Below are 41,163 nucleotides of genomic sequence, written 5' to 3'. Positions count from 1 at the left end.
CTGTCGTTGGTGTGCCTGTCATCCGGGAGCCGGAGAAAGTATCGGCAACTAAAAAATGGTTGCAGGCGTTCACAGTATCTACCGGATCGCAGACGGCTGTAAACCCGTAGCCCGGGTAAGGCGTCAGCCGCGACCCGGGAAATATCCCGGAGGCGGGAGCCGCAGACGGTGGTGAATCCGTAGCCCGGTCAGCGCAGCGCCACCGGGAGATTTCCTATAAGGAGGCTTTGATGAATGAAACCATAACATTACGCCCCGAAAGCAGGGCATCGACAAAAGATGTCATTATCGATTACATGCTGGCATCAGTAGATGAAGTTGAACAACTGCAGCCCGCGCTTAACCTGTTAGCGCAACCATCAGTTGCCCGCGGAGGCCATGATTTTTTTGTCCATTGCTATGAGGCGGGTACGCAAAATAAAGCAGCTGAAACAGAACCGGCGCTACCTGATACGGTATTTCGGGACTCCACGCCGTGGATGCAAAGAAGTGGGCTGCTGTGTGCCGCAGCGGGTCGCCTGAATGCCCTGGGCCAGCCGCTGACGCACAATCGTCTATGCGATCTGGCCGGTCAGTATTGCGCCAGCGTGGCGGATGCTGATGCCGAAACCCGCAGCGGTTTTTATACCGTACGCAGCATATCGCTGCCGGTTTACCGGCGGCTGCTGCGGGATAAGCATCCTTCTGGCATCTGTCTGCAGCAGGCGCTGCTGCACCTGCTGGCCTGGAAGAGCGATTCCCCCTGGGCCCGGCAGCAGGCTCAACGGTTGCTCTGGCAGGGCGGCGTTCTGGGGGATAAAGGCGAGTTTGCGCTCATGACGCTGGATGACGAGCTGCGGGAGCGCCAGTTTGCGTGGCCTGACCTGCGGTCGCTGCTGGCCATAACCGGGTTTCTGGCGACATTCCCGGCCGGGCCGATATTTGCTGATTGAAAGGTGCTCCCCCTGCGGGGGAGCCTGTTAATTGGTTGCCGGATATTCCTGTACGGCGATATGCAGCGTGATTTTTTTATCGTCGCGCATAATCACCACCGGAATTTCCGAACCCGGACGAATCTCTGCGACCTGATCCATGGTTTCGAGGGCGGAAACGGCGGGCTTGTCGTTAACGGAAATAATCACGTCGTTGGCGCGGATACCCGCCTGGGCGGCCGGGCCTTCCGGCGCAACATCATTCACCACAATCCCCTGCAGCTGATCGATACCGCCGCCGCCCTGCGCATGCATCGGCGCAATTTCGCGGCCGCTGATCCCTATATAGCCGCGAATCACGCGGCCATCGCGGATCAGCTTATCCATAATCTTGGTTGCCAGCTGGAAGGGGATCGCAAAGCCGATGCCCTCCGGCGTTTCGCCGTCGTTGCTTTTATCAAATGACAGGGTGTTGATACCCATAAGCTCGCCCAGCGAGTTCACCAGCGCGCCGCCTGAGTTACCGTGGTTGATCGACGCGTCGGTCTGCAGGAAGTTCTGGCGCCCGGTGGGGTTCAGGCCGATACGGCCGGTGGCGCTGATAATGCCCTGGGTAATGGTTTGCCCGAGGTTGTACGGGTTGCCAATCGCCAGCACGACGTCACCGATATGCGGCACGCGTTTCGGATTAATCGGAATGACCGGCAGGCCGCCGCTGGCGTTGATTTTTAATACCGCCAGATCGGTGAGGGTATCGGAGCCGACCAGCAGCGCTTCAAAGACCCGGCCATCCTGCAGGGCAACAATAATCTGGTCTGCATCGTTGATAACGTGCTTATTGGTCAGGATATAGCCGCGCTGATCCATGATCACGCCGGAACCGAGCGTTAGCTGGTTATGGCTGGTGCTGTTGAGGGCGCGGTTATAGACGTTCACGACCGCTGGGGCGGCGCGGCGAACGGCGGAATTATAGCTGGCGGGGGATTCATCCGCGCTATCGTACTGCGTGGTCGGCGAAAGCTGCCACTGGCGCAGCGAAGGCATAACGGCCAGCAGCAGGCCGCCGACAATCAAACCGATAAGTATCGAACGTAAAAACTTTCCAGGCATGATGCAGATATCGTTGATGGATAGACAGGCGCAGCATAACACGTCTTGTCCGGACATCGCACTGCACGCGATGCCCGGAAGGCGAGTTAACGCAGCAGCAGATAGATGCTTTCGCTGCCGCGAATGACGTTCAGCGCAATCACCGTCGGTTTGCTTTCGAGCACTTTGCGCAGTTCGGCAATGGAGCGCACGCGCTCGCGGTTGAGGCCAATAATGATATCGTCTTTATGCAGGCCCGCCTGCGCGGCCGGGCTGCCTTTATCGACATTATCAATGACGATGCCTTTGGTTCCGTCTTTCATCTGACCGTCGCTTAACGATGCGCCCTGCAGGGCCGGTGCGATAAGCTCGGCGCTGGCGGAAGAAGAGGTGCTCTTGTCCAGAGTGACTTCCACTTCAACGGGTTTTCCTTCGCGCAAGAGTCCTAACTTCACTTTGGTGCCCGGCTCGGTCGTGGCGATGCGTGAACGCAGTTCGGCGAAGCTGTTGAGCGGTTTACCGTTGAGACTGACGATAACGTCGCCAGATTTAATTCCCGCTTTGGCCGATCCGGAGTTTGGCAGGACCTCGCTGACGAACGCGCCGCGCTGGACGTCAAGGTTCATCGCTTTGGCGATATCCGCGCTCATTTCCATACCTTTAATACCCAGCAGGCCGCGTTTGATTTCACCAAACTGAATAAGCTGCTGGGAGAGGATTTTCGCCATATTGCTGGGGATCGCGAAGCCAATGCCGACGCTGCCGCCGCCCGGGGCCAGAATAGCGGTATTGATACCAATCAGCTCGCCGTTGAGGTTCAGCAGCGCGCCGCCGGAGTTGCCGCGGTTAATTGAGGCATCAGTCTGGATAAAGTTCTCCAGCCCCTCAAGGTTCAGGCCGCTGCGGCCAAGGGCTGAAATAATCCCTGAAGTGGCGGTCTGGCCCAGGCCAAACGGGTTACCGACGGCGACGGCGAAGTCGCCCACCCGCAGTTTATCTGAGTCGGCGATCGCGATTTGCGTCAGGTTGCTGGGTTTTTGCAACTGCAGCAGGGCGATATCGCTCTGCTCGTCGCTGCCGACCAGTTTGGCATCGAACTCACGCCCGTCGTTGAGCTGGACGCTGATTTTCTGGGCCTGATTAATGACGTGATTATTGGTCAGCACGTAGCCTTTTGCAGCGTCAATAATGACCCCTGAGCCCAGGCCTTCAAAAGGCTGCGCCTGCTCTTGCGGCGCGTTGTCGCCAAAGTACTTCTTCAGCTCTTCCGGCATATTTTGCGCGGGTGACGCGGTACCCTCAACCTGTACGCTCACTACCGCCGGCAACACTTTCTCCAGCATCGGCGCGAGGCTTGGCAACGCGCCCTGACCGGGAACCTGTGTCGGTAAAGACGCTGCTGCCGGAGGTAAGGCGGACAACGACAACCCAATGCTTAACGCTAACGCACTCAACAGCAAAGTCGGTTTATTCATTAGTTGCTGGCTCTCGTAACCTAAGGTGTATGGTAAACGTCCCGAATGGCCTGATGTTATTGAATTTTCGACCCGGTAACAACGTGGGCAATCGTTAAATTGTAGCTGGGATGGAAGGTGGAAACGGGCGCAGAGGGTGCGCCCGGAAAATATTTTTACTGTCGTTGCCGGTTTAGTCGCGCTTTACGCCGCCGCGCAGCAGACCGGATGCGCCTTCAGAGTAGTCGCGCGGCATCTGGACCGGGGCCTGATCGTTGCCCGCTTCGGACTCTTCCAGACGATTGCGGAACGGGTTGGCGTCCGCCATGCTGTCCGGCAGCAGGTTGTTGGAGCTTTTCGCCATATGCTGATACAGCTGGCGGTAATCATGCGCCATGTTATCCAGCAGCTCTGCGCTCCGGGCAAAATGGCTCACCAGCTCTTCGCGGTACTCTTCCAGCTCTGCTTTATTCTTTTCCAGTTCGAACTGCAGCGCCTGCTGTTGGCGTAATTTGCGATTGCCAAAACGCATCGCGACGGCGCCGATAATGATGCCGACAACTAGCCCAATTAGCGCGTATTCCCAGGTCATGAACATCTCCCGTTGTTTTGTGGTTCCGTAGGGTGGCTGTGAGGCTCTCCGCCTGCGCCCGATAGTGCCACTATAACCGCTAATTCCACAGAAGTGGAATCCTGGCGTATCATCACGTAGTGTAGAGCGGCCTTTTTTTCGTCAATCGTGAGCTACGGCATTACGGTTTTCAAGGAATAACAATTAGATCATGCAAAGCCTGTCCCCAACATCGCGTTACCTTTCCTCTCTCAAGGAGGGGAGCCATCAACCTGACGACGTCCAGCGAGAAGCGGTCAGCCGCCTCGATACGATTTATCAAGAACTGCAGAATAAACCTTCGGCCGCGCCGCAAACCGGCGGCGGTCTGCGGGCCAAATTCGGCAAACTGCTGGGCAAGCGCGAACCCGTTGCCGAAACGGCTGCCGTTCGCGGCCTCTACATGTGGGGCGGCGTCGGCAGAGGAAAAACCTGGTTGATGGATCTGTTCTATCAAAGTTTGCCGGGAGAACGTAAACAACGTCTGCACTTTCATCGCTTTATGCTGCGGGTTCATGAAGAGTTAACGTCGCTGCAGGGGCACAGCGATCCGCTGGAAATCGTCGCGGATCGCTTTAAAGCTGAAACCGATGTGCTCTGCTTCGATGAGTTTTTCGTTTCTGATATTACCGATGCAATGCTGCTGGGCGGCCTGATGAAAGCGCTGTTTGCCCGCGGCATAACCCTGGTGGCGACGTCGAATATTCCCCCTGACGAGCTGTACCGCAACGGCCTTCAGCGCGCTCGTTTCCTGCCCGCCATCGACGCCATTAAACAGCATTGCGATGTGATGAATGTCGACGCCGGTATTGATTACCGCCTGCGCACGCTAACCCAGGCGCATTTGTGGCTGTCGCCGCTGAACGCTGAGACGCAGCAGCAGATGGATAAACTGTGGCTGGCGCTGGCGGGGGCGAAGCGCGAGCAGATGCCAACGCTGGAGATCAACCATCGCCCGCTGCCGACGCTGGGCGTTGAGAACCAGACGCTGGCGGCTTCCTTCGCCACGCTGTGCGTGGATGCGCGTAGCCAGCATGACTATATTGCGCTCTCGCGTCTGTTTCATACCGTGATGCTCTTTGATGTGCCGGTGATGACCGGACTGATGGAGAGCGAGGCGCGGCGCTTTATCGCCCTGGTCGATGAGTTCTATGAGCGCCACGTCAAGCTGGTGGTCAGCGCGGCGGTACCGCTGTATGAGATCTATCAGGGCGAGAGATTAAAATTCGAGTTCCAGCGCTGTTTATCGCGCCTGCAGGAGATGCAGAGCGAGGAGTATCTGAAGCGGGAACACCTGGCGGGGTAAAACCGGGGACAAATCACATAAAGGGGTCGATCTTTGACCCCGACTTCTCTATAATCTTGCGACCCCACGTTACGAGAAGGTTTTTTTCCCAAAACTTTCTATGTGCCGGCATAGGCTATTCGAAGGGGTAGGTTTGCTGGACAATGTCGTGTGAACCTCAACTGACTAAACGTTTGGGTGTTCACCAACGTGTAACTTATTTATTTGGGTAAGCTTTTAATGAAAACTTTTACAGCTAAACCAGAAACCGTAAAACGCGACTGGTATGTTGTTGACGCGACCGGTAAAACTCTGGGCCGTCTGGCTTCCGAACTGGCTCTGCGCCTGCGCGGCAAGCATAAAGCGGAATACACTCCGCACGTTGATACCGGTGATTACATCATCGTTCTGAACGCAGAAAAAGTTGCTGTAACCGGCAACAAGCGCGAAGACAAAATGTACTACCACCACACCGGCCACATCGGTGGTATCAAAGAAGCGACCTTTGAAGAGATGATTGCCCGCCGTCCTGAGCGTGTGATTGAAATCGCGGTTAAAGGCATGCTGCCAAAAGGCCCGCTGGGTCGTGCTATGTACCGTAAGCTGAAAGTTTACGCGGGTAACGAGCACAACCACGCGGCACAGCAACCGCAAGTTCTTGACATCTAATCGGGATTATAGGCAATGGCTGAAAATCAATACTACGGCACCGGTCGCCGCAAAAGTTCCGCAGCTCGCGTTTTCATCAAACCGGGCAACGGTAAAATCGTTATCAACCAGCGTTCTCTGGAACAGTACTTCGGTCGTGAAACTGCCCGCATGGTAGTTCGTCAGCCGCTGGAACTGGTCGACATGGTTGAGAAATTAGATCTGTACATCACCGTTAAAGGTGGTGGTATCTCTGGTCAGGCTGGTGCGATCCGTCACGGTATCACCCGCGCTCTGATGGAGTACGATGAGTCCCTGCGTGGCGAACTGCGTAAAGCTGGCTTCGTTACTCGTGATGCTCGTCAGGTTGAACGTAAGAAAGTCGGCCTGCGTAAAGCACGTCGTCGTCCGCAGTTCTCCAAACGTTAATTGTTTTCTGCTCACGCAGAACAATTTGCGAAAAAACCCGCTTCGGCGGGTTTTTTTATGGATAAATTTGCCATTTTCCCTCTACAAACGCCCCATTATTACCACTTTTTCAGCATTTCCAGAATCCCCTCACCACAACGTCTTCAAAATCTGGTAAACTATCATCCAATTTTCTGCCCAAATGCAGGTGATTGTTCATTTTTTGTTTGGATGACGAACGAAATGAAGTCACGCAAATGGGGTTTTTACATCTGGCTGGCCATGCGTGGTCGGCAGCAGTACAAAAATTCTGAATATACCTGGAGGTTTTCATGGCTGTCGCTGCCAACAAACGTTCGGTAATGACGCTGTTTTCTGGTCCTACTGACATCTATAGCCATCAGGTCCGCATCGTGCTGGCCGAAAAAGGTGTTAGTTTTGAGATAGAGCACGTGGAGAAGGACAACCCGCCTCAGGATCTGATTGACCTCAACCCGAATCAAAGCGTACCGACGCTTGTGGATCGTGAGCTCACTCTGTGGGAATCTCGCATCATTATGGAATACCTGGATGAGCGTTTCCCGCATCCGCCGCTAATGCCGGTTTATCCGGTGGCGCGTGGGGAAAGCCGTCTGTACATGCACCGTATCGAAAAGGACTGGTATTCGTTGATGAATACCATTCAGACCGGTACCGCTGCGCAGGCTGATACTGCGCGTAAGCAGCTGCGTGAAGAACTGCAGGCGATTGCGCCAGTATTCACCCAGAAGCCCTACTTCCTGAGCGATGAGTTCAGCCTGGTAGACTGCTACCTGGCACCGCTGCTGTGGCGTCTGCCGGTTCTCGGCGTAGAGCTGGTCGGTGCTGGCGCGAAAGAGCTTAAAGGCTATATGACTCGCGTGTTTGAGCGCGACTCTTTCCTCGCTTCTTTAACTGAAGCCGAACGTGAAATGCGTCTCGGTCGGGGCTAAATGATGGATGTATCACAGCTGACGCCGCGTCGCCCGTACCTGTTACGAGCGTTCTATGAGTGGCTGCTGGATAACCAGCTGACTCCGCATCTGGTCGTTGACGTCACTCTGCCGGGCGTAATGGTCCCGATGGAGTACGCTCGCGATGGGCAAATTGTTCTCAATATTGCCCCACGTGCTGTCGGTAACCTCGAGCTGGCCAACGACGAAGTGCGTTTTAACGCGCGCTTTGGTGGCGTGCCGCGCAATGTCTCCGTGCCGATGGCGGCCGTGCTGGCGGTTTACGCGCGCGAGAATGGTGCGGGAACCATGTTCGAACCAGAAGCGGCTTATGATGAAGATGTCACTAGCCTGAACGATGACGAAGAGCTGCCTGACAGCGAAACGGTCATGTCGGTGATCGATGGCGATAAGCCGGATAATCACGACGACGATCCCGACGATACGCCGCCTCCTCGCGGCGGCCGTCCGGCGCTGCGCGTCGTTAAATAATGTTTATCAGGCCCTTCGGGGCCTGTTTTACTTTCTACCATTCACCGTGATTGCCGTAAAGCATCCCTCTTTAATTCTCTATTTCATACTCTCCGATGCGGGGACGTGGCGCTGATTTCAAACTCCGCTAATAAACTTCATATTTCTACTACACTCCGTGTAGGGCTCCTGGGTTGATTGTATTCCCCTTTCCACCCCCTTTTAACTGTATATCCGCTATCTGGTACGTCTTTAGTTAAGCTATTAAGCTGGGTTGCCGATGAGCGAAATAGCTTGATGAGTCTGTAATAAATCAGGGTGCGGTTGAAATTAAAATATAGTGCGGGAAATTTTTGTGAATTTATTGAATTCATATAATTAATATTCTAGTGTTTGATATTAACTTATTTTCCTTGTAAATGACTGTTCGGAATAATGGTGTTTTATTGCCGCTCTGAGGATAAAATATATCAATATTATTTTTATCGTTTATGGCGGTTTTATAATTAAAGTCAATGAATATTCATGTTAAGGCGCAAAAATCGTTGAGTTTTTGCTACGATTCATTGTTTTTTTTGTTTTTATTTACGTGAATTTCAGAAGGGTATTTATATGGCTTAATTATTGATTAAGTTTTTCTACATTTAAAGTTAATTTTTCTAAGTGTATTTTATTGTACCCTTTCATGTATTGTTCGTTTCGTATTTAATACGCATGCTTTCATTTAAAATGCGTTTATTAGATATATAAACATATTATACGTTAAGGATTGACTCATGAAAAAAACACTTCTGGCTGCCATTCTGGCAATGAGCGCGACTTCTGCTATTGCTGCTAACCCCTCCGCTGTATTAAAAGTAAAAGGTACTTTGACTAATGCTGCATGTACCCCAACTTTGAGTAATGGTGGTGTGGTTGATTATGGCATTATTAACTTGGGTATGCTTTCTGCTACTCAAGTTAATCAGCTGGGGCAGAAAGATATCGATTTAACTATTAATTGTACTTCACCAACCAAAGTATCATGGAACCTGGTTGATGAGCGCAGCAGTTCTAACGCAAATCTTGTCGTTGAAAACGCGACCTTTAATGGAATTTCTCTTCAAAGTATCGATCAGACTTACGGAGTTGGTAAGGCTGGCGAGGTAAATATTGGTTCATATTCTCTTTTTATAAAAAATAATAGCGTAACAGCAGACGGGAATAACGTTGACAATATCATTGTCGATTATTATGATTTAGGTGGAACTTGGAGGAATAATACTAATGGTACCACGGTAGGTAGCTCCTATCGCGATATTACTGTTGCGAATACCGGTTCTGTAGAACCGCTGGCATTCAAAACCGCCACTTTCCCAATGGCAACCTCTCTGGCAATTCAAAACACCAGCACGCTGGCTATTACTGACGATACCCCTCTGGATGGCCAACTTACCATCAGCCTGCGTTATCTGTAATTTTTAATATCATAAATTAATAATTAATAGGGGAAGTGTTTTGGCTATCCCCTATATAGAACGACCAGATTAACACGGAGTGTTAATGCTTAAGAAGGATTTTATTATGAGTTTATTTAATTCTTCAGCTATCAGATTGTGTATTGTCTCTGCATTTTGTCTGACCGCGCATTCAGTTTTTGCGGAAGGTATGGTGCCGGAGACAAGTTTACTGGTGATTGATGAAGCTACCCATAGTGGTACAATGAATGTTAAAAACACGGATGCGCATCCTGCATTACTGTATACCGCTATTATCGATTTACCAGATGAAAGTGAAGATATAAAAATAATGCCTACACAGCCTGTCATCCGCGTCGAACCTGGGCAAACACAACAAATTCGGTTTATTCTGCAGAATAACACACCACTGGAAGTGGAGCATTTTAAACGCGTAACGTTTGAAGGTATTCCGCCTAAAAATAATGATAAAAGAATTAAAATTGGTTTTAATATTCGCCAGGATTTGCCAGTTCTTATTCGCCCTGCTAACCTGGCTGTTGTTACTGATGCATGGAAGTATCTTCAATGGTCAGCAAAAGGAAATGAAGGAAAAGTCGTTAATCCAAGTAAATATGTTGTGCGGTTGGCTCGTGATATGATTTTTCTTCCTTCGGAAGCAACGGGGTATATTAATAAAAGCTATATTTTGCCCGGGGAAACATTAAAGATAACTATTTCAAAAAATATCGTTAGTGACAATAAAGTTAAATTTTTCCCTGCCAGTCGGTATGGTGTTGAAGTTCCAAGTTTTATTACGGAATTAAATGAAAGATAAGAAATATCTATGCATAAACAACGCCATTTTTCTTCCTGCAACTACGTATCTTTATGTTGTACCTTATCGCTGACTATATTTTTTTCTGCTGTTCTACAAGCCGAAGAGGTTACTTTTGACTCCGAAATGATTCACTCACGTGGGTTGAATATCAACCTTAACCGCTACTTTTCCCTGGCTCCACGTTTTCTTCCCGGTACACATTCAGTGCAGGTGAAAATTAATAATAGGGATAAAGGAACCGTGGCGGCGCGTTTTGGTGAGGATGGTACGCTTTGCATTGATAATGATTTTATTGAATTTGCCGGGTTAATGCCGGTTCCGTTGAAAAAAGATGAAGAGTGTCATGACATAGTTAATGATTATGCACAGGCAGTGGTTAAAGCCCTACCGGGTCAGGAAGCGGTAGAGCTGTTCCTACCGGCAGAAGCGTTGAACGACTTAAATGGCGACATTAAGAGTTTTCAGCGCGGCGGGATCGCCGGGTCGCTTAACTATAATCTGTTCAGTACACGCAGCGAATATGATGGTAGTGATGCCAGTCTCTACTCACAGGCCAGTCTGGAAGGTGGCCTGAATGCTGCTAGCTGGTCGTTGCGTAGCCGCTATATCCTCACCGACGATAATGGCATTAAAAATGCTGAAAGTATTTATACCTACGCCGAGCATGTTTTCGACATAATGAAGATGACAATGCAGCTCGGGGAGATTAATGCCAGATCGTACGTATTGAGTGGGGCGCCGATCCTTGGTGTTCAGTTGACGCCTACACGCGCTTTGCAAAGCCGCGGGAGTGGTATCAGTATTTCAGGGATTGCACGTAATGCCCAGGCTCGCGTTGAAGTACGCCAGAGCGGGCTGCTGATCTATAACACACTGGTGCCAGCCGGACCATTCACGATTGAGGATATGCCAGAGGTCCGTAGTAATGTGGATCTTGAGGTTACCGTTGTTGAATCCGATGGCTCAACCAGTCGCTTTATTGTTCCTGCCGCCTCCGTAAGGCGTTCATCGTTTTCTCGTCCCCAGGGAGTGTCTGTTTCAGTTGGTCAGGTGAACAAGATTAAGGGCGATCATGAAAATCCTTGGGTGTTTAACCTTTCTAACGACTGGCGTGTATTACAGCAACTGAATCTACTGTTCTCTGGCGCAATGGCGGAAAAGTATATTGCCTCGGGTGTTCAGACTGAATACTTACCAGCGGACAACTGGAGTGTATCCACCGGTGTCGCTGCAAGTCAGAAAAAGTATGGTGAGAAAAAAAATGGCGTGAAAACTGAGCTACAGACCTCGGTCAAGCTGGCGGAAACCCTGCGTTTATCCACAAGTGCAGCACATTTTAGCGACGGCTATCGTGAACTGACGGATGCTCTGAGTGATGATTTCCAGCCCTATACCAGTACATACTCGACTAGCCTGGCCTGGTCTACGTCGCTGGCCGGTACGGTCAGCGCAGGTTTTAACTACAGTAAAGGAAGCAGTGATTCGCGTAATTTGTTTTTCTTCTGGGGAAAAACCTTTAAATATGCCTCTCTTTCAGTGAATTGGCAGAGAGCGATAGGGAGCCAGAATGATGACACGTTCTACGTTAATCTAAGTATTCCGCTGGGTGGTCCGCAGAGTGTCAGCACTTATATGCGTAAACAAGGGAAAGATACTAGCTACGGTGTGCAGAATTCCGGTTCCTTGTCGCAGAATATGAATTATTACATCTCCGCTGACCGTGATAATAAAGGAAGTGAAAATAGCCTTAACGGCAGTTTGAATAGCAATCTGCATTATACGCAATTAGGCATTGGCGGCGGGCGCGTGGGTTCCCGCCACCGTAATTATAATGCCACGCTCTCAGGTGGGGTTGCGGCGCATAAAAGCGGCGTCACCTTCACGCCTTATACCATTCGGAATACGTTTGCCATTGCAAAACTGAGTGAATCGAAAGCTGGCGTTGAAATCAGTACTCCGCAGGGGACGGTCTGGACCGATTATTGGGGGCAGGCTGTTATCCCTGGGCTGAATGAGTGGCGTAATTCGCGCATTGAAATTGACGCGAACAAGCTGCCTGCGAGTATGACGCTGGCAAATGGAACAAAGTATGTGGCAGCTGCGCATGCTTCGGTGAGCGAAGTCGGTTTTAAAGTCCTGAATAACCGTCGGGTGATGATCCGCGTTAAGCGTGCGGATAACAGGGCGCTGGATAAGGGATTATCCATCGTTGATGAGAAAGGCAATTATATTGTCACCAGCGTGGATGACGGGCATGTTTTCCTTAATGAGGCTGAGCAGGTTTCGGCACTGTATGTCATGGACGACGATAATAACCGACTGTGCAAGATTGATTACATCTTAAGCGACAAGAGGGATGAAGACGCATTTTACGAAGAGGTGGACGGCGTATGTCGATGAATCAGTGGATAGGGATGCTGTTATCTGCGGGAATGTTGCTGTCAGGCACCGTTCGTGCCGAAGAGTGCCAGATTACGCTCTCCCGGACAAAAATTGATTATAACCAGATACGCCGTGATGACATTGTTTCTACTACCCAGAATTGGCACAAACTGTCTGAGTGGGAAGTGAATGTGAATGTTTCCTGTTCTGAAATGCATCAGATGGCGGTGCTGGTTCAGGGTTCTGCTGGCGAAAAAGGTCGCTTTTTGTTTGGCGCTCGCGGTGGGGTTGGGCTTAAGGTTGAAAATATTACCGTTGATGGCAAGTCCTACAGCGCTGGAAAAACAGTGGACCAGCTGAACTTTACGCCGGAGAGCGGGACAACATCTCCTCTGTATGTGCGTAACAATGAGGCGGTGATCGCCGTAGAAAATAATGTTGTGCCGCAAGGGAAGCAGATGAGTTTTCGCGTGATGCTGTTCCCCGTGCTCAACGAGAGTATGTTCAGTGGAAATACCGATAACACAACAATTGAAGCGGATATCGCCTGGCGACTGCTCATCAAATAGCACTTAGCTAAACGCTAAACGCCGGACGATTTTCTCATCCGGCGTTTTGTTTTTTACACTTCCAGGTAGTTCAGGATGCCGTCAGCCGCCTTACGGCCTTCGGCAATCGCGGTGACCACCAGGTCAGAGCCGCGAACGATATCGCCACCGGCGAAGATTTTCGGGTTGCTGGTCTGGAAGGCGTTGTCGCTGCCTTCCGGCGCAATCACGCGGCCCTGAGAATCGAGCTCGACGCTGTGCTTCGCCAGCCATTCCATGCTGTGTGGGCGGAAACCAAACGCCATCACCACGGCATCGGCGGGCACCACATGCTCAGAACCGGCCACGATTTCCGCGCGGCGGCGGCCTTTTGCATCCGGCTGGCCCATCTCCGTACGCGCCATCTTCACGCCGCAGACTTTACCGTTGGCATTCACTTCAATGCCCAGCGGTTGAACGTTGAACTGGAATTCCACGCCTTCTTCACGCGCGTTTTTCACTTCGCGCTTCGATCCCGGCATGTTCTCCTCATCACGGCGATAGGCGCAGATGACGTGGGTGGCGTTCTGGCGGATCGAGGTACGCACGCAGTCCATTGCGGTGTCGCCACCGCCGAGAACCACGACGCGCTTGCCTTCCATGCTAACGTACGGTTCATCCGCCGTTTCACCAAAGCCCATGATCTGCTTGGTATTGGCGATGAGGAACGGCAGCGCATCAAAGACCCCGCTGGCGTCTTCGTTTTCCAGCCCGCCGCGCATAGACTGATAGGTTCCGACGCCGAGGAACACCGCATCGTAATCTTTCAGCAGATCGTCGAGCTGTACATCGCGGCCCACTTCGATATTCAGTTTGAACTCGATGCCCATACCGGTAAAGATCTCGCGACGACGGGTCATCACCTCTTTCTCCAGCTTAAAGGCCGGAATACCAAAGGTCAGCAGGCCGCCGATCTCCGGATGGCGATCGAAGACCACCGCCTTCACGCCGTTACGGGTCAATACGTCGGCGCACGCCAGGCCCGCCGGGCCCGCGCCGATGATGGCGACGGTTTTACCGGTTTGTTTTACGCCGCTAAGGTCAGGACGCCAGCCCATTTCGAACGCTTTATCGTTGATATAGCGCTCAATGTTACCGATGGTTACCGCGCCGAACTCATCGTTCAGCGTGCAGGAACCTTCGCACAGGCGGTCCTGCGGGCAAACGCGCCCGCACACTTCCGGTAGGGTATTGGTCTGATGCGACAGTTCCGCCGCTTCAAAAATACGCCCTTCGTTGGCCAGCTTCAGCCAGTTCGGGATGTAGTTATGAACCGGGCACTTCCATTCGCAGTACGGGTTGCCGCAGGACAGACAGCGGTCTGCCTGTGCTTTAGCCTGGCCTTCTGAAAACGGCTCGTAAATTTCCACAAATTCAATTTTACGGATCTTCAGCGCTTTCTTTGGCGGATCAACTCGCTGTAAGTCGATAAATTGATAGACATTCTGACTCATCTTAACCCCTTACTGCGCCTGCACCCGCAGCTCAGCTGCGGAACGACTACGGTGACCCAACAGTGCTTTAACATCGCTGGACTTCGGTTTAACCAGCGCAAACTTCGCTGAGAAGGCCGGCCAGTTGGCCAGAATCTCTTCACCGCGCTGCGAACCGGTAAGCTGCACGTGCTCGGTAATTAAACCGCGCAGGTGCTCTTCATGGATGGCCAGAGAGTCAACATCCAGCACTTCTACCAGCTCAGGGTTCACGCGTTTGCGGAAGTCGCCGTCTTCATCCAGAACGTAACCAAAGCCGCCGGTCATGCCTGCGCCAAAGTTGACGCCGGTTTTGCCCAGCACGCAGACGATACCGCCGGTCATGTATTCACAGCCATTGTCGCCAATGCCTTCGACGACGGTGATCGCACCGGAGTTACGTACCGCGAAACGCTCGCCTGCACGACCCGCAGCATACAGACGACCGCCGGTCGCACCGTACAGACAGGTGTTGCCGATGATGCTGGCCTCATGGCTACGGAAGGCCGAGCCTACCGGAGGACGAATGGCGAGCAGGCCGCCGGCCATCCCTTTACCCACATAGTCGTTCGCGTCGCCGGTCAGATGCAGCTCAACGCCGCCGGCATTCCACACGCCGAAGCTCTGACCCGCGGTACCGCTAAAGTGGGCGATAATCGGATCGGCTGCCAGGCCTTGGTCACCGTGGGTCTGGGCGATATAGCCGGACAGCGATGCGCCAACGGAGCGGTCGGTGTTGCGGATATCGAACCAGAAAGTTTTGCTCTGCTTGCTGTCAACGTACGGTTTTGCCTGCTGCAACAGCTGAGCATTGAGTACGCCATTGTCGAACGGCGGATTGTTCTCTGTGCAGTACAGCGCTTTGCCGGGATGCGGCTCCGCGGTTTCCAGCAGCTTGCTCAGATCCAGCTTCTGCTGTTTGGCGGTAAAACCGTCCAGCTCTTTCAGCAGGTCGGTACGGCCAATCAGATCCACCAGACGCTTCACGCCCAGCTGCGCCATCAGCTCGCGCGTTTCGCGGGCGATGAATTCAAAGTAGTTGGTGACCTTAAACGGCAGACCGTGATAGTGGTTCTTACGCAGTTTGTCATCCTGAGTCGCTACGCCGGTTGCGCAGTTGTTCAGGTGGCAAATACGCAGATATTTACAGCCCAGCGCGACCATCGGGCCGGTACCGAAGCCGAAGCTCTCAGCCCCGAGGATGGCCGCTTTGATGATATCAAGGCCGGTTTTCAGACCGCCGTCCACCTGCAGACGAATTTTGTGGCGCAGCCCGTTGGCAACCAGCGCCTGCTGGGTTTCCACCAGTCCCAGTTCCCACGGACAACCCGCATACTTCACGGAAGAGAGCGGGCTGGCGCCGGTGCCGCCGTCGTAGCCGGCAATGGTGATCAAATCCGCATAGGCTTTGGCTACGCCGGTGGCGATAGTCCCGACGCCCGGTTCAGAAACCAGCTTCACGGAGATCATCGCTTTCGGGTTAACCTGCTTCAGGTCGAAAATCAGCTGAGCCAGATCCTCGATAGAGTAAATATCGTGGTGCGGCGGCGGGGAGATCAGCGTTACGCCGGGTACGGAATAGCGCAGCTTGGCGATATAGGGGGTGACTTTATCACCCGGCAGCTGGCCGCCTTCGCCGGGCTTCGCGCCCTGAGCGACTTTAATCTGAATAACGTCGGCGTTAACCAGGTAAGCCGGGGTCACGCCGAAGCGGCCGGAGGCGACCTGCTTGATGCGCGAGACTTTATTGGTGCCGTAGCGCGCCGGATCTTCGCCGCCTTCGCCGGAGTTGGAGTTACCGCCGATGCTGTTCATTGCTTCCGCCAGCGCTTCGTGCGCTTCCGGGCTCAGCGCGCCGATAGACATCGCCGCGGTATCGAAGCGTTTGAACAGTTCGCTGGCCGGCTCAACGTCGTCCAGGTTCACCGTGGTTCCGTCCGGCGTTACGCACAGCAGATCGCGCAGCGTTGCCGCCGGGCGCTCGTTAACCAGCTTCGCGTACTGCTGGTAATCGCTGTATTCGCCGCTTTGTACCGCTTGTTGCAGCGTGCGCACCACGTCAGGGTTATAGGCGTGATATTCGCCGCCGTGGACGTATTTCAGCAGGCCGCCCTGATCCAGCGGTTTACGCGCCAGCCAGGCACGTTTCGACAGGTTCAGCAGATCCTGCTGGAAATCCTCGAAGCCCGCGCCGCCGATACGGCTGACGACGCCCTGGAAGCACAGGTCGGACACTTCGCGATGCAGACCGACCGCCTCAAATAGCTTCGAGCAGCGATAGGAGGCAATAGTCGAAATCCCCATCTTCGACATGATCTTATACAGACCTTTGTTGATGCCGTTACGATAGTTCAGCATCACCGCGCGGTACGCTTTGTCGATGGCTTTGTTATCCACCAGCTTCGCCAGGGTTTCATAGGCGAGATACGGGTAGATAGCCGTCGCGCCGAAGCCGAGCAGCACGGCAAAGTGGTGCGGATCGCGGGCGCTGGCGGTTTCGACAATAATGTTGGCATCGCAGCGCAGGCTTTTATCGACCAGTCGGGTCTGGATCGCGCCTACCGCCATCGGAGCCGGTACCGGCAGACGGTTTTTGGCGATGTTGCGGTCAGAGAGCACCAGCAGAACGGTACCGCTGCGCACCATTTGTTCGGCTTTATCGCACAGCGCCTTCACGGTTTCAGCCAGCGTGGTTTCGGTGGCATCAAAAGTGATATCCAGGACGTCGGCGCGATAGTGCTCCTCTTCCATGGTGGTCAGCTGTTTAAAATCGGAGTACAGCAGAATCGGCGACTTGAAACTCAGGCGGTGCGCCTGGCCTTCCGCTTCGCAGAAGACGTTCATTTCACGGCCGATGCTGGTGGCCAGCGACATGACGTGCGCTTCGCGCAGCGGGTCGATCGGCGGGTTGGTCACCTGCGCGAACTGCTGGCGGAAGTAATCGTAAATGATACGCGGCTGGCTGGAGAGCACGGCAAATGGGGTATCGTCGCCCATTGAGCCGACCGCTTCCTGGCCGTTTTCACCCAGTACGCGCAGGACGGAGTCCAGCTCTTCGGCGCTGTAGTTGAACTGTTTCTGGTAGCTGGCGAGGGTATCATCATCCAGCTGGCGGCTACCGACTTCTTCATCCGGCAGCTCTTCGAACGGCACCAGACGACGGACGTTTTTCGCCATCCACTCTTTATACGGGTGACGGCTTTTCAGATCGTTGTCGGTTTCCGCGGAGTGCAGAATACGCCCCTCGCGGGTATCGATAACCATCAGCTCGCCCGGGCCGACGCGGCCTTTTTCAACCACTTCATCCGGCTGGTAATCCCAGATACCGACTTCGGAGGCGCAGGTGATGAGCTTGTCTTTCGTGATCACATAGCGCGCCGGACGCAGGCCGTTACGGTCGAGGTTACAGGCGGCGAAACGACCATCGGACATCACGATGCCCGCCGGGCCGTCCCACGGTTCCATATGCATGGAGTTAAAGTCAAAGAACGAACGCAGCTCAGGATCCATATCCGGGTTGTTCTGCCAGGCTGGCGGAACCAGCAGGCGCATAGCGCGGATAATGTCCATCCCGCCCGCCAGCAGCAGCTCCAGCATGTTATCCATTGAGCTGGAGTCAGAGCCGGTTTCATTGACGAACGGCGCGGCGTCGTGGAGATCCGGGATCAGCGGCGTCTGGAACTTATAGGTACGGGCGCGGGCCCACTGGCGGTTACCGGTGATGGTGTTGATCTCGCCGTTGTGCGCCAGATAGCGGAACGGCTGCGCCAGCGGCCAGCGCGGCACGGTGTTGGTGGAAAAGCGCTGGTGGAACAGGCAGATTGCCGACTCCAGGCGCAGGTCCGCGAGGTCCAGGTAGAAGCGCGGCAGATCCGCCGGCATACACAGACCTTTATAAATGTTGACCAGGTTCGACAGGCTGCAAACGTAGAAATCTTTATCTTCCTGCAGACGCTTTTCGATACGGCGACGCGCGATGAATAAACGGCGTTCCATATCGCGCGGACGCCAGCCAGCCGGGGCGTTCACAAAGATTTGTTCAATACGAGGCAGCGAGGAGAGGGCGATTTCACCGAGAACGCCTTCATTGGTCGGCACATCGCGCCAGCCGACGATAGACAGCGTTTCGCGTTGAAGTTCTTCTTCGACGATGCGGCGCGCCGCTTTGGCCAGTTCAGGATCCTTATTAAGGAACAGCATCCCAACGGCATAATTTTTGGCTAAACGCCAGCCGCGCTCTTCCGCAACAATTCGGAAGAAACGATCGGGTTTTTGTAGCAGCAAGCCACAACCGTCGCCGGTTTTTCCATCGGCAAGAATCGCGCCGCGGTGCTGCATTCGGGCCAGTGCGTGTATAGCGGTTCGCACTACCTTGTGGCTAGGTTCGCCTTCTATGTGGGCGATCAGGCCGAAACCACAGTTATCCCTCTCAAGGGATTTATCGTACAACATATCAGTGAACCTCCCCAGGCTCTACGGGACACCCTCCGATACCGATTGCGCACGGGCACAGAAAGAGCATGGCGACGGGGTTTACACCTCGCATTCGCCCTCTTTAAATCCTTTTCGCATCGGTACACAAGTTTGAGGACTTGCTGTTAAGAGGGAATCTCAATTACTGCATAAATATGATGAGCAGAGCACTCATCCAGAAAGCTTCCAGCGGATTCCCAACTTATCGGGAATCCACACATACGTCAAATGGCAATCTTATTTATACAAAAATGTGCTATACAACACCTAATTTGATGATTTTTAAGAAAATAATGGCATTTTAAATGCCAGGGAAACGTACCGGTCGTCATAATTGAGTGTGATCTGTCTCACTATATCGACGGCGAGACATTATCCTTCTGTGCTGAATTGTTTTTTCATTGCAGTTTTTTAAACTGGTTTTTGTTTGATTTGCGGTGACTGATACTGTTTTATGCCCTGGTAAAGATAATGGCAAATCAGCGGCTATATATAAGGAAAACTCATTACCATACGGATGAATTAAATTGCAGTTATCTTGAGTGTTTATGCAATGAGATAGGCAGCCGCGTTGACGATTGATCCAGGTCATCGCCGTCGGTAGCTAAAAATGGCAGGCTTGGCCCCTTTCTTAAGGCCGGTCTATCAGATTATGCAGTTACAAAAATTAGTCAATATGTTTGGCGGGGATCTTATGCGCCGCTATGGTGAAAAGGTTCATAAACTGACGCTGCATGGTGGATTTAGCTGCCCAAATCGCGATGGCACTATTGGTCGCGGCGGCTGTACGTTCTGTAATGTGGCCTCTTTTGCCGATGAAGAGCAGCAGCACCGCTCGATTGCGGAACAGCTGGCCCATCAGGCGCAGCGGGTGAATCGTGCAAAGCGCTATCTGGCCTATTTCCAGGCTTATACCAGCACTTTTGCCGAGGTGCAGGTGCTGCGCGCTATGTATCAGCAGGCGGTCAGCCAGGCGAATATTGTCGGGCTATGCGTAGGGACTCGCCCGGACTGCGTCCCCGGCGCGGTACTGGATCTGCTGACTGAATATCGGGAGCAGGGGTATGAAGTCTGGCTCGAGCTGGGTTTACAGACCGCGCATGATAAAACGCTGCACCGAATCAATCGCGGCCACGATTTTGCCTGCTATCAGCGAACCACCCGTCTGGCACGCGAGCGCGGCCTCAAAGTGTGTAGCCACCTTATCGTGGGCCTGCCGGGCGAAGGGCAGCGCGAATGTCTGGAGACCTTAGCGCAGGTGGTAGAGACCGGCGTAGACGGCATTAAGCTGCATCCACTTCATATTGTGAAGGGCAGTATCATGGCCAGGGCGTGGCAGGCCGGCAGGTTAAACGGTATTGCGCTGGAAGCGTATACGGTCACTGCAGGAGAGATGATTCGCCATACTCCGCCAGACGTGATTTATCACCGTATCTCCGCCAGCGCCCGACGCCCGACGTTGCTGGCGCCGCTGTGGTGTGAGAACCGTTGGACCGGGATGGTTGAGCTGGATAAATATCTCAATGAATACGGCGTGCAGGGGTCAGCCATCGGGCGTTGCTGGATCTCTCCGGCTGCTGCCGAATAACGTCTTTTCCGGCTGACGGCTCTCCACCGTCAGGCGCGTAACTATAATCCTTCCCGCATTTTTGGCACAACTTACAGCGTCTTGCTCAGAATTGAGTATTATTGTGCGAAGTTGTCGCGAAGGAATCCCTTATGAAGCAAATCCGTATGCTGGCGCAGTATTATGTTGACCTGATGATGAAGCTGGGTCTGGTGCGCTTTTCAATGCTGCTGGCCTTTGCGCTGGTGGTGCTGGCGATCGTTGTGCAGATGGCCGTGACGATGGTGCTGCACGGCCAGGTGGAAAGTATTGATGTGATCCGCTCCATCTTCTTTGGCTTGCTGATTACCCCGTGGGCGGTCTATTTCCTGTCGGTGGTGGTTGAGCAGCTGGAAGAGTCCCGGCAGCGCCTCTCGAGGCTGGTGGAGAAACTGGAGGAGATGCGCGAACGCGATCTCAAGCTGAATGTGCAGCTTAAGGACAACATCGCCCAGCTTAATCAGGAAATCGGCGAACGTGAAAAGGCGGAAGCGGAACGTGAAACGACGCTTGAGCAGCTGAAAATTGAGATGAAAGAGCGTGAAGAGGCGCAAATTCAGCTGGAACAGCAATCCTCCTTCTTGCGCTCCTTCCTGGATGCCTCTCCGGACCTGGTTTTCTATCGTAATGAAGATAAAGAGTTTTCTGGCTGTAACCGAGCCATGGAACTGTTGACCGGTAAAAGTGAAAAGCAGCTTATTCATCTTAAGCCGCAGGATGTTTACAGCGAAGAGGTGGCGGAGAAGGTGCTGGAGACGGATGAGAAAGTCTTCCGCCATAACGTATCGCTCACCTACGAGCAGTGGCTGGATTATCCGGACGGGCGCAAGGCCTGCTTTGAAATCCGCAAAGTGCCTTATTATGACCGCGTCGGTAAGCGCCGCGGTCTGATGGGGTTTGGCCGCGATATTACGGAGCGTAAGCGCTATCAGGACGCGCTGGAGCGGGCCAGCCGTGATAAGACCACCTTTATCTCAACGATCAGCCACGAGCTGCGTACGCCGCTTAACGGCATCGTAGGCCTTAGCCGAATCCTTCTGGATACCGATCTTACCGATGAACAGGAAAGATACCTGAAAACCATCCACGTCTCAGCGGTAACGCTGGGTAATATCTTCAATGATATTATTGAGATGGATAAGATGGAACGGCGTAAAATTCAGCTGGATAACCAGCCGGTGGACTTTACCGGCTTCCTGGCCGACCTGGAAAACCTCTCCGGCCTGCAGGCGCAGCAGAAAGGCCTGCATTTTGTGCTGGACCCCACGCTTCCGCTGCCGCATAAAGTGATCACCGACGGAACGCGTTTGCGCCAAATCTTGTGGAATCTTATTAGTAATGCCGTGAAATTTACTCCGCAAGGCGGGAATGTGAACGTCCGCGTGCGCTATGACGAAGGAGATATCCTGCACTTTGAAGTAGAAGATTCAGGGATTGGCATCCCTGAAGCGGAACAGGATAAAATTTTCGCCATGTATTACCAGGTGAAAGATAGCCAGGGCGGCAAGCCAGCGACGGGCACCGGCATCGGCCTCGCCGTATCGCGGCGCCTGGCGCGGAATATGGGCGGTGATATTTGCGTTACCAGCCTCCCGGGTAAAGGCGCGACTTTTACGCTTACCGTACACGCTCCGGCCGTTGCTGAAGAGGTCGAGGACACGCTGGCGGAAGATGAAATGCCATTACCTGCGCTGAACGTGCTGCTGGTGGAAGATATTGAGCTCAACGTGATTGTGGCGCGCTCGGTACTGGAGAAGCTGGGCAACAGCGTGGATGTGGCGATGACCGGCAAGGCTGCGCTGGAGATGTTTGTACCCGGCGAGTACGATCTGGTTCTGCTTGATATTCAGCTGCCGGATATGACTGGACTCGATATTTCTCGTCAGCTGAAACAACGCTTTGCCGCCGATGAGCTCCCGCCGCTGGTGGCGCTTACCGCTAACGTGCTGAAGAACAAGAATGAGTATCTGGATGCGGGAATGGATGATGTTCTTAGTAAGCCATTATCGGTTCCGGCATTAACCGCGATTATCAAAAAATTCTGGGATGCGCCGGAAGAAGAGGAGAATGCAATGCCATCTGTAGATAGCAGTAAATCGGCTTCTGTACTGGATATTCCGATGCTTGAGCAGTATATCGAACTGGTAGGGCCGAAGCTGATTAATGACGGTCTGGCCGTTTTTGAAAGAATGATGCCGGGCTACCTGGCGGTCCTGGAATCCAATTTAACCGCTCGCGACCAGAAAGGCATTGTCGATGAGGGTCATAAGATTAAAGGGGCTGCGGGCTCAATCGGTTTGCGCCATATCCAGCAGTTAGGGCAGCAGATTCAAACGCCGGATTTACCTGCGTGGTCGGATAACGTGGGTGAATGGGTTGAAGAGATGAAATCAGAGTGGCAAAACGATGTCGCGGTGCTGAAAGCGTGGGTCGCGGCGGCAGATAAAAAATGACCCCGGATAAACCGGGGTGCGCGAATACTGCGCCAACACCAGGGAACTGGTCGTTACGCCAGAATCATTTGAGTGATTTTTTTACACGGCGCAACCTGAGGATTTGGCTTACTCGCTCATTAAGATAGCAAACCTTAAATAGTTTGTTACATGAAACAGTAAAATATGTGAAGCATAGCGAGTAATTCAAAATTTTTGACTGCTTTCATAAACTTGTACTAAGGGGCTGATGTGATGAAGAAAATTGGTGTGGTGCTGAGCGGCTGCGGCGTTTATGACGGAAGTGAAATTCATGAAGCCGTCATTACCCTGCTGGCAATAGCCCGCAGCGGCGCTCAGGCCATCTGCTATGCGCCAGATAAAGTGCAAACCGATGTTATCAATCACCTGACCGGCGAAGCGCAGGCGGAAAGCCGTAATGTGCTCGTGGAAGCGGCGCGTATCGCACGCGGAGAGATTCAGCCTTTGGCCAATGCCCGAGCGGATGCGCTGGATGCGCTGATCGTCCCCGGCGGTTTTGGTGCAGCAAAGAACCTCAGCAGCTTTGCTTCACAGGGGAGCGAATGTGAAGTCGATCGCGATCTCAAGGCGCTGGCGCTGGCGATGCATCAGGCGGGTAAACCGTTGGGCTTTATCTGTATCGCTCCGGCACTGTTGCCGAAAATATTTGCTATACCGCTACGCGTGACCATTGGTACCGATCTTGATACTGCCGACGCGGTTGAGGAGATGGGGGCTGAACACGTGCCTTGCCCGGTCGACGATATTGTGGTGGATGAAGACAACAAAGTGGTGACGACCCCCGCGTATATGCTGGCGCAGAACATCGCCGAAGCGGCGAGCGGCATTGAAAAACTGGTCTCTCGCGTATTGGTTCTGACGGCATGACATTTCGCTTTTCGCCGTTGCGGTTGATTAAGCGCTTTGTGCTGAGGCTATTGTTGGCTTGTGCGGTGCTATGGGGCGGCGGGATTGCCCTGTTTAGCTTCGTACCTGTTCCTTTTTCGGCGGTGATGCTGGAGCGGCAGGTCGGCGCCTGGCTTTCAGGGGATTTTCATTACCTCGCCCATTCCGACTGGGTGGACATGGATGAAATTTCGCCGTGGATGGGGCTGGCGGTTATTGCCGCAGAAGATCAGAAATTCCCGGAACACTGGGGATTTGACGTCACGGCCATTGAGAAGGCGCTGGCGCATAATGAACGCAATGAGAACCGCATTCGCGGCGCCTCAACCCTGTCGCAACAGACGGCAAAAAACCTGTTTCTGTGGGACGGCCGCAGCTGGCTGAGAAAAGGGCTGGAGGCGGGACTGACCGTCGGCATTGAGACGGTATGGAGTAAAAAGCGGATCCTCACGGTCTATCTCAATATCGCTGAATTTGGTGAGGGGACGTTTGGCGTTGAAGCCGCGTCGCAGCGCTATTTTCACAAACCGGCCAGTAAACTGACGGCTTCCGAAGCCGCGCTGCTCGCTGCGGTGCTGCCTAACCCAATACGCTTCCGCGCCGATGCGCCATCGGGTTATGTTCGCAGCCGTCAGGCGTGGATCCTGCGCCAGATGAGGCAGTTAGGTGGGGAAGGGTTTATGCAGGCGAATAAGCTGCATTGATGATTTCACAACCGGTAACCCGGAAGGTACGCTGCCGCCGGGGGAATGAAAGCTAATCCTCATCAAACCCGGCGTTGAACAGCGCGATAACCGCTGCCAGCGCCTCCACTTCCTGTGGGCCGTTGGCTTCAATCTCGATCTGACGCCCTTTAGCTGAATCGAGCATCAGCAGCGCAATCACGCTATTTGCTTCCGCTTCGGTACCTTCATCATTACGCAGCAGCACCTCGGCATCATAGTTCTGCATTAATTCAAACAGCTTCATCGCCGGGCGAGCGTGCATGCCCAGCTTATTGGTGATTTCAACGGTTTGCTTAACGGTCATGATTTGCGTTTTTCCAGCGTCCGATGACGAGACTGCACGTTCTTACCGCGCGAGCGGAAGTAGTCAGCCAGCTGTTCGGCGATGTAAACCGAACGGTGTTTACCACCGGTACAACCAATGGCCACCGTCAAATAGCTGCGGTTATTGGTCTCCAGCATAGGTAACCATAGCTCAAGATAGCTGCGGGTCTGGTAGATAAAATTGTGAACTTCCGTGTGCCGGTCGAGGAAGGCGGCAACGGGCTTATCGAGGCCGGTCATGGGACGAAGCTTCGGATCCCAGTGCGGGTTCGGCAGAAAGCGCACGTCAAAAACGTAGTCGGCATCGATAGGTATACCGTGCTTAAAGCCAAAGGATTCAAACACCATCGTCAGTTCGCGCTCGCGTTTGCCTAATAAACGCGTGCGCAGCATTTCTGCCAGCTCATGCACCGACATTTCTGAGGTATCGACGATCAGGTCGGCGCGGGAACGCAGAGGCTCCAGCAGGTCGCTCTCTTCATCGATGGCGCTTTCCAGCGACAGGTTTTTACTGGACAGAGGATGTAAACGACGCGTGTCGCTGTAGCGGCGAATCAGGGTGTTACGATCGGCATCCAGGAACAGCAGCTGAGGTGAAAATTCTGCGGGCAGATTTTTCATCGCCTGCTCGAAGATTTCCGGCGACTCGGGCATGTTACGCACGTCAATGCTGACGGCTGCCGAGATGTTTCTGTCGGCGAGCGAGCGCGCCAGCTCGGGCAACAGCACAACCGGCAGGTTATCGACGCAGTAAAAACCCATATCTTCCAGCGCTCGCAGGGCGACGGATTTCCCCGACCCTGAACGGCCGCTGACGATCATCAGTACCATGTACCGTTTCTCCTCAGTACGAAAAAGAGTAAGGTGCGACTTCCGTTACGCCTCATTATTACTTCCCGCTTCAGTAATGATTTCATACAGCTCTTCATCACTTTGCGCAGCGCGCAGGCGGCGGCAAATAGTTTTATCTGCCAGACGTTTCGCCACCAGCGAGAGCGTATGCAGATGCGTTTTAGTTTGATCGGCCGGGACAAGAAGGGCAAACAGCAGATCGACGGGTTGATTGTCGATAGCATCGAAGGCAATTGGGGTTTCCAACTGAACAAAAACGCCCACGGCCCGCAGCGTATCCTCTTCGAGTTTACCGTGTGGGATCGCAATACCGTTGCCAATCCCGGTACTGCCCATTTTCTCACGGGTGAGGATCGCCTCGAAGACGATCTGGGGCGGTAAGCCTAACTGCTTTGCCGCCAGCTCGCTGATGATTTCCAGCGCGCGTTTTTTGCTCTGGCAGTGAACCTGGCTACGGGTACATTCCTGGTTAAGGACATTGCTCAGTTGTAGAGCCGAATCGTTATTTATCATAATTTCACCTGAGCTCTCCTGGCCAACCGCCTGCGGGCGGTTGGCGTAGGCTATTGCCCGGACAATTAGTGTTGTTTCAGTTTATCTTTATGTTTTGTTAGCTGTCTTGCCAGCTTATCGATAAGACCATCGATCGCAGCATACATATCCTGCCCTTCCGCACTGGCATGGATTTCACCACCGTTGACATGCAGATTGGCGTCCGCTATTTGCGTCACCTTCTCCACTTTTAACACAATGTAGACCTGGTTGATCCTGTCGAAAAACTGCTCCAGTTTGCTGAACTTCGCGGTAACGAAATCGCGCATCGCGGGGGTTATTTCAACGTTGTGTCCTGTAATGTTGAGCTGCATAGTGTCTTCCTTATCGGTTGGGTCAAACCAGCTGCTTACGCTGATTTGACGGCGGAATGGATAAAGACTCTCGGTACTTAGCAACGGTTCGCCGCGCCACCATAATACCCTGATCGGATAGCAGGGTGGTGAGCTTACTGTCACTCAATGGTTTCGCGGGGTTTTCCGCGGCGATTAATTTCTTCACCAGCGCACGAATGGCCGTCGACGATGCTTCGCCGCCGCCTTCGGTGTTTACATGGCTGGAGAAGAAATACTTCAGCTCAAAAATACCGCGCGGACTGTGCAGGTATTTTTGCGTAGTAACGCGTGAAATGGTGGATTCATGCATTTCGACGGCCTGAGCGATGTCCGCCAGCACCATCGGTTTCATAAACTCTTCACCTTGTTCAAAAAAAGCCTGCTGCTGTTCGACAATGCAGCGGCTGACGCGCAGAAGGGTGTCGTTGCGGCTCTCGAGGCTCTTGATAAGCCAGCGCGCTTCCTGCAGGTTGCTGCGGATAAACTGGCCGTCAGCGTCATTGCGCGTACTGTTACCCATGGCGGCATAGTGCTGGTTGATCTTCAGGCGCGGAAGGCTATCTGAATTGAGCTCAACGACCCAACGATCGTTCACTTTACGCACCAGAACGTCAGGAATGACATATTCTGGCTCGCCAGTCTGGATCGACTGGCCCGGGCGCGGATCCAGCGATTGGATCAGATTTACTGCTTCCTTTAGCACGTCTTCTTTGAGGCGGGTCACGCGCATCAGGCTACGGAAGTCGTGATTGGCAAGCAGATCAAGGTGATCGCTGATGATCAGGCGAGCTTCATCAATCCACGGCGTCTCTTTGGCAAACTGTGAAAGCTGCACCAGCAGGCAATCGCGTAAATCTTTTGCCGCCACGCCGACGGGATCGAAACGCTGAATGCGCTTGAGAACCGCTTCTACTTCTTCAAGCCCGATTTCATCATCGCCAATACTTTCCACGATGTCTTCGACAGGAACGGTCAGGTAGCCAGTATCATCAACGGCATCGACGATAGAGGTCGCGATCGCGCGATCGGTATCGGTGAAGGGCGTCAGTTCAACCTGCCACATCAGATAATCCTGCAGGCTTTGCGTGGTCTCGCCCTGGTAGACGGGCAGTTCATCATCCTGGTAATCAACGCCGTTCCCTGACGGCGTTCCGGCGGTGTAAATCTCATCCCAGCTGGCATCAAGCGGCAGCTCTTCGGGCATGTCTTTCTGCTCAAGGGCGTCGACGGTATCCAGAGACTCACGATCTTCGGCCTCTTTGGTTTCTACCTCATCGTGAAGATCGGTTTGCTCCAGCAACGGGTTGCTGTCCAGCGCCTGCTGGAGTTCTTGCTGGAGTTCTAACGTGGACAGCTGCAGTAGACGAATCGCCTGCTGCAGTTGTGGCGTCATGGCAAGCTGTTGGCTTAGCCTTAATTGCAAACCTTGCTTCATATTCAGGGCCAATATCTCCGGCTAAAACGTCTGTAACCTCTACCCTATCAGAGTCTGAAGTCTTCCCCAAGATACACGCGCTTAACCTGCTCGTCTTCAAGGATTTGCTGTGGCGTACCGTGAGCTATCAGGTGGCCCTGGCTGACGATATAAGCACGCTCACACACGGCCAGCGTTTCCCGGACGTTATGGTCGGTTATCAGGACGCCAAGACCGCTGTCGCGCAGGTGTTCAATAATGCGTTTGATATCAATGACGGAGATGGGGTCCACGCCGGCGAAGGGTTCATCCAGCAGGATAAATTTCGGGTTAGCGGCCAGCGCGCGGGCGATCTCGACGCGGCGGCGTTCACCACCGGAGAGCGCCTGGCCGAGGCTATCGCGCAGATGCTCAATGTGAAACTCCTCCATCAGCTCTTTCGCCCGGTCTTCACGCTGCTCGTTGCTCAGGTCGTCGCGAATCTGCAGTACCGCCATCAGGTTATCGTAAACGCTCAGGCGGCGGAATATGGAGGCCTCCTGCGGCAAATAGCCGATTCCGCGACGCGCGCGCGCGTGCAGGGGCAGCAGGCTGATATCTTCATCATCGATGATAATGTTGCCGGCGTCGCGCGGTACGATACCAACGACCATATAGAACGTGGTGGTTTTACCGGCACCGTTCGGACCGAGCAGACCAACAATCTCGCCCGAATTCACGGTCAGGCTGACGTCTTCTACAACGCGGCGGCCTTTATAGGCTTTAGCAAGATTCTTTGCAGTTAATGTTGCCATAACGAATTACTTACCCTTCTTTGACTGATCGCTACCCTTGTCCTGCAGCTGCGAAGGAACCAGAACCGTGGTCACGCGCCCGCCTTTATTGCTGAAGGCCTGCATTTTTTGCTCTTTCACCAGGTAAGTGATTTTGTCGCCCTGGATATTGCTATCGATCTGTTCCAGATGCGCATTGCCGGTCAGGACGACAAAGTCGTTTTGCAGTTCATAATGCATTTTCGACGCGCGGCCTTTTACCGGCTTACCGTTGTCCTGCATCTGGTAGAAGGTGGCCGGGTTACCGTAGCCATCAATAACCTCTTTGCCTTTCTCTCCACCCGGACGGGTCACAACAACTTTGTCGGCGTTGATTTTGATCGTTCCCTGAGTGACGACAACATTCCCCGTAAAGGTGACGACGTTGCCCTGCATATCCAGCGACTGCTGATCGGATTCAATGTGAATCGGCTGATCGGTATCACCTGTCTTTGCCTGTGCCGACAGGCTGGCGGCCAGTAAGGCGCTGGCGAGCGCAATCTTAAGGCTGAGTTTGTTTGTTCTGAATTTCATATGAGGTTCTAACCTTTTCAATCAGCTCGGCATTTTTACTGCGCAGGTTCCCGCGCATTTTCAGGCCGCTGGAATTAAATGTTGTTCCGTACAACGTCACCATGTCATCGGAGGTAACATCCTGCGTCACCAGGTTTATCTGGGCGTTATCCGTCGTAATTTTGCGCAGTTGAGAATCCGCCGTCAGCGCATTTACCTCAACGTGCCCGTAAAGATACAGCATGCGGTCATTCGTCAACTTAGCTTTATCCGCTTTGATAGACCAGGTTGGTACTTTATTGGTATCAAAGGTGGTCATCACCGGTTTTGTGAACCACGAGAGCTGCTGTTCGGAAAAATACTCCACGTGTTCCGCGATGAGCCGGTAGTTAAGCGCCCCTTCGGGGCTATACACGACGGTATCAGTATGCTCGCTGGTATACGTTGGATCGTCAGGATTGATCGCTTGCTGGGTGGTATCGTCCGTACTCGCCAGGTTCAGGCCGATCAGGATCAGCGCGACCAGCGACAGTAAAATGATAACCCAACGTCTGGTTTTACTCATATAGATTGCCCTTTGGCCTCATCCAGCTTGCCCTGCGCCAATAGTAGCAAATCGCACACTTCGCGTACCGCTCCGCGACCCCCGTTGATACGAGTAACGTAATCCGCGCGCGGGAGCAGCAGCGGATGCGCATCGGCTACCGCTATGCTTAAACCTACTTCAGCCATCACCGGCCAGTCGATCAGATCGTCGCCAATATAGGCGACTTCATCCGCGCTAACGGCCAGTTTATTGAGTAGTTCACGAAACGCCAGCAGCTTATCCGACTGCCCCTGGTAGAGATGCGTAATGCCCAGCGTTTGGCAGCGATCTTCCACCAGTTTAGCGTTTCGCCCGGTAATTATCGCCACTTCAATATCTGAAGTCAGGGCGCAGCGGATACCGTAGCCGTCGCGCACGTTAAACGCCTTCAGCTCTTCGCCGTTGTTACCCATATAGATAAGACCGTCGGACAAAACGCCGTCTACATCAAGTATCAATAAACGGATCTTCGCCGCCCGGTCAAGAAAGTCCTGGCTTACCGGCCCGTAGCAGGTCGCTATCAGGGCATCAGCATTATTCATTATTTTTTCCTTACTTACACTACGCCCGCGCGCAGGAGATCGTGCATATGTATCACACCTACCAGACGGTCGCCATCAGCAACCAGCACGCAGGTGATATGACGGGACTGCATCAGGTTCAGCGCATCAACGGCCAGCGTGCCGGGACGGATGCGGATTCCGCCTCGCGTCATCACTTCGGCAATACTGGCGTTACGCATATCAATGCCGGTATCAAATACGCGGCGCAGATCGCCATCGGTGAAGATGCCGATGATATTCATTTCATCATCGCAAATGGCGGTCATGCCTAAATTTTTGCGCGTGATTTCCAGCAACGCATCGCGGAGCGTGGCCTCCAGGCCAACGTGCGGAATTTCATCGCCGGTGTGCATGATATCATTGACCCGCAGCAGTAGCTTACGGCCCAGAGCGCCGCCAGGGTGCGATAGCGCAAAATCTTCAGCGGTAAAACCGCGGGCTTCCAGCAGCGCTACGGCAAGGGCATCGCCCATGACCAGCGCGGCGGTGGTGCTTGACGTGGGGGCCAGCCCTAACGGGCAGGCCTCTTTGGGCACCTTCACGCACAGATGAATATCCGCCGCGCGCGCCATGCTGCTTTCCGGTCGGCTGGTGATACAAATCAGCGCCACCTGCTGGCGCTTAAGCACCGGAATCAGGGCGAGGATTTCATTTGACTCGCCCGAGTTGGATAGCGCGATCACCACGTCGCATGGAGTTACCATGCCTAAATCGCCGTGCGCGGCCTCACCGGGATGAACGAAGAAAGATGACGTTCCGGTACTGGCGAAAGTGGCTGCCATTTTTCGCCCGATATGGCCGGATTTCCCCATTCCCATCACCACAACTTTACCGGTACAGCGGAAAATGGTCTCACAGGCACGGGTAAAATCTTCATTAATGTATTGATCGAGCTGGGCCAGACCTTCACGTTCAATGTCCAGAACCTCGCGGCCTGCCCGTTGAAAGTCAAAATCCGCTGGCAAATCTATTTGCGACATAATGTTATCCCGAATCATTCAACGAAGAGCGGCGCTGTCCAGTACAGCATCGCTAACCAAAGCACAAAACCACCCAGCAGCAGGGCACCGGCAAGGCGACCGGGCTGCTGCTTACGGCGCCAGCACAGCGCGGCGAAGATCAGGCTGACCAGCAGCATGACGCCATAATCGCGGGTAAAGGCCTCGGCGGCAAAGGTGCCTGGCGCAATCAGCGCGGGGAGCCCGAGGACCAGTACAATATTAAGAATATTAGCGCCAATGATATTGCCGATAGCGATGTCATTTTCGCCTTTTCTCGCTCCGGCGATGGCCGTGGCCAGCTCGGGCAGGCTGGTGCCGATAGCGACGACCGTTAAGCCGACGGTCAGTTCGCTGATAGCAAAAAAGTTTGCCAGCACCGTGGCGTTATCGACCACCATCCGCGTAGCCATCGGCATCACAATCATCGCGACGCCCAACCAGAGCAGCGCGACGGGAAGCGAGCCTTCTCGCGGCAGCTCCGCCAGCTGTTCACGGGTCAGGCTGTCGTTACCCTGGCGTTCCGCAAGGCGGGCAATTTTAAGGGTAAACAGCAGCCACAGAATGGCCAGCGCCAGCAAAAAAAGGCCGTCTATCCGCGTAAGCTGGCCGTCGTACAGCACAAATCCTGCCAGTAAACTAACCAGCAACATTAACGGCAATTCGCGGCGCAGGATATCAGAATGCACGGTAAAAGGTTGAAACAGCGCGGTGAGGCCGAGGATCAGCAGGATATTGGTGATATTCGATCCGAGAGCGGTGCCGATCGCCAGATCGGTTTGCCCATGCAGGGAAGCGGCGGCGGAAACAATCACTTCCGGCAAACTGGTACCGATGCTGACTACCGTCATGCCAATAATCAGGGGAGGGATCCCCAGCATACGGCAGAGTATTGAAGCGGCGTAGACCAGACGATCGGCGCTGTAGACAACCAGCAATAAACCAATAATTAACAGAGCCGTCGCTAAGAGCATCTAAAGTCCTTTCTTCAGGTATAATCGTCGCCTCGCTGGCCGTCCGTAGGCAGCGTAACGAATTCTTAATTTTGACTTTATGTGTGCCAAAAGTAAAACAAATGCCAGCTTTCGCTAACCCGGGCGGGTAAGATTCTGTAAAAATGTTGGGTTTGTGGTGAAAGAAAGCGCCATGCTTAGCCCGACGGGTGTCTAGTAAGGATGATTTTATGAGCCAGAGTTCGGCGAATCTAGTCGAAGTGCGCGGTATTCGCTTCTCGAGGGGCGATCGCGTGATCTTCGATGATATCTCGCTATCGGTACCCCGCGGCAAGATCACCGCGATAATGGGGCCATCAGGGATCGGCAAAACCACCCTGTTACGTCTCATCGGCGGTCAGATCCCGCCCGATAAAGGCGAAATCCTGTTTGATGGTGAAAACGTACCGCAGATGTCGCGTTCGCGCCTGTATACCGTCCGCAAGCGCATGAGCATGCTGTTTCAGTCCGGCGCGCTGTTCACCGATCTGAATGTGTTCGATAACGTCGCTTATCCGCTGCGCGAGCATACGCGTCTGCCGGAAGCGCTGCTGCACACCACGGTGATGATGAAGCTGGAAGCCGTTGGGCTACGTGGAGCCGCGAAGCTGATGCCTTCTGAGCTTTCCGGCGGCATGGCGCGCCGTGCCGCCCTGGCGAGGGCGATTGCGCTCGAACCTGATTTAATCATGTTCGATGAGCCCTTTGTCGGGCAGGACCCCATTACGATGGGGGTGCTGGTGAAGCTGATTTCTGAACTCAATAGCACCCTGGGTGTCACCTGTATCGTGGTTTCGCATGATGTGCCGGAGGTGCTCAGCATCGCGGACTTTGCATATATCGTGGCGGACAAAAAGGTCGTAGCGCATGGGAGCGCGCAGTCGCTGCGTGAAAATGCCGATCCTCGGGTTCGTCAGTTCATTGATGGTATCGCCGACGGCCCGGTGCCGTTCCGCTATCCGGCGGGTGATTATCATCATGATTTATTGGGCAAAGGGAGTTAAGCGACTCATGTTGTTAAATGCGCTAGCCGCGCTTGGGCATCGCGGTATAAAAACTATCGCGACGTTCGGGCGTGCTGGATTAATGCTCTTCAACGCGGTTGTGGGCAAGCCTGAGTTTCGCAAGCATGCGCCGCTGCTGGTGCGTCAGCTGTACAACGTTGGCGTGCTATCGATGCTGATCATCATTGTATCGGGTCTGTTTATCGGTATGGTGCTGGGCCTGCAGGGCTATCTGGTGTTGACCACCTATAGCGCCGAAACCAGTCTGGGCATGCTGGTGGCGCTGTCGCTGCTGCGTGAGCTGGGACCGGTGGTCGCCGCGCTGCTGTTTGCCGGGCGTGCCGGCTCGGCGCTGACTGCTGAAATTGGCCTGATGCGCGCAACGGAGCAGCTCTCCAGTATGGAGATGATGGCGGTCGACCCGCTTCGCCGCGTGATCTCTCCGCGTTTCTGGGCGGGGGTGATTTCACTGCCGTTGTTAACGATTATTTTTGTGGCGGTCGGCGTTTGGGGCGGCTCGCTGGTCGGTGTCAGCTGGAAGGGCATCGATGGCGGATTCTTCTGGAGCGCGATGCAAAACGCCGTTGACTGGCGGATGGATCTGGTTAACTGCCTGATTAAGAGCCTGGTTTTCGCCATTACGGTAACATGGATCGCGTTATTTAACGGTTATGACGCTATCCCCACTTCCGCCGGGATTAGCCGGGCGACGACGCGTACCGTGGTGCATGCGTCGCTGGCGGTTCTGGGGCTGGATTTTGTGCTGACTGCGCTGATGTTTGGGAATTGAGTTCATGCAAACGAGAAAAAATGAAATCTGGGTAGGGGTGTTTTTACTGGTTGCGCTGCTGGCCGCGCTGTTTGTCTGCCTGAAGGCGGCAAACGTAACCTCTTTACGTACCGAACCGACTTATCGGCTCTATGCCACTTTTGACAATATCGGCGGTCTCAAAGCGCGCTCTCCGGTGCGGATTGGCGGCGTTGTCGTTGGACGCGTGGCGGATATTACGCTCGATCCTAAGACCTACCTGCCTCGCGTCGCGCTCGATATTGATGAGCGCTACAACCATATTCCGGATACCAGCTCGCTGGCGATCCGAACTTCCGGTCTGCTGGGCGAACAGTACCTGGCGATGAATATCGGGTTTGAAGATCCTGAGCTGGGAACCACTATCCTTAAAGATGGCGGTACCATTCAGGACACCAAATCCGCAATGGTGCTGGAAGATTTGATAGGCCAGTTCCTTTATAACAGTAAAGGTAGCGACAATAAGAATTCTGGCGATGAACAGGCTGCTGGAGAGAGTCATACTGACGCTACGCCGCCAGCCGGCACGACGCACTAATTTCAGGAGAGTTAAGATATGTTTAAACGCTTACTAATGGTCGCCATGCTGGTGATTGCCCCCTTGACTGCGGCCACCGCCGCGGATCAGTCCAATCCGTACAAGCTGATGGACGAAGCGGCGCAGAAAACCTTCGATCGCCTCAAGAACGAGCAGCCGAAGATTCAGGCCAACCCGAACTACCTGCGCGATATCGTCGATCAGGAACTGCTGCCCTATGTTCAGGTGAAATACGCCGGCGCGCTGGTGTTAGGTCGTTATTACAAAGAAGCGACTCCGGCGCAGCGTGAAGCCTATTTTGCCGCCTTCCGCGAATATCTGAAGCAGGCCTATGGCCAGGCGCTGGCGATGTATCACGGTCAGACCTATCAGATTGCCCCTGAGCAGCCTTTGGGCAGCGCGACCATTGTTCCTATCCGCGTCACCATCCTTGATCCGAATGGCCGTCCGCCGGTGCGCCTGGATTTCCAGTGGCGTAAAAATACCCAGACCGGTAACTGGCAGGCGTACGACATGATTGCGGAAGGGGTGAGCATGATCACCACTAAACAAAACGAGTGGAGCGACCTGCTGCGTACTAAAGGCGTTGATGGTCTGACGGCGCAGCTGAAGGCAAGCTCAGCGCAGCCGATTACTCTGGAACAGAAAAAATAATGACCGGGCAGCTGAGCTGGGCTCGCGATGGTGAGACGCTGGCGCTGCGCGGAGAGCTGGACCAGGATCTTTTGGTCCCGCTGTGGGAAGCGCGCGCGCAGGCGACGGATGGCGTGTCCGCCATCGACCTGAGCGCCGTGACCCGCGTGGACACCGCCGGGCTGGCGCTATTAGTGCATTTTATCGCACTGGTTCGTCGGCAGGGCGGGGAAGCGAAGTTGACCGGGAAGAGTGAAAATCTGCAAACCCTGGTCAGGTTGTATAACCTTCCTGCTGATATGATCCCATAACTTTTTCAGTGCCTTAGTGCTGAAGCTATTCTGAAAGCCCCATCAAACTTTTCGATGGGGCTTTTTGCTTGTTTAAGACGGCGCCACTTTCCTCTAAGATGTTGGGCTGTTTTCACTATCAGATAAATGTAGCCCATGGAAAATCATGAAATTCAGACCGTGCTGATGAACGCACTCTCCCTTCAGGAAGTCCACGTCTCTGGCGATGGCAGCCACTTTCAGGTTATTGCTGTGGGTGAGATGTTCGACGGCATGAGTCGGGTCAAGAAGCAACAGGCTATCTATGCCCCGCTGATGGAATATATTGCCGATAACCGCATCCATGCTCTGTCGATTAAAGCGTTTACTCCGCAGGAGTGGGCGCGAGACCGCAAACTTAATGGCTTATAAGCTGTGGGGATGTTCCCCGCAGCGTATGTGAATTCTTAACAGAGAACAGAATCAATGGATAAATTCCGTGTTCAGGGGCCAACTCGTCTTCAGGGCGAGGTCACCATTTCCGGCGCGAAAAACGCCGCCCTGCCAATCCTCTTTGCCGCGCTATTAGCCGAAGAGCCGATTGAGATCCAAAACGTACCGAAGCTGAAAGACATCGATACCACCATGAAACTGCTGAGCCAGCTGGGCGCGAACGTTAAGCGCAACGGCTCCGTATGGATCGATGCCGGCCCGGTCGACGTTTTCTGTGCTCCGTATGACCTCGTCAAAACCATGCGCGCGTCTATTTGGGCGCTGGGACCGCTGGTGGCGCGTTTTGGCCAGGGGCAGGTTTCTCTTCCCGGGGGCTGCGCCATCGGCGCGCGCCCCGTTGATTTACACATTACCGGCCTTGAGCAGCTGGGTGCGGAAATCAAGCTGGAAGAAGGTTATGTCAAGGCGTCGGTTAATGGACGTCTGAAAGGCGCGCATATTGTGATGGATAAGGTCAGCGTTGGCGCTACCGTGACCATCATGAGCGCTGCGACGCTGGCGGAAGGTACGACCGTTATCGAAAACGCCGCGCGCGAGCCGGAAATTGTCGATACCGCGAACTTTCTCAACACGCTGGGTGCGAAGATCAAAGGTCAGGGTACCGATCGTATCACCATCGAAGGCGTAGCGCGCCTCGGCGGCGGCGTCTACCGCGTTCTGCCGGATCGTATTGAAACCGGGACGTTCCTGGTGGCGGCGGCGATTTCTGGCGGTAAGATCCTGTGCCGCAATGCCCAGCCGGATACCCTTGATGCGGTTCTGGCCAAGCTACGCGACGCCGGTGCGGATATCGAAACGGGCGAAGACTGGATTAGCCTGGACATGCACGGCAATCGTCCGAAGGCCGTCAACGTGCGTACTGCCCCACATCCAGGCTTCCCGACCGACATGCAGGCTCAGTTCACCTTGCTGAATCTGGTTGCCGAGGGCACCGGCGTGATCACCGAGACGATCTTCGAAAACCGTTTCATGCATATCCCGGAACTGATCCGTATGGGCGCGCATGCGGAAATCGAGAGCAATACGGCGATTTGCCACGGCGTGAAGCAGCTTTCTGGCGCCCAGGTGATGGCGACGGATCTGCGTGCGTCAGCCAGCCTGGTACTGGCGGGCTGTATTGCGGAAGGTACGACGATTGTCGATCGTATTTACCACATTGACCGCGGCTACGAACGTATCGAAGACAAGCTTCAGGCGCTTGGTGCGAATATCGAACGCGTCAAAGGCGAATAAGCCGTAGCAGCAGCCCTCTGACGTTTGTCCGGGGGCTGTTGTCTGCAACCTCGCTTTACTTGTTGTTCTTCCTTGGGCGCATCATTTGCGTTCTGTCGATAAACTGATGGGTATGGGGATCGTGATAGCGCGATGGCCATATTACCCACGGATCGGTTTCCAGCGCGTTAGCAATAATCAGCTCGCCCTTGGGCCAGGGCCGGGTCAGCGCATTGGCGAGCGTTGAAGAACTTAAACCATTACGCCGCGATTCAGCTGCCAGCGACGTCCCTTTTTTGCGTAATCCGGCAATAATATCCGCCGGATGCCAGTCGATGAACTTATCCATAAATTCTCCTGGTAATAAACATGCCTGGCGTCCTTAATGGACGACAAAATGACTATACCGCGGGTTCCAGTAATGTTCTAACAAGTTCTTTTAATGGATTTGATATTAGGAATATATCAAGGCATACGGCTGAATTTGGTTTTTTTGACGCTTACTGGAACTTTCCCGCGGTTTGCGCGGGAAAGTAAGAGGAGGGGTTAGTGATCGCGTTGCACAGCGATGTGGGCAAGACCGATTAGCGCTTCACGCCACGGAGAATCGGGAAGGACCTGAAGCGCGGCAATTGCTTTATCAGCCTCTTCCTCCGCGCGTTTTTGGGTCCATTCCAGCGAGCCGCAGGTTGCCATCGTTTCCAGTACGGCGTCGAGAAGATGACGGCCATTACCCTGCTCAATCGCCCCACGGATCATGGCGGACTGCTCTGCGTTGCCGTGTTGCATAGCATGCAGCAGCGGAAGGGTGGGTTTGCCTTCATTCAGATCGTCACCGACGTTTTTACCCAGACGCTCACCGTCTGAACTGTAGTCAAGCAGATCGTCGATCAGCTGGAAAGCGGTACCCAGATAGCGTCCGTAATCCTGTAACGCTTTCTCTTGTTCTACGCTGCAGTCGGCCAGAATGCCGGAGCACTGGGCTGCGGCTTCAAACAAACGTGCGGTCTTGCTGTAAATGACCCGCATGTAGTTTTCTTCAGTGATATCCGGGTCGTTAACGTTCATCAGCTGCAGGACTTCGCCTTCGGCAATGACGTTAACGGCTTCCGACATCACTTCCAGCACTCTCAATGACCCAAGGCTGGTCATCATCTGAAAGGCGCGGGTGTAGATAAAATCACCGACCAGCACGCTAGCCGCATTGCCAAAAGCGGCGTTTGCGGTGGCTTTTCCCCGGCGCATATCAGACTCATCGACGACATCATCATGCAGCAGGGTGGCGGTATGGATAAATTCGATCAGCGCGGCAATGGCGACGTGAGCATTTCCCTGATATCCAACGGCACGCGCGGCCAGTACGGCAATCATCGGGCGAATGCGTTTACCGCCTCCGCTAACAATGTAATAGCCTAACTGATTGATAAGCTGAACATCAGAGTCGAGTTGCTCAAGAATTGTCGCATTGACGCCCGCCATATCCTGCGCGGTTAACTCATTGATTTTTTCTAAATTCATCGCAAAAGCCGGGCCAAATGTCCTGTTACCGCGTATCCGAATGGGATCACAGAAGGATTAAGATAGAATTAAAAGAAGCTATGATTGTACTGAAAAATTGCCGTAGTTAAACGCTGGAGTGAAAGTTGTGTTTTTTTTCTGCGTTGATCGCTGATCGCTCTTGTCAAAGGCTCGCGTTTTGCGTAATATTCGCGCCCTATTGTGAATATTTATAGCGCACTCTGAATCATACGAAGAGGTGCGCGGAAGCGGAGTTTTATATGTACGCGGTTTTCCAAAGTGGTGGTAAACAACACCGAGTAAGCGAAGGTCAAACCATTCGCCTGGAAAAGCTGGACATCGCAACTGGCGAAGCTGTTGAGTTCGCAGAAGTGCTGATGATCGCAAACGGTGAAGAAATTAAAATCGGCGTTCCTTTCGTTGAGGGCGGCGTAATCAAAGCTGAAGTTGTTGCACACGGTCGTGGCGAGAAAGTTAAAATCGTTAAGTTTCGTCGTCGTAAACACTACCGTAAGCAGCAGGGCCATCGTCAGTGGTTCACTGATGTGAAAATTACTGGCATCAGCGCCTAAGACCTGAGGAGAGATTTAAATGGCACATAAAAAGGCTGGCGGCTCAACTCGTAACGGTCGCGATTCAGAAGCTAAACGCCTGGGCGTTAAGCGTTTCGGTGGCGAATCCGTTCTGGCGGGTAGCATCATCGTTCGTCAACGTGGTACCAAATTCCACGCTGGCACTAACGTAGGTTGCGGTCGTGACCACACTCTGTTTGCTAAAGCAGATGGTAAAGTGAAATTCGAAGTTAAAGGCCCGAACAACCGTAAATACATCAGCATCGTTGCTGAGTAAGTTTTTCGTGGTCCGGTAACGGATTAAAGCCCCGCAACGTGTTGCGGGGCTTTTTACATTGAAACCCCGGAAAATTTTCTGCAGGGAAAACGGGCATGAAGCAGCAGGCCGGCATCGGCATTATTTTAGCGCTCACCACGGCGATGTGCTGGGGTGCCCTGCCGATAGCAATGAAGCAGGTTCTTGAAGTGATGGAACCGCCGACGGTGGTGTTTTACCGCTTTTTGATGGCAAGTTTTGGTCTTGGCGCTATCCTCGCCATGAAAAGAAAGCTGCCCCCGCTGCGGATTTTTCGCAAGCCGCGGTGGTTGATACTGCTGGTTATTGCGACAGCGGGTTTGTTCGGTAACTTCATTCTGTTTAGTTCTTCCTTGCAATATCTCAGCCCCACCGCTTCCCAGGTGATTGGCCAGCTGTCTCCGGTCGGCATGATGGTGGCCAGCGTTTTTGTCCTTAAAGAGAAAATGCGCGGCACTCAGGTTGTGGGAGCGCTGATGCTGGTGAGCGGTCTGGTGATGTTTTTTAACACCAGCCTGATCGAGATTTTTACCCGCCTGACGGACTACACGTGGGGGGTAATTTTCGGCGTAGGTGCGGCGACGGTGTGGGTGTGCTACGGCGTCGCGCAAAAGGTGTTATTGCGCCGTCTGGCATCACAGCAAATCCTTTTTTTGCTGTACACTTTATGTACGATATCGCTATTGCCATTAGCGAAGCCTTCGCAGGTGCTGGCATTAAGCGACTGGCAGCTGGCCTGTCTGGTTTTTTGCGGGCTCAATACCCTGGTCGGCTACGGCGCTCTGGCGGAAGCAATGGCGCGCTGGCAGGCGGCGCAGGTGAGCGCGTTGATTACCTTAACGCCGCTGTTTACGCTGCTGTTTTCAGATTTATTATCACTGGCCTGGCCCGACGTTTTCGCCAGACCGCTGTTGAACCTGATGGGTTATCTCGGTGCGTTTGTCGTGGTTGCGGGCGCGATGTATTCCGCCGTCGGTCATCGTCTTTGGGGACGATGGCGTAAGCGAGAAGCGGTTGTGCCGCTCCCCCGCTCAGGCGAATGATTTACGGAGAGTAAAATGAAGTTTGTTGATGAAGCAACGATCCTGGTCGTAGCAGGCGATGGCGGCAATGGTTGCGTTAGCTTCCGCCG

Annotated in this window: 43 protein-coding genes (1 of these 43 cut by a window edge); 25 read left to right on the top strand and 18 right to left on the bottom strand. The window is 53.6% G+C overall.

Translation table 11 applies throughout. The features are described 5' to 3' along the window. Window positions 1-230: 230 nt before the first annotated feature. Window positions 231-932, top strand: coding sequence for a membrane protein associated with oxaloacetate decarboxylase (locus SIK97_RS27095; RefSeq protein ID WP_049079691.1), 702 nt, complete (start codon window positions 231-233; stop codon window positions 930-932). Between the two features lie 27 nt (window positions 933-959). Here the strand turns inward: SIK97_RS27095 and degS are convergent, their stop codons facing one another. The 3 genes from degS to zapG form a co-directional block, all read right to left on the bottom strand. Beyond that, complete coding sequence (degS, locus tag SIK97_RS27090) at window positions 960-2,021, bottom strand: outer membrane-stress sensor serine endopeptidase DegS (RefSeq protein ID WP_009651894.1); 1,062 nt, start codon at window positions 2,019-2,021, stop codon at window positions 960-962. 86 nt (window positions 2,022-2,107) lie between these two features. After that, complete coding sequence (gene degQ / locus SIK97_RS27085; RefSeq protein ID WP_014226999.1) at window positions 2,108-3,475, bottom strand: serine endoprotease DegQ; 1,368 nt, start codon at window positions 3,473-3,475, stop codon at window positions 2,108-2,110. Between the two features lie 172 nt (window positions 3,476-3,647). Beyond that, window positions 3,648-4,046 (bottom strand): Z-ring associated protein ZapG, encoded by a 399-nt coding sequence (gene zapG, locus SIK97_RS27080; RefSeq protein ID WP_004854637.1) that lies wholly within the window; start codon window positions 4,044-4,046, stop codon window positions 3,648-3,650. A 190-nt stretch (window positions 4,047-4,236) separates the two neighbouring features. Here zapG and zapE point away from each other — a divergent pair, with 190 nt between their 5' ends. The 9 genes from zapE to SIK97_RS27035 all read left to right on the top strand — a co-directional run bounded on the left by zapE (window position 4,237) and on the right by SIK97_RS27035 (window position 13,075). Next, window positions 4,237-5,370, top strand: a complete 1,134-nt coding sequence (zapE, locus tag SIK97_RS27075; RefSeq protein ID WP_049079690.1) for a cell division protein ZapE — start codon at window positions 4,237-4,239, stop codon at window positions 5,368-5,370. Between the two features lie 219 nt (window positions 5,371-5,589). Further along, the gene (gene rplM, locus SIK97_RS27070; protein WP_004106200.1) at window positions 5,590-6,018 is read left to right on the top strand and encodes a 50S ribosomal protein L13; all 429 of its coding nucleotides are present in this window, start codon (window positions 5,590-5,592) and stop codon (window positions 6,016-6,018) included. A 15-nt stretch (window positions 6,019-6,033) separates the two neighbouring features. Continuing rightward, complete coding sequence (rpsI, locus tag SIK97_RS27065; protein ID WP_000829815.1) at window positions 6,034-6,426, top strand: 30S ribosomal protein S9; 393 nt, start codon at window positions 6,034-6,036, stop codon at window positions 6,424-6,426. A 311-nt stretch (window positions 6,427-6,737) separates the two neighbouring features. Beyond that, window positions 6,738-7,376: a stringent starvation protein SspA gene (gene sspA / locus SIK97_RS27060; RefSeq protein WP_014226997.1), complete on the top strand. Its 639-nt coding sequence runs from the start codon at window positions 6,738-6,740 to the stop codon at window positions 7,374-7,376. A gap of 3 nt (window positions 7,377-7,379) precedes the next feature. After that, window positions 7,380-7,868 (top strand): ClpXP protease specificity-enhancing factor, encoded by a 489-nt coding sequence (sspB, locus tag SIK97_RS27055; RefSeq protein ID WP_014226996.1) that lies wholly within the window; start codon window positions 7,380-7,382, stop codon window positions 7,866-7,868. Window positions 7,869-8,623: 755 nt separating this feature from the next. Next, the gene (locus SIK97_RS27050) at window positions 8,624-9,304 is read left to right on the top strand and encodes a DUF1120 domain-containing protein (RefSeq protein ID WP_032751486.1); all 681 of its coding nucleotides are present in this window, start codon (window positions 8,624-8,626) and stop codon (window positions 9,302-9,304) included. A 106-nt stretch (window positions 9,305-9,410) separates the two neighbouring features. Then, the gene (locus tag SIK97_RS27045; RefSeq protein WP_032751978.1) at window positions 9,411-10,121 is read left to right on the top strand and encodes a fimbria/pilus chaperone family protein; all 711 of its coding nucleotides are present in this window, start codon (window positions 9,411-9,413) and stop codon (window positions 10,119-10,121) included. A 9-nt stretch (window positions 10,122-10,130) separates the two neighbouring features. Beyond that, window positions 10,131-12,524 carry a fimbrial biogenesis usher protein gene (locus SIK97_RS27040; RefSeq protein ID WP_057173179.1) on the top strand — a complete coding sequence of 798 codons (2,394 nt, stop codon included), beginning with the start codon at window positions 10,131-10,133 and terminating at the stop codon, window positions 12,522-12,524. Next, window positions 12,515-13,075, top strand: coding sequence for a hypothetical protein (locus SIK97_RS27035; RefSeq protein ID WP_032751484.1), 561 nt, complete (start codon window positions 12,515-12,517; stop codon window positions 13,073-13,075). Before SIK97_RS27040 ends, SIK97_RS27035 begins: the two co-directional genes overlap by 10 nt. A 53-nt stretch (window positions 13,076-13,128) precedes the next feature. On the opposite strand, the gene gltD is transcribed toward SIK97_RS27035, so the two are convergent. After that, window positions 13,129-14,547 carry a glutamate synthase subunit GltD gene (gene gltD, locus SIK97_RS27030; RefSeq protein ID WP_004854608.1) on the bottom strand — a complete coding sequence of 473 codons (1,419 nt, stop codon included), beginning with the start codon at window positions 14,545-14,547 and terminating at the stop codon, window positions 13,129-13,131. Between the two features lie 9 nt (window positions 14,548-14,556). Continuing rightward, window positions 14,557-19,017, bottom strand: a complete 4,461-nt coding sequence (gene gltB, locus SIK97_RS27025; protein ID WP_025108152.1) for a glutamate synthase large subunit — start codon at window positions 19,015-19,017, stop codon at window positions 14,557-14,559. A 673-nt stretch (window positions 19,018-19,690) separates the two neighbouring features. Here gltB and SIK97_RS27020 point away from each other — a divergent pair. The 4 genes from SIK97_RS27020 (at window position 19,691) to mtgA (ending at window position 24,707) form a co-directional block, all read left to right on the top strand. Then, a complete protein-coding gene (locus SIK97_RS27020; protein WP_014226987.1) occupies window positions 19,691-20,626 on the top strand; it encodes a TIGR01212 family radical SAM protein in 936 nt (311 codons plus the stop codon). A 131-nt stretch (window positions 20,627-20,757) separates the two neighbouring features. Next, window positions 20,758-23,097 carry an aerobic respiration two-component sensor histidine kinase ArcB gene (gene arcB, locus SIK97_RS27015; protein ID WP_014226986.1) on the top strand — a complete coding sequence of 780 codons (2,340 nt, stop codon included), beginning with the start codon at window positions 20,758-20,760 and terminating at the stop codon, window positions 23,095-23,097. Window positions 23,098-23,331: 234 nt separating this feature from the next. After that, window positions 23,332-23,985, top strand: a complete 654-nt coding sequence (elbB, locus tag SIK97_RS27010; protein ID WP_014226985.1) for an isoprenoid biosynthesis glyoxalase ElbB — start codon at window positions 23,332-23,334, stop codon at window positions 23,983-23,985. Further along, window positions 23,982-24,707, top strand: coding sequence for a monofunctional biosynthetic peptidoglycan transglycosylase (gene mtgA, locus SIK97_RS27005; protein ID WP_014226984.1), 726 nt, complete (start codon window positions 23,982-23,984; stop codon window positions 24,705-24,707). The genes elbB and mtgA overlap by 4 nt, the downstream gene beginning before the upstream one ends. Before the next feature lie 52 nt (window positions 24,708-24,759). Here the strand turns inward: mtgA and npr are convergent, their stop codons facing one another. From npr to SIK97_RS26950, 11 genes are all read right to left on the bottom strand, one after another. Beyond that, on the bottom strand, window positions 24,760-25,032 hold the full coding sequence (npr, locus tag SIK97_RS27000) for a PTS phosphocarrier protein NPr (RefSeq protein WP_004106170.1): 273 nt from the start codon (window positions 25,030-25,032) through the stop codon (window positions 24,760-24,762). Continuing rightward, window positions 25,029-25,883 (bottom strand): RNase adapter RapZ, encoded by an 855-nt coding sequence (rapZ, locus tag SIK97_RS26995; RefSeq protein WP_004106169.1) that lies wholly within the window; start codon window positions 25,881-25,883, stop codon window positions 25,029-25,031. Before rapZ ends, npr begins: the two co-directional genes overlap by 4 nt. A gap of 45 nt (window positions 25,884-25,928) precedes the next feature. Next, window positions 25,929-26,417 carry a PTS IIA-like nitrogen regulatory protein PtsN gene (ptsN, locus tag SIK97_RS26990; RefSeq protein ID WP_004854593.1) on the bottom strand — a complete coding sequence of 163 codons (489 nt, stop codon included), beginning with the start codon at window positions 26,415-26,417 and terminating at the stop codon, window positions 25,929-25,931. A gap of 65 nt (window positions 26,418-26,482) precedes the next feature. After that, window positions 26,483-26,770: a ribosome hibernation promoting factor gene (gene hpf / locus SIK97_RS26985; protein WP_004106167.1), complete on the bottom strand. Its 288-nt coding sequence runs from the start codon at window positions 26,768-26,770 to the stop codon at window positions 26,483-26,485. Between the two features lie 22 nt (window positions 26,771-26,792). After that, the gene (rpoN, locus tag SIK97_RS26980) at window positions 26,793-28,226 is read right to left on the bottom strand and encodes an RNA polymerase factor sigma-54 (RefSeq protein WP_004854591.1); all 1,434 of its coding nucleotides are present in this window, start codon (window positions 28,224-28,226) and stop codon (window positions 26,793-26,795) included. Window positions 28,227-28,273: 47 nt separating this feature from the next. Then, entirely contained in the window at window positions 28,274-28,999 is a 726-nt protein-coding gene (gene lptB, locus SIK97_RS26975) for an LPS export ABC transporter ATP-binding protein (protein ID WP_004125705.1), read from the bottom strand. 6 nt (window positions 29,000-29,005) lie between these two features. Beyond that, window positions 29,006-29,551 (bottom strand): lipopolysaccharide ABC transporter substrate-binding protein LptA, encoded by a 546-nt coding sequence (gene lptA / locus SIK97_RS26970; RefSeq protein ID WP_004125703.1) that lies wholly within the window; start codon window positions 29,549-29,551, stop codon window positions 29,006-29,008. Beyond that, window positions 29,520-30,095, bottom strand: a complete 576-nt coding sequence (gene lptC / locus SIK97_RS26965; protein ID WP_004854587.1) for an LPS export ABC transporter periplasmic protein LptC — start codon at window positions 30,093-30,095, stop codon at window positions 29,520-29,522. Before lptC ends, lptA begins: the two co-directional genes overlap by 32 nt. Further along, window positions 30,092-30,658: a 3-deoxy-manno-octulosonate-8-phosphatase KdsC gene (gene kdsC / locus SIK97_RS26960; RefSeq protein ID WP_004854584.1), complete on the bottom strand. Its 567-nt coding sequence runs from the start codon at window positions 30,656-30,658 to the stop codon at window positions 30,092-30,094. Before kdsC ends, lptC begins: the two co-directional genes overlap by 4 nt. Window positions 30,659-30,672: 14 nt before the next feature. Beyond that, window positions 30,673-31,677, bottom strand: a complete 1,005-nt coding sequence (gene kdsD, locus SIK97_RS26955; RefSeq protein WP_160741439.1) for an arabinose-5-phosphate isomerase KdsD — start codon at window positions 31,675-31,677, stop codon at window positions 30,673-30,675. After that, window positions 31,674-32,651: a calcium/sodium antiporter gene (locus SIK97_RS26950; protein ID WP_004854581.1), complete on the bottom strand. Its 978-nt coding sequence runs from the start codon at window positions 32,649-32,651 to the stop codon at window positions 31,674-31,676. Before SIK97_RS26950 ends, kdsD begins: the two co-directional genes overlap by 4 nt. A 209-nt stretch (window positions 32,652-32,860) precedes the next feature. Between SIK97_RS26950 and mlaF the strand changes: the two genes are divergently transcribed. The 7 genes from mlaF (at window position 32,861) to murA (ending at window position 37,667) form a co-directional block, all read left to right on the top strand. Next, window positions 32,861-33,673 carry a phospholipid ABC transporter ATP-binding protein MlaF gene (gene mlaF, locus SIK97_RS26945; protein ID WP_004125691.1) on the top strand — a complete coding sequence of 271 codons (813 nt, stop codon included), beginning with the start codon at window positions 32,861-32,863 and terminating at the stop codon, window positions 33,671-33,673. A 7-nt stretch (window positions 33,674-33,680) separates the two neighbouring features. After that, window positions 33,681-34,463 (top strand): lipid asymmetry maintenance ABC transporter permease subunit MlaE, encoded by a 783-nt coding sequence (gene mlaE / locus SIK97_RS26940; protein ID WP_004125690.1) that lies wholly within the window; start codon window positions 33,681-33,683, stop codon window positions 34,461-34,463. 4 nt (window positions 34,464-34,467) lie between these two features. Then, the gene (mlaD, locus tag SIK97_RS26935) at window positions 34,468-35,019 is read left to right on the top strand and encodes an outer membrane lipid asymmetry maintenance protein MlaD (RefSeq protein ID WP_014226983.1); all 552 of its coding nucleotides are present in this window, start codon (window positions 34,468-34,470) and stop codon (window positions 35,017-35,019) included. 18 nt (window positions 35,020-35,037) lie between these two features. After that, complete coding sequence (gene mlaC / locus SIK97_RS26930; protein WP_004125682.1) at window positions 35,038-35,673, top strand: phospholipid-binding protein MlaC; 636 nt, start codon at window positions 35,038-35,040, stop codon at window positions 35,671-35,673. Continuing rightward, on the top strand, window positions 35,673-35,963 hold the full coding sequence (gene mlaB, locus SIK97_RS26925; RefSeq protein WP_014839634.1) for a lipid asymmetry maintenance protein MlaB: 291 nt from the start codon (window positions 35,673-35,675) through the stop codon (window positions 35,961-35,963). The genes mlaC and mlaB overlap by 1 nt, the downstream gene beginning before the upstream one ends. Before the next feature lie 135 nt (window positions 35,964-36,098). Continuing rightward, window positions 36,099-36,353 carry a BolA family iron metabolism protein IbaG gene (gene ibaG, locus SIK97_RS26920; protein WP_004106141.1) on the top strand — a complete coding sequence of 85 codons (255 nt, stop codon included), beginning with the start codon at window positions 36,099-36,101 and terminating at the stop codon, window positions 36,351-36,353. Window positions 36,354-36,407: 54 nt separating this feature from the next. Continuing rightward, window positions 36,408-37,667 carry a UDP-N-acetylglucosamine 1-carboxyvinyltransferase gene (gene murA / locus SIK97_RS26915; RefSeq protein WP_004854569.1) on the top strand — a complete coding sequence of 420 codons (1,260 nt, stop codon included), beginning with the start codon at window positions 36,408-36,410 and terminating at the stop codon, window positions 37,665-37,667. 55 nt (window positions 37,668-37,722) lie between these two features. Here the strand turns inward: murA and sfsB are convergent, their stop codons facing one another. Next, window positions 37,723-37,995, bottom strand: a complete 273-nt coding sequence (gene sfsB / locus SIK97_RS26910; RefSeq protein ID WP_004854566.1) for a DNA-binding transcriptional regulator SfsB — start codon at window positions 37,993-37,995, stop codon at window positions 37,723-37,725. A gap of 197 nt (window positions 37,996-38,192) precedes the next feature. Then, window positions 38,193-39,164, bottom strand: coding sequence for an octaprenyl diphosphate synthase (gene ispB, locus SIK97_RS26905; protein WP_047722875.1), 972 nt, complete (start codon window positions 39,162-39,164; stop codon window positions 38,193-38,195). Between the two features lie 260 nt (window positions 39,165-39,424). Here ispB and rplU point away from each other — a divergent pair, with 260 nt between their 5' ends. From rplU to cgtA, 4 genes are all read left to right on the top strand, one after another. Further along, complete coding sequence (gene rplU / locus SIK97_RS26900) at window positions 39,425-39,736, top strand: 50S ribosomal protein L21 (protein ID WP_004106123.1); 312 nt, start codon at window positions 39,425-39,427, stop codon at window positions 39,734-39,736. A 19-nt stretch (window positions 39,737-39,755) separates the two neighbouring features. Further along, window positions 39,756-40,013: a 50S ribosomal protein L27 gene (gene rpmA / locus SIK97_RS26895; RefSeq protein ID WP_003861831.1), complete on the top strand. Its 258-nt coding sequence runs from the start codon at window positions 39,756-39,758 to the stop codon at window positions 40,011-40,013. A gap of 95 nt (window positions 40,014-40,108) precedes the next feature. Next, entirely contained in the window at window positions 40,109-41,074 is a 966-nt protein-coding gene (locus tag SIK97_RS26890) for a DMT family transporter (RefSeq protein ID WP_032751479.1), read from the top strand. Between the two features lie 15 nt (window positions 41,075-41,089). Further along, window positions 41,090-41,163, top strand: partial view of an Obg family GTPase CgtA gene (gene cgtA, locus SIK97_RS26885; RefSeq protein WP_004125676.1) — the beginning only. The gene runs 1,099 nt beyond the window's last position; 74 of the gene's 1,173 nt are visible here — the first part of the coding sequence; the start codon lies at window positions 41,090-41,092; its stop codon lies off the right edge, out of view.

This window comes from Klebsiella sp. JN_Kp126 (assembly GCF_033843325.1).
In the GTDB taxonomy this organism is placed as follows: domain Bacteria; phylum Pseudomonadota; class Gammaproteobacteria; order Enterobacterales; family Enterobacteriaceae; genus Klebsiella; species Klebsiella michiganensis.
This window is presented reverse-complemented; position numbering and strand designations above follow the sequence as displayed.

Coding starts and splice junctions, on each gene's coding strand:
- SIK97_RS27095 (WP_049079691.1), top strand. CDS start 231: ATGAATGAAACCATAACATTACGCCCCGAAAGCAGGGCATCGACAAAA.
- degS (WP_009651894.1), bottom strand. CDS start 2,021: ATGCCTGGAAAGTTTTTACGTTCGATACTTATCGGTTTGATTGTCGGC.
- degQ (WP_014226999.1), bottom strand. CDS start 3,475: ATGAATAAACCGACTTTGCTGTTGAGTGCGTTAGCGTTAAGCATTGGG.
- zapG (WP_004854637.1), bottom strand. CDS start 4,046: ATGACCTGGGAATACGCGCTAATTGGGCTAGTTGTCGGCATCATTATC.
- zapE (WP_049079690.1), top strand. CDS start 4,237: ATGCAAAGCCTGTCCCCAACATCGCGTTACCTTTCCTCTCTCAAGGAG.
- rplM (WP_004106200.1), top strand. CDS start 5,590: ATGAAAACTTTTACAGCTAAACCAGAAACCGTAAAACGCGACTGGTAT.
- rpsI (WP_000829815.1), top strand. CDS start 6,034: ATGGCTGAAAATCAATACTACGGCACCGGTCGCCGCAAAAGTTCCGCA.
- sspA (WP_014226997.1), top strand. CDS start 6,738: ATGGCTGTCGCTGCCAACAAACGTTCGGTAATGACGCTGTTTTCTGGT.
- sspB (WP_014226996.1), top strand. CDS start 7,380: ATGGATGTATCACAGCTGACGCCGCGTCGCCCGTACCTGTTACGAGCG.
- SIK97_RS27050 (WP_032751486.1), top strand. CDS start 8,624: ATGAAAAAAACACTTCTGGCTGCCATTCTGGCAATGAGCGCGACTTCT.
- SIK97_RS27045 (WP_032751978.1), top strand. CDS start 9,411: ATGAGTTTATTTAATTCTTCAGCTATCAGATTGTGTATTGTCTCTGCA.
- SIK97_RS27040 (WP_057173179.1), top strand. CDS start 10,131: ATGCATAAACAACGCCATTTTTCTTCCTGCAACTACGTATCTTTATGT.
- SIK97_RS27035 (WP_032751484.1), top strand. CDS start 12,515: ATGTCGATGAATCAGTGGATAGGGATGCTGTTATCTGCGGGAATGTTG.
- gltD (WP_004854608.1), bottom strand. CDS start 14,547: ATGAGTCAGAATGTCTATCAATTTATCGACTTACAGCGAGTTGATCCG.
- gltB (WP_025108152.1), bottom strand. CDS start 19,017: ATGTTGTACGATAAATCCCTTGAGAGGGATAACTGTGGTTTCGGCCTG.
- SIK97_RS27020 (WP_014226987.1), top strand. CDS start 19,691: ATGCAGTTACAAAAATTAGTCAATATGTTTGGCGGGGATCTTATGCGC.
- arcB (WP_014226986.1), top strand. CDS start 20,758: ATGAAGCAAATCCGTATGCTGGCGCAGTATTATGTTGACCTGATGATG.
- elbB (WP_014226985.1), top strand. CDS start 23,332: ATGAAGAAAATTGGTGTGGTGCTGAGCGGCTGCGGCGTTTATGACGGA.
- mtgA (WP_014226984.1), top strand. CDS start 23,982: ATGACATTTCGCTTTTCGCCGTTGCGGTTGATTAAGCGCTTTGTGCTG.
- npr (WP_004106170.1), bottom strand. CDS start 25,032: ATGACCGTTAAGCAAACCGTTGAAATCACCAATAAGCTGGGCATGCAC.
- rapZ (WP_004106169.1), bottom strand. CDS start 25,883: ATGGTACTGATGATCGTCAGCGGCCGTTCAGGGTCGGGGAAATCCGTC.
- ptsN (WP_004854593.1), bottom strand. CDS start 26,417: ATGATAAATAACGATTCGGCTCTACAACTGAGCAATGTCCTTAACCAG.
- hpf (WP_004106167.1), bottom strand. CDS start 26,770: ATGCAGCTCAACATTACAGGACACAACGTTGAAATAACCCCCGCGATG.
- rpoN (WP_004854591.1), bottom strand. CDS start 28,226: ATGAAGCAAGGTTTGCAATTAAGGCTAAGCCAACAGCTTGCCATGACG.
- lptB (WP_004125705.1), bottom strand. CDS start 28,999: ATGGCAACATTAACTGCAAAGAATCTTGCTAAAGCCTATAAAGGCCGC.
- lptA (WP_004125703.1), bottom strand. CDS start 29,551: ATGAAATTCAGAACAAACAAACTCAGCCTTAAGATTGCGCTCGCCAGC.
- lptC (WP_004854587.1), bottom strand. CDS start 30,095: ATGAGTAAAACCAGACGTTGGGTTATCATTTTACTGTCGCTGGTCGCG.
- kdsC (WP_004854584.1), bottom strand. CDS start 30,658: ATGAATAATGCTGATGCCCTGATAGCGACCTGCTACGGGCCGGTAAGC.
- kdsD (WP_160741439.1), bottom strand. CDS start 31,677: ATGATTCGGGATAACATTATGTCGCAAATAGATTTGCCAGCGGATTTT.
- SIK97_RS26950 (WP_004854581.1), bottom strand. CDS start 32,651: ATGCTCTTAGCGACGGCTCTGTTAATTATTGGTTTATTGCTGGTTGTC.
- mlaF (WP_004125691.1), top strand. CDS start 32,861: ATGAGCCAGAGTTCGGCGAATCTAGTCGAAGTGCGCGGTATTCGCTTC.
- mlaE (WP_004125690.1), top strand. CDS start 33,681: ATGTTGTTAAATGCGCTAGCCGCGCTTGGGCATCGCGGTATAAAAACT.
- mlaD (WP_014226983.1), top strand. CDS start 34,468: ATGCAAACGAGAAAAAATGAAATCTGGGTAGGGGTGTTTTTACTGGTT.
- mlaC (WP_004125682.1), top strand. CDS start 35,038: ATGTTTAAACGCTTACTAATGGTCGCCATGCTGGTGATTGCCCCCTTG.
- mlaB (WP_014839634.1), top strand. CDS start 35,673: ATGACCGGGCAGCTGAGCTGGGCTCGCGATGGTGAGACGCTGGCGCTG.
- ibaG (WP_004106141.1), top strand. CDS start 36,099: ATGGAAAATCATGAAATTCAGACCGTGCTGATGAACGCACTCTCCCTT.
- murA (WP_004854569.1), top strand. CDS start 36,408: ATGGATAAATTCCGTGTTCAGGGGCCAACTCGTCTTCAGGGCGAGGTC.
- sfsB (WP_004854566.1), bottom strand. CDS start 37,995: ATGGATAAGTTCATCGACTGGCATCCGGCGGATATTATTGCCGGATTA.
- ispB (WP_047722875.1), bottom strand. CDS start 39,164: ATGAATTTAGAAAAAATCAATGAGTTAACCGCGCAGGATATGGCGGGC.
- rplU (WP_004106123.1), top strand. CDS start 39,425: ATGTACGCGGTTTTCCAAAGTGGTGGTAAACAACACCGAGTAAGCGAA.
- rpmA (WP_003861831.1), top strand. CDS start 39,756: ATGGCACATAAAAAGGCTGGCGGCTCAACTCGTAACGGTCGCGATTCA.
- SIK97_RS26890 (WP_032751479.1), top strand. CDS start 40,109: ATGAAGCAGCAGGCCGGCATCGGCATTATTTTAGCGCTCACCACGGCG.